Consider the following 55,323-nt stretch of genomic DNA (forward strand, 5'->3'; position numbering starts at 1 on the left):
CCTGCCGCCTTCGGATCGGTGTTGGATAAAAGCGTATGGCTGTGGCCGCCGACGACCACGTCGACGCCCGGGATCTTCGCTATGACATCGCGCTCCCTGTTGTAGCCGATATGGGTCACGGCAATGATCTTGTTGACGCCCTCTCCCTTCAGCTTCTCGACCTCGGCCGTGATCGACTTGACGTCGTCCTCGATGGCGATGTTGGGGCCGGGAGTGGCGAGTTCGGGCGTATCGTTGGTGACGGCGCCGATGATGCCGATCTTCTGGCCGCCGACCTCGACGACGATGGACGGCTTGACGCGGTCACCGAGCTTGGACTGCGCGTTGGCTTTCACATTGGCGCCGAGCACGGGGAACTTGATCATGTCGAGGAACGGCGCCAATGCCGTTTCGCCGTCGTCGAATTCATGGTTGCCGAGCGCCATGGCATCGAACTTCATGTCGTTGAGGAACTCGCCTTCGGCCTTGCCCTTGTAAGTCGTGTAGAACAGCGAACCCTGGAAATTGTCGCCGGCGCTGAGCAACAGCACGTTCTGGCCTTCCAGCTTCTTGCGCTCCTGCGCGATCGCCGTGACCAGCCGGCCGGCGCCGCCGACGCATTCGCCCTTTGTCTCCTCGTCGGCCGAGCAGGTGGATTCGTATTTGTTGTTGCTTTCGATGCGGCTGTGCCAGTCGTTGATGTGCAGGATATTCAGCGTGTAATCGGCAAAAGATGCGCCGGCCGACAGGCCCAGCGTCGACGCGGAAAGGGCGGCAATGGCGGCAAGCTTCTTCATCTTCGTCTCCCGGATAGGCTGATCAGAGCCGTTTAGCGCTCTTGCTTGACCGGTCTATAACAGCCGGCTTTTTCAGCCATGTTCCCATCGCGTTCCGGAGCATGCAAGGGGAAATCGGGGCAAAACCCCGTTGATCTCTGCGGGGCACAAAAAAGGACGGCGGCCATTGGCCGCCGTCCTTTGGAGGTCTGAATGCCGGTCGGTTCAGGCGCGCCGGGTCAGCACGAAATTCTGGCCGGAGCCGCTGGTGCAGTTGAGCTGGCTGGTGGACACCAGCAAGCAGTTGAAGCTCACCGGAGTCTGCCGGATCAGCGAGGTACCGTGGATCTCGACCGAAGTGGCGCCGGTCATCGTATAGGTGCCGTCGGACAGCTTCTGGCCGGTATCGGTCGCTACCGTGGTGAAGGTTCCGCCGGCAAAGGTCGAGAGACCGGTGCCCTTGGCGTCGATCCAGGAGCCTTCGACGCCCTTCGGCGCGGCCCCTATCGACGGCTCGTCGGGACCGCTGGTTGCACAAGCGGCCAGCCCCACCATCGTGGCCGCCGCAACACTCATCGAAAGAATCTTGCGCGCAATGGTCATGTAAAAATCCTCTCCTCGCCCGTCGGCCCGAAATCGGAAAACGACTTTCGGAAAGCACGGTGCATGCATCCAAGTTTCAAGAGCGCAGTTCATGCGTCCAGATGGACGCGGCTTGCTCCCGTCCGCATCCTTCAATCGCCCGATTTCCGGGCGATTGCAAGGCAGTGAGGCATGCTTGGCGCGACGCTATCGCACCAGGATGTTGCGGAATTGCCACGGGTCGTTCCGGTCGAGGTCCTCCGGAAACAGGCCGGGCCGATTATCGAGCGGTGTCCAGTCGGTATAATAGCCCTTCACCGGTCCGAGATATTGCGACTGCACGTCCAGACAGCGCTTGTAGTTCATCTCGTCGGCCTCGACGATGCCGGCCTCGGGGTTCTCCAGCGCCCAGACCATGCCGGCCAGAACCGCCGAGGTGACCTGCATGCCGGTGGCGTTCTGGTAAGGCGCCAGCTTGCGCGCTTCGGCGAGCGACAGTTGCGAGCCGTACCAGTAGGCGTTCTTGTCATGGCCGTAGAGCAGCACGCCGAGCTCGTCGACGCCATCGACCAGTTCGTTTTCGTCCAGCACATGGTGTACCGGTTGCGCCTTGCCGGCGGCGCCGAACATTTCATGCAGCGACAGCACCGCGTCGTTGCAGGGATGATAGGCGTAGTGGCAGGTCGGGCGGTACTGAACCTTGCCCTTTTTGGACCGCACGGTGAAGAAGTCGGCGATCGAGATCGCCTCGTTGTGGGTCACCAGGAAGCCGTATTGGGCACCTGGCGTCGGGCACCACGAGCGCACGCGCGTGTTGGCGCCGGGCTGCTCCAGATAGATTGCGGCCTTGGAACCATGTTTGTGTTTCTTGGCGTTCTTGGGCATCCATTTCTCATGCGTGCCCCAGCCGAGTTCGGCGGGCTGCAGGCCCTCGGAGATGAAGCCCTCGACCGACCAGGTGTTCCAGAACACCTCCATCGGCTTCGGCTTCTTGGTGCGCTGGGTGTCGCGCTCAGCGATGTGGATGCCCTTGACGCCGGCCTTCCTCATGAGCTTCGCCCAGCCCTCGCGGTCTTCCTGCGCGGGTTCCGAAAACTCGAGGCCGAGATCGGTGGCCAGGTTGACCAATGCCTGCTTGACGAACCACGAGACCATGCCCGGATTGGCGCCGCAGGTGGAGACCGCGGTCGCGCCGCCGGGCTTGTCGTGCTTTTCCTTGAGCAGCGACTCGCGCAACGCATAGTTGGTGCGGCTGGCATTGTCGGCCTCGGCATCGAAATAGAAACCGAGCCATGGCTCGACGACCGTGTCGATGTAGAGCACGCCGAGCTTGCGGCAGAGTCGCATCAGATCCACCGAGCCGGTGTCGACCGACAGGTTGACGCAAAAACCCTGGCCGCCGCCATTGGTCAGAAGCGGGGTCAGGAGCTTCTTGTAATTCTTCTCGGTCACCGCATCCTGCATGAAGGTGATGCCGCGCTCGTCGAGCAGCGCGCGGTCGGTGCCGAGCGGGTCGATGACCGTCATGCGCGATTTGTCGAACTTGAAATGGCGCTCGATCAGCGGCAGCGTGCCCCGTCCGATCGAGCCGAAGCCGATCATCACCACAGGGCCGGTGATCTCACCGTAAACGGGCCAGTTTTCATTCGCCATTTTATCGAGCACTCCTTCAGACAGGTGCAAACCCGGGCATTCTCGCCCAACGGGCATGCGCTACATCACAGATCATTGTCATAAACCAGTGAAAAGCGCCAACCGCCGGTCAGGCGGCGTTCGCCATTTGGTTAAGGACGCCGACCAGCCGGTCGCGGTCTGATGTCAAGCCCTTGTAATCGAGCTGGGCGATGTCGAGCGCTTCGAGCTGGGCAGCGAAAGCCGGAGCCAGCGTTGCCCGGTCGGGGTGATGCGCCAACGCCGCCAGCGGGTCGAGATGAATGCGGATGGTGAACAGGATGTCGCCCGAGACGGGCAATTTTCGAAGCGTCTGCCGCTCGACGCGGATGAAGGCGTGGGCATTGGCGTCGCCATCGGCAAATCGCGACGGGCGGCTGGCGGCGCGCTCGATTCGCTCGACATTGGATAGCGGATGGTAGAGCGCATCGCCCGATTGAATCGACCAGTTGTAGCGCTCCACGGCCTGGCCCTGGAGGCCGTCGAACATGCGGTTGATCAGCTCGGCCGGCCGCGTGCCAGGGCCAAAACCCGGCACGGGCGCATGGATCTGCTGCAACGGCTTGCCGAATTTTTCGAGCAGCGACCATGACGAGGGAAAGCAGAGCGAGCCGGCGGCGAGCCGCCAGCCGTCGTCGCCGCGGCGCATCAGGATCAGGTCTTCCTGGACGAGCAGCGAGGCCGCGACAAGCGGCGCCTTGGCGAAGTCGCCCTCGGGATTGCCGGCGGCAGCGATCACCTCGACCCCGCCACTGGCACGCCGATGGGTTTCGGGAAATACCCGCGGCAAGTGCGCTTCGAGCAGGTCGAGCACTTCGCGCTGGGCATCGCGCGTGCCGTCTTCCTCGACGAACACCCGGCCGGGCATCTCGGCATAGAGGCGGCGCTTCTCGGCGAGGAACGGCAGGAGGTGTTCGTCGACTTCGATCCAGTCGGCCAGGGCAAGCGGCTTCAGCCCGATGGTGAACAGCTTGGACGAGCCATCATAGGGCGTGTGGGTGGGCAGCAATGTCATGCTTCAGATCAGTTTTGCCGGGATCAAGCCGCGCAGTGAATTGCCGACATAGAGCGCCCTGGCGGATTTCAAGTCATCAAAGCTGTAGATCGCTTCGCGGGCGCGGCCTTCATCCAGAAGCGCGCCGCGCAATACGCCAGGCAGCAGCCCACAATCGAGGCGGGGCGTCAAAAGCATGTCTTCGCCGAAATCGGCGAAGACATTGGTGATGGTGCCTTCGCACATCTCACCACGTTCGTTGGCCAACAGCACTTCGTCAGCCTGGGTGATGAGATATTCGGCGCGGGCATGCGTGTAGACCTGCCGGCGGCTGGTCTTGTGGCGCAGCAGCATGTCGTTCGAATCGAGCCTCGTGCGCGCCAGCCGCAGCGTCCAGACCTTATCGGCGGCGAGCGGCTCATAGGGCTGGACCGAGGCGGCCGCGTCGCCACTGCGCGCCAAAGCCAGGCGCGTGCGCAAGGCGTTGCGCGCGCCATCGACAGCCTTGCCCAACACGTCGCCGATCCTTTGCGGGTCGCAGGCAAAACCGAGTTCGGCCGCCGAACCATAGAGGCGCGCCAGATGCCGCTCGAAGCGCAGGAAGCCCATGGGCGGCTCCCAGCGCATGGTCTCGATCAATTCGAAACCGGCGGCGTTCCCGTCGCGAAGCGGGCTTTCAAGAGACACTCCTGATACTCCTCCTGCGCGGTTGAATCGAAGACGATGCCGCCGCCGACATTGTAGACGGCCTCGCCGCCGGGAAAGAGCGAGATGGTGCGGATCGCCACGGAAAAGCGCATCGTGCCGCCGGGCGCGATCCAGCCGATGGCGCCGCAATAGACATCGCGGGGCGTGCCTTCAAGGTCATGCAGGATCTCCATGGCGCGGATTTTCGGCGCGCCGGTGATGGAGCCGCAGGGAAACAGCGCGGCAAAAATCTGGCGGATCGTGAGGCCCGGCAGCAGCTTCGCCCTGACGTCGCTCACCATCTGGTGGACGGTCGGATAGGTCTCGATGCGGAACAGCTCTGGCACTTCCAGCGTACCGACCTCGCTGATCAGCGAGATGTCGTTGCGGAGCAGGTCGACGATCATCCGGTTCTCGGCCTGGTTCTTCTCATCATTGCGCAGGAAGGTTTTCTGGCGCTCGTCGTCGGCTTCCGTCGCACCACGCGGCGCCGTGCCCTTCATCGGATGCGTCTCGACCATGCCCTGCGCGTCGATCTCGAAGAACAGTTCGGGTGAGCGCGACAGCACGACCGGATCGCCAAGCGAAACCAGCGCGCCATATTTCACCGGCTGGCGTTCGGTCAGCGCGTCGAAGGCGGCGAGCGGATCGCCCGACCATTGCGCATGCACCGGAAAGGTCAGGTTGCCCTGGTAGCAGTCGCCTTGCCTGATGTGCCGGTGCAGCCGCGAGAACCGCTTCTCGTAGTCCTCGAACGACCATGTCGCCCTTGCATCGAAGATCGGGCCGTTGGTCGCCGCCGCCTTGCGGGGCGGCACCGGCTCTTGCACCGGCGCGTCAAAGACGCCCAGGCAGACCAGCGGGGCGCGGCGCCCGGCCGGCAGCAACGGAACCAGCTTCGGCTCCAGCAGGTAGCCCGCCTCGTATGAGAAATAGCCGGCAAGCCATTTGCCGGCGTCATGCGCGGCCTGGGCCGTCTGCAGCGCGGCCGAGAAATCCCGGGCCTCGTGCGCCGTGATGATGTCGTCCGGTCGATCGAAAACGAGCTGGCGCGCGCTTTCGTCATTGCGGAAAATTGCGGCGGGCAGGGGCATGGAACTCGGCGCGTGGATCGATGAAGCCAATGATGGCTCTATATGGGGGGCCAGCCGCGCGCAATCGAGGGAGCGGCACCTTGCCACTTAAAGCCGACCTCTGGCCCCACCTTTGGCCCGACCTGTGGACAGACCTGCGGCCAAAAACAAACCGGCGACGCTTCGTTCGCGCCGCCGGCTGCAATCGTCGGATCTGCCCTGTCGCTCAGGTGTTGCTGGCGGTTCCGGCCGACGGAAACTGCCTGGCGAATTCCGCCTCGTTGCCGGCGGCGAGCAGCTTGGCTTGCTCGATCCAGCGCTCGCGCGCGATACGGCCGTCGAAATTCATGACGTCCTCGATCCGCTTGATATCAGCGGCTGTCCAGGCGGCGATCTGGGCAAAGCTGGTGACGCCTTGTGCCCTGAGCAGCTTCTCGTTGACCGGGCCGATACCGATCAGCCGGCGCAGATTGTCGGGTTTGCCGGAAGCCGCCTTGGCCGGCGCGGCCTTCGCCGATGCCGCCTTCCTGGACGCCGCGCTGGCCTTGGGTGCGGCCTTGGCGGCAGCGGCCTTTGGCGCGCCAGTCTTCGCGGCGCTGGAAGCGGCCTTGGCCGCAGCCGGCTTCCTGGGCGCCGGCTTGGCCGCCGGAGCGGATTTGGCAGGGGTGGGCGTCGACATCAAGGCGGCCGGCGCCGGCGCCGCCGCCTTTGCCGGGCCGGAGCCGGTCGAGGCCTCGCGCAGCTGGCGCTCGAGATCGGCGCGGGTGCGCCCGCAGGCATCCAACTCGCCGGTCAGGCGATCGCTGTCGGCCCGCAGCCGGTCGCGCTCGCTGCGTGCGCGGTCGAGGTCGCCGCGCAAGCTGTCGAGCTCACCGCGCAGGCGTCCCCAGATGAACCAGCCAACCAGCACACCCACAAGGAACGCCAGGAGCATGTAGAAAAAAGTGCCCATTGTCTCTCTCTCCAGTCAGATCCGTCTGCCGCGGCATTGGACTTAATGACCTTCGGCGAAGGACTACTCGATGATGGTTCGGCCGCCTGCGGAACAGCCGGCCTCAGTCGAGCCGTCGGCGTCGGCTTTGCAAGCCATGGCCAATGGCCGTCGTCGCGTGCACCGGAACGCCGCGATCGGCTGAGACTTCCCCGCCCGACCCGCATGCTCCGGCTGAGCTTGGCGGGGAGGCTATCATAGAACTTACGGAAAGCTATGGGAAAACTACGAAAGAGAGTTATTCAAGAACAGATATTTAGACCAAGAATAGTGTGGGCCCAATATGCATTCCGGCTAAACTGTTCTGAGCAGGTGGGGACGACGTACAGAAGACGCCTCAGTTGTCGAGCGCTTCCAGCTCGTCGATCAAGCCGCTGATCACGCCAAGCCCGATCTGCCAGAAGGCGGGATCGGTGGCATCGAGGCCGAAAGGCGCCAGAAGCTGCGAATGATGCTTGGTGCCGCCGGCGCGCAGCATCTCGAAATATTTGTCCTGGAAGCCGCGCTCGGCGTTCTGGTAGACCGCGTAGAGCGAGTTCACCAGACAGTCGCCGAACGCATAGGCGTAGACGTAGAAGGGCGAATGGATGAAGTGCGGGATGTAGGTCCAGAAGACTTCGTAGCCGTCGCGCAACTTTATCGCCGGGCCCAGACTTTCCGCCTGCACCTCCAGCCAGAATTGGCCGAGCCTGTCGGATGTCAGTTCGCCGTTGCGGCGCTCCGCATGCACCTTGCGCTCGAATTCGTAGAAGGCGATCTGGCGCACGACCGTGTTGATCATGTCCTCGACCTTCTGGGCGAGCATGGCCTTGCGCTCGCGCCTGTCGGTGGTCTGCTCGAGCAACGAGCGGAAGGTCAGCATCTCGCCGAAAACGGACGCCGTCTCGGCCAGCGTCAGCGGCGTCGAGGCCATCAGCGCGCCCTGGCCGCCGGCCAGCACCTGATGCACGCCATGGCCAAGCTCATGCGCCAGCGTCATCACATCGCGCGGCTTGCCCATGTAGTTGAGCAGTACGTAGGGGTGCGCCGAAGGCACGGTCGGATGGGCGAAGGCGCCGGGGGATTTGCCTGGGCGCACCGGCGCGTCGATCCAGTTGCGGTCGAAGAAAGTCCGCGCGATCTCGGCCATCTCGGGCGAGAAGCGCTGATAGGCGGACAGCACCGTGTTCCTGGCCTCGTCCCAGCCAATCACCGCCTGCGGCGTCTCCGGCAACGGCGCGTTGCGGTCCCAGTGGTTCATCACCTCCATGCCCAGCCAGCGCGCCTTCATCCGGTAATAGCGGTGTGACAGGCGCGGATAGGCCTCGCGCACCGCCGAAGCCAGCGCATCGACCACACCGCGCTCGACGCGGTTGGCGAGATGGCGTGAATCGGCGATGTCCTCGAAACCGCGCCAGCGGTCCGAGATTTCCTTGTCCTTGGCCAGCGTGTTGGTGACCAGCGTGAAGGTGCGCAAATTCCTCCGGAAGGTCTGGGCGAGCGCCTCGGAGGCGCGGCGTCGCACCTCGCCGTCGGCATCCTGCAATCGGTTCAGGGCCGGTTCCAGCGTCAGCTCCTCGCCGTCGACGTCGAAGCGCAGGTCCGTCATAGTCTCGTCGAACAGCCGGTTCCAGGCGCCGCGCCCGGTGATCGACTTCTCGTGGAACAGCTGCTCGACGCGATCCTCGAGCTGATAGGGCTTGTCCAGGCGCAGATCGAGCACCCAGGGCCGGTAATGACCGAAGGCGGGGTCGGCGGCGAGCGCGCCCTCGATGGCCGCGTCGTCGATCAGGTTCAGTTCGAGCGCGAAGAACAGAAGATGCGCGCTGGCGTCGGTCATCTTCTCCTGGATGTCGCCATAGAGCTTGGCGCGCTGCGGATCGGCGGTGTTGCCGGCGTAGATGAGGCCGGCATAGGAGACGATGCGGCCGATCAGCTCTTCCAGAGCCTCATAGGCGACAAGCGCCTCGCCCAGCCTGCCTGCGCTGCCGCGCTCGGCCTCGGCGGCCAGCGTGCCCTTCCAGCGGCTCTCGAAGGCGATCGCATCGGCGGCGGCTTTGGCGATGTCGCGCTTCAACTCCGGCGCCTCCATGCCCGCATAGAGGTCGGTAAGATTCCATTCCGGCAGATCGCCAAGCTCGGCGGCGCCCTGACCGGAAGCTGGCGCCGCAAGCCGCCGATCAAACATCACGCGCATCGACAATACCTTCTTTTGAATCAAGTGGCCGGGCCAGGGCCAGAATCAAGGAGAACGGAGAAGCCGGTCAAATCCTAAGGAATTCGTTCACCGGGTTTTTTGAAACCTTATTTAGAACCCTGTGCCAAGATGGTCCATGGGGATATCAGGCGGGCGGCTCAAGACAGTCATGACAGGTTCCATACTCATAGTCGATGACGATCCCGTGCAGCGCCGGCTGCTCGAGGCGGCGGTGACGCGGTTCGGCCACACCGCAATCGTGGTCGACGGGGGCGCTGCCGGCCTCGACGCCCTCGACGGACCCGGCGCCCGCGACGTGTCGGTGGTCATCCTTGACCTGGTCATGCCCGATCTCGATGGCATCGGCGTGCTCAAGGCGATGCGCGAGCGCGGCATCACCATCCCGGTCATCGTGCAGACCGCCCAGGGCGGCATCGAGACCGTGGTTTCGGCGATGCGCCACGGCGCCTTCGACTTCGTCGTCAAGCCGGCCTCTCCCGACAGGCTGCAGGCCTCGATCGCCAACGCGCTCAAGGTCGAGGCTGTCGAAGGCGAGGTCAAGCGCACGTCGCGCCGGCGCGGCGGGCTGCTGACCTTCAGGGACATGATCACGCACAGTCCCGCCATGGACAAGGTGATCCGCCTCGGCCAGAAAGCGGCGGCATCCAACATCCCGATCCTGATCGAGGGCGAATCCGGCGTCGGCAAGGAACTGGTGGCGCGCGCCATACAAGGCAGCGGCGACCGCCGCTCGAAACCGTTCGTCACCGTCAATTGCGGCGCCATTCCCGACAATCTGGTCGAATCGATCCTGTTCGGCCATGAGAAGGGCTCGTTCACCGGAGCCACGGAGAAGCACACCGGCAAATTCGTCGAAGCGCATTCGGGCACGCTGTTTCTGGACGAGATCGGCGACCTGCCGCTCGACGTGCAGGTCAAGCTGCTGCGCGCCGTCCAGGATGGCGAGGTCGATCCGGTCGGCGGCCGCGCCACGGTCCGGGTCGACATCAGGCTGATTTCGGCGACGCACCGCAATCTCCTGCAGCAGGTCAAGGACGGCAAGTTCCGCGAGGACCTGTTCTACCGGCTCAACGTCTATCCGATCTATGTGCCGCCCTTGCGCGACCGCCGCGACGACATTCCCGATCTGGTCGCACATTTCATGGAGAAGGTGGCTCCGGCAGACCCGCGCCATCGCCTGCGGGGCATTTCGGCGGCGGCGCTCGCCGTGCTCCAGGCCTATGACTGGCCCGGCAACATCCGGCAGCTGGAAAATGCCGTCTTCCGCGCCTCGGTGCTGTGCGAAGGCGATGTGCTCGGCGTCGAGGATTTCCCGCAAATCCGCGCCCAGGTGGAGGGCACGGTCCGTCTCGATGTGGACATCGCGCCGACCGGCCCGGCTTTGGCCGTAGAACCGCGCGATGAGCCGGCGCTGGCCGGCGAGGGCGTTTCGGCTGCCGAACCCGAATCGCCGACGCGGCTTCAGCCACGCTTCGGCACGCTGCGCGCGCTCGACGAGCGCGGCAATGTGCGCGCGCTGGCGGATGTCGAACTGGAGATGATCAAGCTCGCCATCGATCACTACAACGGCCAGATGAGCGAAGTCGCCCGCCGCCTCGGCATCGGCCGCTCGACGCTTTACCGCAAGCTCAAGGAATACGGCATCGATCCGGAAACCGGCAGGCTCGACCGGCTCGCTTCCTGAGGGCGCTATCGCGCACAGCCGCCCGATGTCCGGCCTGAGAGCGGTCGGCCCGAGTGCGGTCACGCAAGGCCGGGACCAGCTTGCGCTGCCATCATGTCGCCGGTGCATTGACTGGACCGGAGTGTGGCGCGCCGATGGCGACGTCCCCGACGGTCCCGTTCACGCATTAAGGCTAACGGTAACAGATCGTGTTTCGGCCAAACGAGGAATCATGATCTAAACCAGCGGTTTACCAAGAAACCTTGTGGACAATTTTTGGCGGGATATCGCCACGGTCTTACCGCATTTCGGCTTCAATAAGCGATGATTAACCATTAGGATCGATATTCGGATGTGACAACGACACGTCCGTTTGGGCAAATCCGGGGACAAACGGCAGCCTGCAAGGCCTTTTGATTTGAACAGAATCGAACGACACACAAACGGGCGGCACTATCATTTGAGCGTCTGGCCGAAGTGGCTGGCGGCCATGATTGTCGCATTTGGTTTTCTTGCCGCTGCCGCAACCGGCGCCAGGGCCGAAGTGCGTTCGCTGAAGCTCTACCACCTCCACACGCACGAGAAGGCGGAGATCGTCTACAAGCGCAACGGCCGTTACGATCAGGCCGGGCTGAGGAAGATCAACATCATCCTGCGCGACTGGCGCCGCAACGAGCCGACCAAGATGGACCCGCGCCTGCTGGACCTGGTCTGGGAAGCCTATCGGGAAAGCGGCGCCACCGACTATATCCAGGTGGTTTGCGGCTATCGCTCGCCGTCGACGAACTCGATGCTGCGCAGTCGCAGCAAGGGTGTCGCCGAGAAGAGCCAGCACATGCTCGGCAAGGCGATGGACTTCTACATTCCGGGCGTGCCGCTGAAGAAGCTGCGCAATATCGGGCTCAAGATGCAGGGCGGCGGCGTCGGCTACTATCCGAGATCCGGTTCGCCGTTCGTCCACATGGATGTCGGCAATGTGCGCCATTGGCCCGGCATCAGCCGACAGGAACTGGTGAGCCTGTTCCCGAACGGCAAGACGCTGCACGTGCCGAGCGACGGCCGGCCGCTGCCTGGCTTTGAGCAGGCGCTTGCCTCATACAAGGCACGCAAGGGCTCCGGCGGCGCCGCCATCGAGCTGGCCAGCGCCGGCGGTGGTTCCAAAAGGTCCGGCGGACTCCTGGCTGCCTTCTTCGGCGGCGGCGACGACGAGGCCGACGACAGCGCCGATGTCGCATCGGCAGAGCCGGCGCCGAAGCCGAGAAGCGTGAAGCCGGTACCGGCGAGCACCGCCAAGAGCGGCACCCTGCCGGGGATCGCGATCGTGGCGCCCGAGAACGCCAAGCGCGCCGAGATCCCGCAGGTCGCCGAGGAGCAGGCCCCGGAGCCGGAAAAGGATACGCCCGAGACGATCATCGCGGCGTTGCCGGCACGCAGCATCCCGCTGCCCGATTTCGCGCCGCGGCCGAAAGTCGATGTCGGCGCGCAGCCGCCTGAAAATGTTCCCTTCGGCATGGCGGATGCGACGGCCAGCACCGAACAGACCGTGGCAACCGTGCAGACGCCGGCGAATATGCCTTTCGGCAAGGCTGATCCCTCGGCGGTCGCCGCCGATGCAGCGCAGGTTGCCGCCAACAACATACCTTTGCCGACATGGCGCCCCGAACACACGTTGCCGGCGGTGCTGGCGCCTGCGCCCAGCAAGGATGTGCTGATGGCGCTGGCCGAGACGGCCGAGCGTGGCAAGACCGCGACCGATGCCTTCTCGGTGCTGCCGAGCGCGCGGCCGGATATGACCAATATCGATGCGGCCAAGCCCGATGCGGTCAAGCCCGATGCGGTCAAGGCCGTGCTCGACGAGGCCGAGGCGCTTCCCGTGCAGGCTGACTATTATCGGGTTGCGTCGTTGTCCGAGCCTCGTTCGGCTTTCAACGACCCGTCCGGCGTCGATGCCGCATCGCCGCGCGAGGCCGTCGTCGCCCGCGCTGCCGGTTCCGATCCGGTCGCCGCGATCGGCGCCGGCGTGAAGACGACCCGCAAGGAGGCCAGAGCCACCGCCCGCGACCTGAAACCCGGTCCCAAGGCCATCGTGGTTGCCGCCGCACCGCAGGCCGCCCGCTGGGCGCTGACCAGCGGCGAGAATGTCGCGACGGTTTCGAGCGCCACGACGGCGCCGGGTTACGCCTACAACGTGGTCCACACGCCGCCGAGCGAGGTCTACACGGCCGGCTTCCAGCAGGGAGACCAGATGGCGGATGCCAACCGTTTCACCGGCAATGCCGTAAAATTCCTGTCCGTCGCGCGCTTCCAGACGAAGTAAAGACCGGGCATTCCGAAAGCCGCGCCGGGCAACCGGCGCGGCTTTTCGTTGTCAGCCGGCTGTGTGCGGGCACAACCGGCATGCATGAAGCCGGCCCCGGCCCCGCGGGATCACGGGTGCCTGAACTTCTCGTGAAAAGGTAAAAGCTGCCTGTTTCCCGGCTAGAATGGCTGCGTTCCAACCCCGGGGATATTCATGAAGAAGATCCTGTTGGCATCCGTCCTGGCGCTGGTGGCGGCATCGGCGGCTTTTGCTCCCTCGCAAGCCGAAACCGTGATCATCAAAAATGGCAAGCATCACTGCCGGACCAAGATGGTCACGCATTGGAAGCATCGCCACAAGGCGGTCGAGAAGGTCAGGGTCTGCAACTGACCGCCAAGACACCACTGACTATCATGGCACCAGACTAGCCCGATCGGCGCAAGCCGGCCGGGCTTTTTCGTGCCGCCCGGGATGGTTCAGTCGATGTCCAGCGCGGCCGCTTCGCCCCGCGCCAGAAGCCGCGCGGCATCGCGTGCAGGCGGCAACCCGAACTGACGCGCATACTCCCGGCTGAACTGCGAAGCGCTTTCATAGCCCACGGTAAAGGCAACCCGCGCGGCGTTTCCCGGCTGGGCCAGCAGCAGGTGGCGGGCCTCCAGCAGGCGGACCTGCTTCTGGTACTGGATCGGGCTCATCGCCGTCGCCGCCTTGAAGTGGCGATGAAACGCAGCGCTGCTCATATTGGCGAGCTCGGCCAACCGCCGCACCTCGATAGGCTCGTCATAGTGAGCCCGGATCCAGGCGGTCGCCCGGCGGATCTGTGACAAGCGGCTGTCGGCGCCGGCGAGCTGGCGCAACTTCGCGCCTTGCGGGCCTTGCAACAGGCGAAACAATATCTCGCGCTCGAGCAGGGGAGCGAGCACGGGAATCTCGGCGGGCCTGTCGAGCAGCCGCAGCATCCGGCGCCACGCGTCGAGCAGGTCGTCATTGGCCAGGTAGGTCATGAAATCGTCGCCACCGACGGCCGGTTCGTGCTCGATGAGCAGGGCTGCGATCGCCTTGACATCGAGGGCGAAACCGATGGCCACATAGGGATGCGCGATACTCGCCTCGATCAGCTGGCTGGTGGCGGGTGTCTCGACCGCGTAGACGAAATAGCTGCCGGCTTGATAACGAAGCGTGCGCTCGCCGATCAGCACCGATTTCGTGCCTTGCAGCACGAACAGCGCCGTCGGCTGACAAAGCTCGGGCATCGGCGGCGTCGGGACCTCGCTGCGGCCGATCGTAACGCGAGGGATCGCCGTCCTTGTCCGCCGCCCATGCGCATGGCGGCCTGCGATGGCGATCAATTCCAGCAGCGCCTCTCTCATCGTTTCAGCATTGCCGATCCGCGTGGGCCGCGCAACCAGGTGAGAGGATCAGGCAAGAGCAAGAGAGTTTTCGGCGCGCGAGGCGGGCCGCAATCCGCCATCTCTAAGGCGCGTCGCGTTTGGCGACGCGTCTTGGGCCTTTGTTTTATGCATGTCGTTTTCCCGGACCGGGCCACTTCCAGGCGACAGGCGTCAGGCCTCCACAAAGGAGATTTGGATATGACGACATCGAAGCGCGCACTGGTGACCGGCGCCAACAAGGGCATCGGCCTGGAGACCGCACGGCGCCTGGCGGCAACGGGATTCAAGGTCTGGCTCGGCGCCCGCGACGCCGCACGCGGCACCGCAGCGGCACAGGCGCTGCGCAGCGAAGGGCTCGACGTCGAGTGGCTCGAACTCGACGTCGTCGATGACGAAAGCGCGGCGGCCGCCGCCAGGACCGTCGCGGCGCGGGTAGCCAGCCTCGACGTGCTGGTCAACAATGCCGGCATTGCTCCTGGATATGTCGACGCGCTCGGCTCGAACGGGCGGTATGAGTTGCCGCCGAGCCGGGAGAATATCGCCGACATCAAGGCCACCTATGATGTCAACGTCTTCGGCCCGGTCCGCGTCACCCAGGCATTCCTGCCGCTTCTGCTGGCATCGCCCGCCGGCCGCATCGTCATGGTGAGCAGCTATATCGGCTCGATCGCCCGCGCGCAGGACGCAACAGGCGAAAACCAGTCGCCCAACATAATGGGCTATGGCAGCTCCAAGACGGCGCTCAACGCCATCACGGTGGCGTTCGCCAGGGAGCTCGCGCCGCGCGGCATCAAGGTGAATGCCGCTGCTCCCGGCTACACCGCGACCGATCTCAACGGGCACAGGGGCGGTCGCACGGTGCAGCAGGCAGCCGAGATCATCGTGCGCCTGGCGACGCTCGATGCCGATGGTCCGACCGCCGGCTATTTCGACGAGAATGGCCCGCTGCGCTGGTGAACGCGAAAGCGCTTATCCGGCGAGCTTGCTCGCGGCGCGTGCGAGAGCTTCGATCTCGTCCCACCTGCCGGCCTTGACCATGTCGTCGGGGGCAACCCAGGAGCCGCCGACGCAGATGACATTGGGCAGGCTGAGATAGTCGGCCGCGTTCTTGCCGGTGATGCCGCCGGTCGGGCAGAATTTCACATCGGCGAGCGGCGAGGCGAATGCCTTCAGCGAGGCGATGCCGCCCGACTGCTCGGCCGGGAAGAACTTCAGGAAGCGCAAGCCTGCTTCGCGCGCGGCCATGATCTCGCCGGGGGTGATGGCGCCGGGCAGCAGCGGAACCTCGCTGTCGGCGGCGCCGGCCAGAAGCTCGCGGGTTATGCCCGGGCTGACGATGAATTGCGAGCCGGCGGCGGCCGCCTCGTCAAACTGGCGCGCATCCAGAATGGTGCCGGCACCGACGATGGCTTCCTCGACCTCGCCGGCCACGCGGCGGATCGCTTCCAGCGCATCCGCGGTCCTGAGCGTGATCTCGATCGCCGGCAGGCCGCCGCGCGCCAAAGCGCGGGCCAACGGCACCGCATTGGCAAGATCAGTGATCTTCAGCACCGGGATGACCGGCTGACCGTTGAGCAACGACAGGAGTTTTTCGGTCTTGCTGGGCATCTTCTTCTCCATATCGTTGTCAATTCAACCGATTAGCAAACGGATATTTTCCTGTCCACGCAACCGGGCGTGTCGTGATGTCACGCACGCCGGGTAGCTTACGGGCTCTTCCGGAACAGGGCCTGACAGGCCGTCAAACCCGTTTCACCTTGAAACGGCTTTTACGAGCGTCTAGTTGCTCTGGCAATGACACCGTCCGCGCCATCCCAGCCTGTCCGCGTCGCCGCGCTCTACAAATTTGCCCGGCTCGACGCCTTCCAGGCGCTGCGAGCGCCACTGGCTGCCTTCTGCTGTGGGCGCGGCATCAGGGGTACGCTGCTTCTGGCGCATGAAGGCATCAACGGCACGGTCGCCGGCAGCGATGCGGCGATTGCCGAACTGATCGAACATCTCGAAGCCATCGACGGGCTGTCCGGCCTCGAGGTGAAATACAGCAGCGCCGCGCAAACGCCCTTCCACCGCATGAAGGTGCGGCTGAAGCGCGAGATCGTCACCATGGGTGTCGAAGACATCGACCCGGCGAAGAGTGCCGGCACCTATGTCGCGCCGGCCGATTGGAACGCGCTGATTTCCCAACCCGACACGATCGTCATCGACACGCGCAACGCCTACGAAGTGTCGATCGGCACCTTCAAGGGCGCCATCGATCCGGCGACCGCGAGCTTTCGCGAATTCCCGGCCTGGGTGGAAGAGCACCGCGCGGAACTGGAAGGCCGCAAGGTCGCCATGTTCTGCACTGGCGGCATACGCTGCGAAAAGGCGACGGCCTATGTCAGGTCGCTCGGCTTCGAGGAGGTGTTCCATCTCAAGGGCGGCATCCTGAAATATCTCGAAGAGGTACCGGCCGAAGACAGCCTGTGGCAAGGCGAATGCTTCGTCTTCGACGAACGGGTTTCGGTGTCGCACGGCCTCGCCGAGGGCGATGCCGAGCTGTGCCGCGCCTGCCGGCATCCACTGACCTTGGACGAGCTGACATCGCCGAAATTTGCCGCCGGCGTCTCCTGCCCGCATTGTTTCGACGCTCGGTCGGACGACGACCGCCAGCGCTATGCCGAGCGCCAGCGGCAGGTCGATCTGGCGCAGGCGCGGGGCAGGGGACCGCATATCGGGTCCTGATCAAGGCGCCTGGGCCGGGGCAAAGCGGCCGCCCGTCATTGCAATGCCAGGTTTCGGGACCTACGTCTTCGGCGTTCGAAACCTGCCCGTTCGGCCGGGCAATCCTGGAGGCATTGATGTTCGATCCCAAGAAGCTTCTCGACGATCTGCTCGGCTCGCAAATTCCCGGCACCGGCGGCACGGTCCGCGACAAGGCCGGACAGGCGGTGCAGATGGCCAAGGACAATCCTCTTGCGGCGGGCGCGCTGGCCGCGGTGCTGCTTGGAACCGGCGCCGGGCGCCAGGTCACCGGTGCCGCCGTCAAGCTCGGCGGGTTGGCAGCGATCGGTGGCCTCGCCTACAAGGCCTACCAGAACTACAAGGCCGGCAATGCACCCGAGCAGGCGCCGGCGGCCGGCGAACCGGAATTGCTGCCGCCGCCGAAGGACACTGCGTTCCACCCGTCGCAAGCGCCGCAGGGCGAGGACGAATTCACGCTGACCCTGGTGCGGGCGATGATCTCGGCGGCCAAGGCCGACGGCCATGTCGACGATGAGGAGCGCAAGAAGATCGCCGGCAAGCTGAGCCTCGCGGGGATCGGATCCGATGCGGAAAAATTCCTGTTGGCGGAGCTGGAGAGCCCGCTCGACCTCGACACGCTGGTGGCCGGCGCCAAGACCGACGCGCAGAAGCTTGAGCTCTACACCGCGTCGCGCCTTACAATCGATCCCGACACACGCGCCGAGCGCGGCTATCTCGATCTCCTCGCGGGCCGGCTCGGCCTGCCGGATGCGCTGATCGACCATGTCGAGGCAACGGTTTCGGCGGTCAAAGTGCCGGCTGCCAAGGCCGGGACCTCACCCAATCCACGCTGGTAGGCCAAAACGGAACAGGCGGGCCTTCGTGGCGTTAACCTCTCGTTAACCCAGGAAGCGCATGATTCTAGACAGTCGGATCGGCTTTCCTCCTCCCAAGTCCGGTCCAGATCAGGGCGGTCGCCAATGACCGCCCTTTTTGTCGGCCCTCCGGGCTTCTCCCAAGATGAGTTGTACTTTTCGGCACCCGGCCAGGCTCCGAACCTTTGATAGGAATTTTTTCCTTGACTGGGTGAAGGCAACTATGGTAGATATTTGGTTATGGTGCTGAGTTGCGCCAGGGACCCGCCGCACAGGCGGGTTTTCCGTTCAATTGCTCCCTCGACAGCGCGGGGTCGAAGGCCCGAAGAGACCTGTCAGCTTGGATTCGTTGCCCTGGATACCAGCGTCCCGCTTGCCATCGCCGCCGTCATTTGCGATGCCTTTTGCCCCTGGACCACCTGAAAATCAGTCGAGCCAAATGCGGCGCAGCCGGAGGATATCTGCCATGACCGAAAAAACCGCCATCGTCACCGGCGCCGGCACGGGCATCGGCAAGAGCGTCGCCACCGCGCTGCTCAAAGCCGGCTGGAACACCGTATTCTGCGGACGCCGGAAGGGGGTGCTGGACGAGGCGATCGCCGCGGCCGGGCAGACGGATGCCAAGGCACTGGCTGTCGCCTGCGACATCAGCAAGCCCGGCGAGGTCGATGATTTGTTCGAGACGGTGGCGGAGGCGTTCGGCCGCGTCGACCTGCTCTTCAACAATGCCGGCATGGGCTACAAGTCGGCGCCGATCGACGAGATCCCGGTCGAGGTGTGGAACGATATTGTGGGCGTAAACCTCACCGGTTCGTTCCTGTGCGCCCGCGCGGCCTTCCGCGCCATGCGCAAGCAGAAACCGATGGGCGGCCGCATCATCAACAACGGCTCCATCTCGGCCTACGCGCCGCGCCCGGGATCGGTGCCCTATACCGCGACCAAGCATGCCATCACTGGGCTGACCAAGACGCTGGCGCTCGACGGCCGCCCCTACGACATTGCCTGCGGCCAGATCGACATCGGCAATGCGCTGACCGACATGGCGCAACCGATGACGGTCGGCGTGCCACAGGCCAACGGCTCCATTGCCGCCGAAGCGGTGATGGACGTCCAGCACGTGGCCGACGCCGTCGTCCACATGGCCAGCCTGCCGCTCGAGGCCAATGTGCTGTTCATGACCGTGATGGCGACCAAGATGCCGTTCGTGGGCAGAGGCTGACGAAGCCTTTATTTTTGCGCAATTCCCAAGGGAAAGCGCTACGCGCTTTTCCCGGGAAAACCTCTACGCACTTTTTCTGGAGTTGCCTTAGGCCCCCGCCAGCGCCACGCCCGGCAGATAGAGCGCGATCGGGCGGATCTCGTAGACGGCGGTCGGGTTGACGCGGCGCAGATCGCGCGCGATGGCGATCGCGTCATCGCGCTTGGCGCAATCGACGACATAGAGGCCGAGAAGCTGTTCCTTGGTCTCGGCGAAGGGGCCGTCGATGACGATCCCGTCGCCGGGTCCGCGCAAGGTGCAGGCCGACTGGGTCGCTCCAAGCCGCGCCGAGGGGCCGAGGCTGCCGTTCGCATAGAGCCCGTCGTGGATCTTGAGCAGGTCGGTCATCAGTGCCGCATCTTCCTGCGGCGTCAGTGCCTTGATCGCGTCTTCCACGTGATAGGCAAGAATTGCATAAAACATCGAGGCACCCCATTTCGATCCTGATCCAACGATCGTAGCGGCTCCCCGCACGCAGGCACAGTCTTTGGCCTTGCGCCTCCCGACGCATCATGACATTGCCATGCCGCCAGCGGCAATCGATGCGGACTCGCGGCGAACGCCGGAGGCCTCACTTGGCCAGGAACGCTCCGATCCTGTCCAGCGCGCGCAAAATGTTCTCCTCGGAATTGGCATAGGAGAGCCTGACATAGCCCTCGCCGAGAATGCCGAAATCGGGGCCGCCGATCAGTGCCACGCCGGCGTCGTCGAGCAGGGCGGAGGCCAGTTGCTTCGCCTTCCAGCCGGTCTTCGACACGTTGGGGAAGGCATAGAAGGCGCCCTTGGGCGTGATGCAGGATATGTTTGGCAGGGCGTTCAGTCCCTCGACCACGATCTTCCTGCGGCGATCGAAGGCGCGCATCATCTTTTCGACGTCGTCCTGCGGGCCGTCTATGGCGGCGATGCCGGCGAATTGGCTGGGCGCGTTAACGCAGGACCAGCAATTGACCGCCAGCTTGCGCACCTTGTCGTAGAGATGGGCGCCCTTGTCGCCGTTCGGCCAGATCGACCAGCCCATGCGCCAGCCGGTCATCGCCCAGGTCTTCGACCAGCCGTTGAGCACGATCAGCCGGTCGCGGATTTCGGGAAACTCGAGCAGCGAGCAGTGTTTTTCGCCATCATAGGTCATCACGTCATAGATTTCGTCGGAGAGGATGGCCACTTGCGGATGTGCCTCCAGTCCCTTGACCAGCTTCTCGATCTCGGCCCGCGGCGTGACGCCGCCGGTCGGGTTGGCCGGCGAATTGAGGATCAGGAGCCGCGTCTTCGAGGTGATCAGCGCCAGCGTCTCATCGGCCGAGAAGGCAAAGCCGTTCTCCTCGCGCATCGGCACGGGGATGGGTGCCGCACCGGTGAACTCGATCATCGAGCGGTAGATGGGAAAACCGGGATCGGGATAGAGGATCTCGGCGCCAGGTTCGCCGAACATCAGGATGGCGGCGAACATGGTCGGCTTGCCGCCGGGCAGGATCATCACCGCCTCGGGCGATACCTCGACCCCGGTCGTGGTCAGCGTGCGGCGCACCACCGCCTCGCGCGTCGCCAACAGGCCGTTCGCCGGCGTGTAGCCGTGGTGGCCGTCGCGCAGCGCCTTGATCGCCGCCTCGACAATGTGCTGCGGCGTCTTGAAGTCGGGCTGGCCGATGCCGAGATTGACGATGTCGCGGCCTTGTTGGGCGAGTGCCGTGGCCCTCGCGAGCACGGCGAAGGCGTTTTCCTCGCCGAGACGATCGAAGGCCGAAATCGTGTGGAGCATTTTTCCCGTCCGTGTGGTTCTTGCTATGCGGTTGCGTTTTTGTGAGCTTCGGCCCGCAAAAGTCAAACGGATTGGAGCTTTCGGTGTCGGAAAATCTCAAGGACTGGCAACCGCGTCCGCGCCCGGAGCGCAAGGTGCTGGAGGGCCGCTATGTCAGGCTTGAGCCGCTGAGCGCCGCGAAGCATGGCGATGGCCTCTATGAAGCGTCTTCCGTGGCCGACGTCGATGGCCGCTTCGCCTGGCTGCCCGACTATCCGCCGGAAACCCGCGCCGCCTTCCAGCCTTGGCTGGACAAGGTGGAGGCGAGCGAGGATCCGCTGTTCTTCGCCGTCATCGACAAACCGAGCGGCAAGGTCGCCGGGCGCCAGACGTTGATGCGCATCGATCCGGCCTATGGCGTCATCGAGATCGGCAACATCTATTGGGGGCCGCTCATCGCGCGCAAGCCGGCGGCGACCGAGGCGCAATTCCTGTTCATGAAATACATTTTCGACGAGCTCGGCTATCGCCGCTACGAATGGAAATGCAACAACCGCAACGAGCCGTCGAAGCGCGCAGCGGAACGGTTCGGCTTCAAGTTCGAGGGCATTTTCCGCCAGCACCTGATCGTCAAGGGTGAAAACCGCGACACCGCATGGTATTCGATCATCGACAAGGAATGGCCGGCCTTGCGCAAAGCCTACGAGGCGTGGCTCGATCCGGCCAATTTCGACGGTGCCGGCCAGCAGAAACGACGGCTCGAGGATTTTCGCGCGGAATTCGGCGCTTGAGCTGAATCCGGGCATGGGAGTTTGCCATTGGCGCACAGTGACGACGACAGCCGGCACGACGGCAGCCGGCACGACCACAGCGGGCACGGCTACAGCGGGCACGGCCACAGCGCGCATAGTCATGGCTCGACCGACAAGAAGCGCGTTTTGATCGCGGCCTGCCTGACGGCGGGCTTCATGGTGGCGGAGGCGCTTGGCGGTCTTTTCACCGGCTCGCTGGCGCTGCTGGCCGATGCCGGCCACATGCTTGCCGACGCCATTGCGCTCGGCCTTGCCTGGTACGCGTTTCATCTTGCGGACCGGCCGGCGACCGTCCGCCTGACCTATGGCTTCGGCCGGGTCAAGACGCTGGTGGCCTACACCAACGGCATCGCCATCTTCGTCATCGCGCTGTGGATCGTCTACGAGGCGTGGGAGCGCCTGCAGACGCCGGCGCCGGTGCTGGGCGGGCCGATGCTGGTGGTGGCGATCCTCGGCCTGCTGGTCAACATCGGCTCCTTCCTGGTGCTGCATGGCGGCGACCGTGAGAGCCTCAACATGCGCGGCGCCATACTGCATGTGCTCGGCGACCTGCTCGGCTCGGCCGCGGCAATCGTGGCGGCGATCGTCATTCTGGCGACCGGCTGGACCCCGATCGATCCGATCCTGTCGGTGCTGGTCTCGCTGCTGATCCTGTCCACGGCATGGTCGCTGATGCGCGCGGCCGCCCACGTCCTGCTCGAAGGGGTGCCGCCGAGCCTCGACCGGGACCTGATCGCCAGCGACATCGCGACGACGGTCCAGGGGGTGCGCGAGGTGCACCACATGCATATCTGGTCGATCGACGGCACCAGCAGCATGGCGACGCTGCATGCCTGCCTCAACGAGGGCGTGGACGCGCACAAGGCGGTCAGCGCGATCAAGAAGCGGCTTGCGTCGGAGCATGGCATCAGCCATGCCACGGTGGAACCTGAATTCGGCCAGTGCGCCGACGACGGCGACGAGCACGACCATGGTCATGACCATGATCACCACCAGGGGCATGACGCGGCTTTGCATCATGGCCACCATCACTGACGCAGGGAACCCAAGCGCCTTGAATCCGAGCTCGACGACCCCTGGCCACGCCGGGACAGCATAATGGATCGCGATACCAAGAACGCCGCCATCGCCGCGCTGTCGATCATGCTGCTGTTCGGCATTGCCGTTTATTTCCTGCCAAACATCATGCTGGCCCTCGGCGGCCTTTCGACCGTGCTCGCCGGCATCTTCGGCACCGCGTTCGTGCTGGCGTTTTTCTTGGTGTTCTGGCTGCGCGCGCGCAGCCAACGCAAAAATCAGAGCAAATAAGGGAAGTTCGACATGCGCATTCTGATCACGGGCGCCGCCGGCATGGTCGGCCGCAAGCTCATTGCACGGCTGGCAAAGGACGGCAGGCTGCGCGGCCAGAAGATCTCCGCGCTCGACCTGCACGACATCGTACCGCCACAGGCGCCGGCCATCGATGGCGTCAGCATCCACAGCCATACCGGCGATCTCGCCGAGGCGGGCGCCGCCGAGAGGCTGGTCGCGTCGCGGCCCGACGTCGTGTTCCATCTCGCCGGCATCGTATCGGGCGAGGCGGAAGCCAATTTCGATCTCGGCTACCGCGTCAATCTCGACGGCACGCGCGCCTTGTTCGATGCCGTCCGCCTGGCTGGGTTTGCGCCGCGCGTCGTGTTCACCTCGTCGATCGCGGTGTTCGGCGCGCCGTTCCCGGACGTCATTCCCGATGAATTCCACACTACGCCGCTGACCTCCTACGGCACGCAGAAGCAGATGAGCGAGGCGCTGCTGGCCGACTATTCCAGGCGCGGCTTCTTCGACGGCATCGGCATCCGGCTGCCGACCATCTGCGTGCGGCCGGGCAAGCCGAACAAGGCGGCCTCCGGCTTCTTCTCCGGCATCATCCGCGAGCCGCTGAACGGTCAGGAGGCGATCCTGCCGGTGCCGCGCACCGTCGTCCATACCCACGCCAGCCCACGCTCGGCGGTGAATTTCCTGATCCATGCGGCCGGGATCGACGGCGCCGCCGTCGGGCCGCGCCGCAACCTGACGATGCCAGGCGTCGCCGTCACCGTCGGCGAGCAGATCGAGGCGCTGGAACGCATCGCCGGGCCGAAGGCGGTGAGCCTGATCCGCGAGGAGCCGGACGAGACGATCTGGGCGATCGTCAAGGGCTGGCCGACGCGGTTCGAGGCGCGGCGGTCAAGGGAACTCGGCTTCAGTGCCGAGAAGAGCTTTGACGAGATTATCCGCGCTCATATCGAGGATGAACTCGGCGGCAAGGTGTATTGATATTCAGGTGATGCCGGCCTGCGAACGGCTGATACCTGCGCTTCCGGTGCTCACGTACTTTAAGTACGCTCCGCTCCGGTTCTCGATATCAACCGTTCTCGGCACGGCCTGACCTGAATCTCAACACACCTTGGGGCGCTACTTCCGGGTCAAACGCCACCCGTCAGGCTCGCCGACAGCAGCAGCAGTCCGAACAGGAACACGAAGGCGGCGCCGCCGATCTCGACGATCGAATGGATGCGGTTGCCCATGCGGCCGTCGCCGGCGAAATACACCGCCCAGTTCTTTGCGGTCACCGCGATCGTGGCCAGCGCCGAGACGGTTATGGCGGTGCCGATCGACATCGCCAGCACCGACAGCAGGCCGCCGAGCCACAGGCCATTGAGCAGGGCGAAGCTGAGCACGATCAGCGCGCCGGAGCAGGGGCGGATACCGACCGCGGCCACCGCCGTCCAGGCGGTGCGCCAGTCGAAGCGGTCGCCGGACAGCAGCGCCGGATCTGGCGCATGCGAGTGGCCGCAGGTCTCGCAGACCTCGCCCGCCGCGTGCGCGTGATCGTGCGCGCCATGATCGTGGTGATGGTCATGCGCGCCGTGGTCATGGTGATCGTGCGAATGGTCATCCCCATGGTCGTGATGTTCATGCCCATGCAGCGCGTTCGCCGAATGGCTGTGAGCGGCATGCGAATGGCCCGTGTGACCTGTATGACCGGCATGCGAATGGCCCGCATGGGAATGCCCCGCGTGAGCCGCCGACAGGCTGTAGGCGGGACCTCTGCCGAACAGGCGCAGGACGGAGGGGCCGAGCTTGCGCCACAGCAGCCAGGCGCCGAACAGGGTGACGAAGACGAAGCTCATGATCTCCATGAACCAGGCCGCGTCGGTCATCGAGACGGCGGTGCCGCGCAGGACGAAATAGGCGACTGCCATGACCGCGACCGCGGTCAGGCCCTGCAGCAGGGCCGAGACGAACGACAACAGGATGCCACGCCGCAGCGCCACTTCGTTGGCGACCATGTAGGACGAGATCACCGCCTTGCCGTGGCCGGGGCCGGCGGCGTGGAAAATGCCGTAGGCGAAGGACAGGCCGATGAGCACCCAGAGCTTGCTGTTGTCCTGGCGCATCGCCTTCATCGCCGTGGCGAGCGCGCGATAGAATTCCTGCTGCCGCAGATTGATCCACATCAGGATGTGGGCGAACGGGCCGGTGGTCGGCGCCATGCCATCGTTGACGCCGATGCCGAGCGAGCTCTGGGCATGAGCCGAGCCGGCGAAATGCACCATCGCGAAGCTGATGGCCAACAGGCCGAATGCCAAACGCAGGGATGGTCTCATCACCGGGTTCATCCTTCTGGCTGACAGGTCAGTTCGAGCTTGGTGGCAAAGATCTTGCTCATGTCGGTGCCTGTCGGGTCGTTGAAGAAGGCGTCCGTCAGGGTCTTCTGGTTTTCCTTGATGGCCTCATCCGGGTCGGGGCGGACCACCTTGTCGGTGCAGTTCGGGGGCAGGCCCTCGACCGTGATGTTGGCGTCCTCGGTGAAGTCGATCGCCGTGTAGAAGGTCGGATCGTAGACGCCGATATCGATCTTGCCGGTGAGCTTGATCGGCGCCTTTGGTTCGGACTCGAACAGGATGATCAGCTGGTCGTTGTCGAAATTGGCCATCAGATGCGGCGGCGGCGTCATCGGCACGTCCTTGCCGTCCTGGGTGACGAGCTGGAAGTAGTTGAATTCGGCCAGCGAGGCGTGGACCGTGTCCGCGACCTCCTTCAACTCCTTGTCGTCAAGCTTCAGGTCGGAATTCTTGTCAAACTCCATCATGACAGTGCTGGAAAACAGATCATCGAAGCGCCAGAGATGGCGCAGCGCTTTCACGCTTTGGTGATCCGGGGAGAGGATCACGTCGAGGCGGGCCTCGGCGAAAACGTGCGGATGCACCTCGGCCGGTCCAACGGCGGCCAATGTCGCCGCCAGGGCCGAAGCCAGCATGATTGCGTGCCGTTTCAGATGCATTCGCGGTCGCGATTCCCTTGGCTTCGGAGAGAAGTGGACAGTTACCAGAAAGGGGGCGAAAATGGGACCGCGCCGCAATTGAAGGCGGTCATGCGGTTTCGCGCGTCCTGAACCACTGGACCAGGAAATCGACGAAGACACGCACCTTGGCGGGCAAATAGCGCCGGTGCGGATAGACGGCGAAAATGCCGGCACCCGACAGGGTGCGGTCATCCAGCACCGTCACCAGCCGGCCGCTCGCAATATCCGGCACGGCGATGAAATCCGGCAGGATGGCAAATCCCAACCCCGACAGGGCAGCAGCCCGTGCCGCCATCGGGCTGTTGACTTCGATCGGGCCGGAGACCGAGACGCTCACCGTATCCTCGCCGTCTCCCTTGAATTGCCAGTTGTTCAAGCCGCGGCCATTGGTGTCGACGATGCAGGGCATGCGGCCGAGATCCTGCGCCCGTACCGGCATGCCATGTTTTGCGATGAGTTCGGGAGATGCGCACAGCCGCGTCGAGAACGGCGCCAGACGCCTGGCGATCAGCGACGAGTTCTCCAGGCGCGAGATGCGCACCGCGAGATCGAAGCCTTCCTCGACGAGGTCGACGAAGCGGTCGTCCAGCTGGATGTCGAGCACGATGTCGGGATATTGCTTGGCGAAGTCGATCAGCGACTGGCCGATCGGCGCGTCGGCGAAGGTGCGCGGCGCAGACAGCTTGATCCTGCCGCGCACATCGCCGGAGGATTCGCGCACGGCGTCGGCAAGACTGTCGACCTCGCGCACGATCTCGGAGGCGCGGCGATAATAGGTGTGGCCGGCCTCGGTCATCGAGAACTGGCGGGTGGTGCGGTTGAGCAGCAGCGCGCCGAGCTCGTCCTCCAGCTCGCGCACATATTTCGACAGCAGCGCCTTGGAGCGGCCGATCTTGCGCGCCGCCGCCGAAAAGCCCTCGGCCTCGACCACGTCGATGAAGGCGCGCATGCGGGTCAGTGTGTCCATGAATCAGGCCTTTCGTGCGGCATCGAGATTTCGGCCGAGCCGTATCAGGGCAATGTCGCCGCCGGAAGGGCCAGCGACAGGCCCGACCACCGATAGCTTGCGAGGGTGCCGAAGGGCGTCGAGAGGGGCGTGCGTGCCTGTCATCGTTCGATATCCGGATACGGTGAAACCAACATTGTTCGATGCCGGAATTTTTACAACCTGCGATACGATTTTTATTGATTGTGAATCTCTCTGCCCCTATATCGCGCTTGCCCAAAGTCGCACGTGCCTGTGGGTGTCCGCCGACCCTCTGAATGGTGAGGGAAATCGGTAAGGTAACTGGAGCCAACCCCTCCAGTCGGTTTAGCGGCCAACCGCCAGACCGAGGACACCTTGAAGCAACGACGGTGCGGGCCTTTCTGGTTCTCTGCCGGTTGTCCAAAGACCGGGGTTACTGAAGAGGCACACCATCATTGCCGGCAGTGCGGAACGGGGTTCTCCCAGTCCAAGCCAAGGCAGACAAAGCGAACCGAAGCCGGGCAAGGCCAAGGTTCATCGCCGCGAGACGGCGTTTCATGGTTCCGGGGTCTCCACCGGCTGGTTCCATGGATTTCCGTCCCGCCTTTGTCCACCGCGTGTTCGCGAGGCCGACAGCCCGCGTCCGCACCCTTGTGCGCGCCGAAAGGCGTGATGGAGAAACCCGATGGCCACGCAGCGCATCCTCGACTTCCTCGCCACCCGACGTCCGACCGGTCCTTGCCTCGTCGTCGACCTTGATGTCGTGCGCGACAATTTCCGCGCCTTCGAGAAGGCGCTGCCCGATTCCAGGATCTACTATGCGGTGAAAGCAAACCCGGCGCCGGAAATCCTGCGCCTCCTTGCTGCGATGGGCTCGTCCTTCGACACCGCTTCCGTTGCCGAAGTCGAGATGGCGATGGACGCCGGTGCGCCGGCGGACCGCATCTCCTTCGGCAACACCATCAAGAAGGAGCGCGACATCGCGCGCGCCTACCAGCTCGGTATCAAGCTGTTCGCCGTCGATTGCGTCGAGGAGGTCGAGAAGATCGCCCGCGCCGCTCCAGGCGCCCGCGTGTTCTGCCGCGTGCTGACCGATGGCGAGGGCGCCGAATGGCCGCTGTCGCGCAAGTTCGGCTGCGTGCCTGCGATGGCTGTCGACGTGCTGCGCCATGCCAAGGCGCTCGGGCTCGACGCCTATGGCGTGTCGTTCCATGTCGGCTCGCAGCAGACCGACCTGACGGCCTGGGATCGCGCGCTGGCCGACGCCAAGACCGTGTTTTCGACGCTCGCCGAGGAAGGCATCGTCTTGAAGATGGTCAATATGGGCGGCGGCTTCCCGACGCGCTACCTGCGCGACGTGCCGGCGGCCCAGGCTTACGGCCAGGCCATCTTCTCGGCGCTGCGCAAGCATTTCGGCAACGCCATTCCCGAGACCATCATCGAGCCGGGCCGCGGCATGGTCGGCAATGCCGGCGTCATCAAGTCGGAAGTCGTGCTGATCTCGAAGAAGGCGGACAACGACAATGTGCGCTGGGTGTTCCTCGACATCGGCAAATTCGGCGGCCTGGCCGAGACGATGGACGAGGCGATCCGCTATCCCCTAGTGACCGCGCATGACGGCACGGAAACCGCGCCTTGCGTGCTCGCCGGCCCGACCTGCGATTCGGCGGACGTGATGTATGAGAAGACGCCCTATCCGCTGCCTCTGTCGCTGACCATCGGCGACGAGGTGCTGATCGAAGGCACCGGGGCCTACACGACCACCTATTCGGCGGTCGCCTTCAACGGCTTCGAGCCTCTCCGATCCTACGTGATCTGACGGTTCGAAAGAACCGTCGGATCATCCCAGGTGGGCGTTTGTCGCCCATCCGGGCTCGCCTGTGGAACAGTCTCCGCTCGTGAATGGATCGCGGAAATGGACATTGCAAATTTCGTTGTCGAAGGCGCTGCGCGCGACATCTCCCCTTCAGAGGTGGAGATGGTCACGAACTGGCCGGAGGGGTTTGTCTCAGCCGCCTCGACGTCTCTTGGACCGCATGGGGCTAGCGCTTCACGCGCGGCGAACCCCTCTGTCGCCTTCGGCGACATCTCCCCCTCGAGGGGGGAGAGTGCCCGTGCTTTCGCCATCGTTGCCGAAACGCCTGATGACATCGCGGCGCGCGAGGCGTTGCTCGATGCCGCCATGGGGCCGAAGCGCAAGACGAAGTCGTCGGAGAAGCTGCGGCGGGGCCGGCGGCCCTCGGAAGGCCTGGCTTTCGTCGCGCGCGACGCATCGGGCGCCGTGATGGGCACGGTGCGGCTCTGGGACGTCACGCTGGGCGAGGGCGGTCCGGCAGCACTGTTGCTTGGGCCCCTGGCGGTCGCTCCTTCGCTCAAGAGTGCCGGCATCGGCTCGGCGCTGATGCGCCATGCGGTCGCCGAAGCCGCGCGTCTCGGCCACGCGGCGATCCTGCTGGTCGGCGACGCGCCCTATTACGGCCGCTTCGGCTTCTCAGCCGCAAAGACCGGTTCGCTGGCTATGCCGGGCCCGTATGAGCGGCATCGGCTGCTCGCGGTGGAACTGGTGGAGGGCGCGCTCGACGGCGTCCATGGCACGCTGAAGGCCGCGGGGCGCAAGCTGAAGGCGCCGACGCTGGCGGCCTGAGGCGCTGAGCCCCAAACGAACGAAAAACGCCGCCCGAAACGGCGGCGTTTTCGTCCCGAGAACAGTCTCGGCGGTCTTCTGTCTCAGCCGATCAACTGGCTGAGCGCCATGGCGACAGACATGTCGCCTTCGACCTTTATCTTGCCGGTCATGAACGCCATGGTCGGGTTGAGATCGCCCGATATCAGCGAGTCCAGATCGTCGAGCGAGAGCTTGATGGTGCAGTCGGCGGGGCCGTCGGCGGTCGAGACATCGGCGCCGTCGATGACGATGACGCCGTCGCCGCCGGTGTCGAATTTCACGGAACGATCGAACCCGCTGCTGGCCACGCGCGACCTGATCTTGTCGGCAATCTCCTGAACGCTCACGCTATTCTCCTGTCTGGTTGCATCTGCCTGTTCGGTTGCATCTGCTTATCTGGTTGCATCTGTCGCGCCACGGCATGATCCGCCCGAGACCCATGCATCTTCGCGGTCACGGTCGCTGCCGCATATAGCTTTGGATTGACGTTTACGTCAACGCGAATTGCAGGGCCTGGTTCCTATCGCCGCACCGGGCGAGGGACCGGATCACCGTGCCTGGCCAGTGGCATGCCGGGGGCTCAATGCGACTTGAAGGCCTTGGTCATCTCGGACGCCGTGGCGCCGGCTTCCTGCCGGCGGCGCAGCCAATTGTCGCGTATCTCATCCTTGCTCAGGAAATTGACCTGATCGACCAGAACCTCATGCACCAGTGTGGCGCCGACGCGTGTGTTGACGGTATCGCGGATCGCGGCGCGGAAGGCGTCGAGATCGATCGTCTCCTTCTTGGTGAAGTCGATCTGCGGATTGGAATAGAGGTAGGAATAGACCTGATCGGTGATCAGCGCCTCGGCCGGGATCGACAGTTTCTTGATCTGCTCGGGTTCGACCGTGTAGACCAACTTGGTCAGGAAATAGCCGTCGATCCTGGCGTTGCGGATCAGCGGCACCGAGATGACCTCGGTCTTGACGTAGTCCAGCCCGCCCAGCATCGGCTTCGGCTTTTCGCCGACGCCGCGTTCGCCGGCGGCCTGGAACGAATAGAACACCGCGCCGAGGGTGGCGACGCAGATCCAGACCGCGATGGCGATGACCTTGACCATTCAGGCACCCGAGCCGGCGACCACCGCGCGCTAACCGCGCGCCCGGCCGAATTCGCCGGCGGAATAAGTGCCATCGGTTTCGGCGCGCTGGATGGCGGTGCGCAACAGGCCTGCGACCTCGTTGACGGCGCTCAGATGCGCCAGGATCGCCGCCTCGTTCTTCGCAAGCTTCTGGCGAAGCCGGACAAGGCCTTCGCGGTGCTGTTCGAGGAACTCGGCTTCGCTGCCGCCGCGCATGGCACGGGTCAGTTCATAGAGATAGCGGCTCTTGCGCGCGTTCGATGCCTTGAGGTCGTAGCCGGTGTCGCTGCGCAGCCCGGCCGTCTCTTGCTCGACGACTTCCTCGATGCGGCCGATGATGGCGGCAAGGTTTCCGGGCCGCGCGAGTGCGACCGGGGCTTCCGATGTGGCCGTGCGCGCCGGCAGGTTGGCGGTGAATTCCGAAAAGTCGGCCATGGCGTTTCCCAGTCTAGATCTTGATGTCTGTCTTTGTGGTCGTTTCATCGCCGGTCATGGACCTGGCGGCCTTGCGCTGCAGCTCCTGGACGAGCGAGGTGGACAGACGGCTCTGCCGGTCGATCTCGGTCTTTTCAGGCCCGCCGGAGACCGGGCCGATCGGCACCTTGCGCTTGCCTTCGAGATAATGGTCGGCGAGCAGCGACTTGGCGATGCCGATGCCACCACGCTCGGCCATGACGTCGGCGACGCGCTCGGCGAGCTGCGATTTCCATATGTCGCCGGCCAGGCCCTTGCCGTACACGCCCTCGGTGTCCTTGGGCATCATGTTCTGGATGAAGGTCTGGAGCACCATGGCTTCGAATTTCTTGAACTTCTTGGATGGATCGGCCGCCATGGCCTGGTCGGCGGTGGCGCGCGACAGCATCGTCCCGGCCGAAGCGGCCTCGACCGAAAAGCTGCCGGCAACGCCGCCCGCATGCCTGGTCAGTGCGGCGCGCGCGGCCGCGAGATCCGCCGGCTCGGCTGCTCGGACAACATCCATCACGATGTCGCTGGGTGGAGAGATCGCCAAGAAAGTCCGCCTTTTATCGGTTTTCCTTGGCCAGACCATGCCTCAACAAGCTTGTGGCAGGCTTGCGGGCGGAGGAAGGAAGGCCAGGGTTCTCTGTATCCAGCCGCGTAGCCAGATTTTCAACAACGCATGTCGCGTAAAAAGTGGCTTCCGGTTTTGGGAGAACGACCTGCAGAAAGCGTCTCGCCCGAATCCGTTCGAACGCGAGGGGCTTCAGGACGGGGGAAGACCGGCCCTCGACAGCATTTCAAGGAACCGGGAATGGTGATGATCCTTCACATAGCGCGGCACAAAGCCAGGGCAGACATTGCTCAGATTGAGATGCGGAAGTTGTGACAGGCAATGATGGATGGCCCGCGACGCTTCATCGCGATTGCCGGTTGCGGCCGCGGCTGCGGCCCAATAAAGCGCGCCACGAACGAAGCCCGGCTTTGTCCTGACCACCTTGCGCGCGACCTCGAGCGCCCGCTGATCGTCTCCGCCGGCAAACAGCGCCATAACGAGCCCGTGGTGACGCCAGTAGTCGATGACGTCATGGGTTCCCAGCCGGATCGCCTCGTTCGCCTCGCGCACGGCTTCGCTGACCTGCCCGCGCAGCGCGAAGAGCATCGCAATATCGCCGTGGCCGCTCGGATAATTTGGGTTGAGGCTGATCGCGTGCCGGCATTCGACGATCGCCTCGTCGATACGACCGCAACTTTCGAGAGCAAATGACAAGATGCACCGGGCAATTTCATCGTCCGGCACCGCCCGCACCGCGGCCTCGGCAAGCGCCAGCGTATACTCGATATTGCCCTGCTCGCGGGGCAGCGCGCCAAACGCGATGCCCATGGAAATCATGATCGAGAGCGTCCGCTTCGCACGGGCGTTGTCGGGCCCTGTCGAGAGCGCCTTCGTCGCAAGTTCCATCCCGACCAGCAGCGAGTCGTGGGTCATCTCAAAATATTTCATGAGCGCCTCGTTCACCAACCTGCGCACTTCAGGGGGACCAGGCGGACTCTTGTCGCGGACCTTCCAGTTGGTCAGTTGAAGTTCGAGGATCACCGCCAGAACGACGGACTGGGCGATCCTGTCCTGGAATTCGAGCGCATTCTCGGACTGGCCGTCGAACTTCTGGGCCCAGACATGATGACCGCCGACGGCATCGACAAGCTGGATATTCACCCTCAACCCATTGCCGGATCTCTGGATGCTGCCGCTGAGCACATATTGTGCCCGCAGCGCTCCCGGCGCGTTACCTTCTTGGCGCAGGCCGACCTTATCTGTCGGGGGAACCGCGGAGAGCACGACATAGTCGGCCACCTCGGAAAGGGCTGTCGTGATGTCCTGGACCAGTCCCTTGGAGAAAAAATTGTCGCCTTGTTTTCCGGTCAGATTGGTGAAGTCGGCAACGCCAATGGAGGGGTGTCCGAGGCGATGGCTGGCCGCAACACCACTTGCCGACGGTGCGTGTGACGCCGTGTCGGAAGCAAGCAGCAGGGACTGCCATAGTGCCCGCGTCTCAGGGCCGGCTTCGACGCCGAACTCCTTCTTCAGCATGCTTCTGCAAGCCTCGTATGTCCTGAGCGCCTTGTCGCGTTGACCACAAGCAAGGAGCAATTCCATCTTGAGCCGATAGGATTCTTCCCGCGCCGGATCCATAGCGAGGACGCGATCGGCCAGGACGAGGCCCGCTTCAGCGTCGACGAGGCGAGCCAGTTTCTCGAACGATTCAAGCGCACGACCGAGCAACCTGTCGCGTTCCGACGCGACCCAGTCGTCGAAGCCATTGCTTCCCACATGGAGACCGTCGAGGAACGGGCCGGTGTAGTTCGCCAGAGCCTTTTCGAGTTCCTGCGCGGAGCGGGCCGATAAACCCGTCTCGAACTCCTCCACATCGACCCGGAACGCCTCTGGCCTGAGGTGGATCAACTCTCCGGTGGAATGGATAAGATCGACACCCGAGAGATCGCGGCGCAGGACGCTGAGGGTTTGGCGAAGACTGTTGCGCGAATGTTCGCCATCGCTGTCGCCCCATAGCAGGTCAGCCAGTTTCTCCCGCGTTGCTGCCATGCCCGGACATCGGGCCAGATAAGCAACGATTGCCGGGCCGCGTTTCCCGACCAGTCGAAGCGGGCCAGTTGTTTCAATACGGAAGCCGCCGAAGAGTGAGATTCTATTTGCAGCGCCGCCGTCGTCACTTTGCATCTGCTGCCTCAGCCTGACGAAATTCTAACGCAAATCTAACGTTCCGCAATCGTCCGTCACCGCGCTTCAAGCGCTCCCGTGACGGCAGGTCATTTAGACTTCGCTAAATTAGGCGGCCAAGTCAACGCAATGCTTGGTTCAAGGGGGGCGCGTGTCCAGAACAAGAGCCAATTTGCTGCTGCTCCTTGCAGCCGCATTGTGGGGCTTCGGCAACGTCTCGCAAAAGACGGTGCTGGTCCATCTCGACGCCATGAGCGCGGTAAGTCTGCGTTGCCTGATCGGCGGGCTGCTGGTGCTGCCCTTTGTCTTGACCGAAAGGCGAGTGGCGATCGGGGCGGGCTATTTTCCGAGCCTGGCCAGGGTGGGCGCGCTGTTCGCCATCTCCATCACGCTTCAGCAGCTTTGCTATGTCGGAGCCTCGGTCACCAATGCAAGCTTTCTGGTGAGCACGGCAACCGTAATGACACCATTGGCCGCCTGGTTGCTCGTCGGCGAGCGTCCGACAGCGGGCCTCACGATCGCTGCCGGGCTGACCCTGGTCGGAGCCCTACTTTTGTCGGATGGGATCGGCGGCCTCGGCAGCGGCGATCTCACCGCCATCCTGTCGGCTGCCTGCTATGCGCTCTGGGCGGTCGAGCTCGGCCGGCACATGCAGGCCCATGCGCGGCCGTTCACCGCCGCCGCGGCACAATTTCTCGGCGCCGCAGTCTTCGCCCTGCCGCTCGGGGCAATGCAAGGCAACCTGTCGCTGGCCGCCGCATTCGCAGCCGGTCCGGAATTGGCGATACTCGGCGTCTTCTCCACCGCGGTAGCCTTCGGCATACAGACGGTTGCCCTCCGCTTCACGCCGGCCAGCCACGCCGCCGTGATCGTCAGTGCCGAAAGCGTCTTCGGGGCGCTGGGCGCGGCGATCTTTCTGGGCGAGCGGAGTTCGTGGCCGGGCGCCTTGGGAGCAGCGATCATTCTCGGTGCGATCCTTTCCGTGGCACGATCGAACCGAGCGCCGCAGGCACGTGAGTCCTTGCGGACCGCTTCGAACCAACGCTTCGACATTGCCCCTGCCTTCGCGACAGCGCCGGCAAGCGGGGCAGGCGAACGCCGCGTCAACAGTTCAGGTCCGGTGGAGGAATGCGATGACCACTGCCGCTGATGCGACCGTCGCCGTGTCGATCGCGGCCGGACAGGCCGCGGGGGCGCTGTGATGAACGGGTGGACAGTCCTTCTTCCGCTCACACATTTGAGATCGGCCCTTGGTGCCCGCATGAAGGGACCCGGCGGCTATTACAACAGTGGCAACGCGCTTGGCCTCGTCGTAGGTCTTGCAACCCAAATTGCGGCCGCGCCAGTCGGCCAGCATGAGGAAAGCGCCATCATCGCGGCGGTGATGGACTATTTCGCGGGCAGCCATGGCACTGTTGCGCTCACCTTGGCTACCCTCGTCTTTTTCTGCGGCGGCGAAGCCTACCACCGGGCTTGGGCAAAGCCGGATGTTCCCGATCCCACCCTCAATCGTCTGGGCGACTTCCTCTCGGGACTAGGCGCAATCGGGCTCGGCATCGCGCTCTTGCTGCTCGGCGACCCGCTGCTTGCGGCGACCTCCGGCCTGCTGCATGCGCTCGGCAAGTTCGGCAGCACCTTTCACAGCCCGGGTAGGCGGGTTCCGGTGTGGCCGACCGCCTGGCCCGATCCGTTCCGCAGTGCGGTTCTCGCCAGCAGGTTGCCGGCAGTGGTGGCGACAACCGTCGCCCTCGGCCAGGCTTTGCCGGCGGTCTGGTCGGGCGAGTCCTTCGCGGCGCTCATCATGCCGCTGACGTTACTCGGCTGTTATCTCTTGTGGACCAAGGCCGATCTGCTGCTGTTCGGCGTTGGGTCCAAGGTCCCTCGTCAAATTTCCACATGTTGAAAATGGGCGGCTTTGACAACGATCGGTTGTCGAGATGGAGAATGGCATGTTTACAGATATGTATCAGGACGCCGGTCCTTCTTCTGGAGCGGCCTCCTTTCGCGGGCGGGTGCAGTGGATAGGCGGGGCCAATCTTTTTTCGCCCACAAAGCCATCGGGAAGGGGGCTGGCAAAGCGCGCCAATTCACTCCTGAGACTGGCGGGGATACTTGCAGCTTCTGCGTTCTGGAATCTCCCGGCGCATGCAGCGAATGTCGACGTCGCCATCGTGTTCGCGGTCGACTTCTCGGCATCGATTGATCCAAAGATCGCCGATCTGCAACGCGAGGGACATGCCGCGGCACTCACTTCGCCCGAGATCATCGCCGCCATCGGCCGGAATTACGTCGGCTGCATCGGCGTGGCCTACTTTGAATGGTCGAGCCCCGGACACGCACGCACCATACTGCCGTGGACAAGCATTTGCGGACTGGAAGACGCAAGAGCGGCGGCGGCGGAGATCAGCAGGAAAGGGGATACCGGCGTCATCCGCCGGGGGCGAGCCGGAACATCGGTTTCCTCGGCTATCGACATTGGCAGTCTTCTGCTGGACCAGTTTCCTGGAAATGCCGCCAAGAAAGTCATCGATATCTCTTCCAACGGTGAGAACAACGACGGACTTCCTGTTCAGCCGAGCAGGCTGAACGCCATTGCCAAGGGGTATACGATCAACGCGATCGCCATTCCCACCGAAGGCGACGATCCCGGCAATTCGCTGGCATCCTATTTTGCCAAATCGGTCATTGGCGGCTCCCAGGCCTTCGTCATGACGCCGAAAGGGCCAAACGACTACAGCACGGCGCTTCGCCGCAAGCTGGTCACGGAAGTAAGCATGAACAACGAAGGGCAATTCCCGCAATCGGCGGACGGGCGCTCTTCTCAACCCTAATTCCGGACAGTGGCGCATTGCTGCACGTCCGCGTAAGGGCCGAGAGCAGACGGCGGCTCCTGGCATCGATCCACGGCCGCTCGTCGATCTTGACCTCTGAGTCACCCGAGCCGGCGCCGATTTGAGGCCGGCTCAGCCGCGGCGACCCTCATGCCACCGCGGCGGTGGGAGCGCGGCTCATCCGATCGAGCGGAGCACACCACCGTCGACGCGCAACGCGGCGCCGGTGGTCGCCGAGGCCTGCTCGGAGCAGGTGTAGACGACCATGTTCGCGACTTCCTCGGTTGTCGCGAACCGGTTGATGAGCGTGGTCGGACGCAGCGATTTCAGGAAATTATGCTCGGCGTCCGTTTGCGTGATGCCCTGCTCCTTCGCGGTGGCCTTCATCCAGCCGCCGAGAATCTCGGAGTCGGTCGGCCCCGGCAGGACAGCGTTGACCGTGACGCCGGTGCCACCGACAAGTTCGGCCAGCCCGCGCGACACGGCCAGCAACGCGGTCTTGGTCATGCCGTAGTCGATCATCTCCTTGGGGATGGCGAGCGCGGACTCGCTGCTGATGAAGACGACCCGTCCCCACCCGCGCTCGACCATACCCGGCATATAGTGGCGCGCGGCGCGCACGCCGCTCATCACGTTGAGCTGGAAGAGGTCGAGCCATGCGGCGTCGTCCTGCTCGAAGAAGCCATTGGGACGCGCAGTGCCCACATTGTTGACGAGGATGTCGGCATCCGGCGCCTGTGCCGCGAGCGCCGCCGAGCCCTCGGCTGTCGCGAGATCGGCGGCAATGCCGGTGAGGTCGGCGCCAGGCAGCAGCGCGCGCAGTTCCCGGAGCGTCGCGGCGACCCGCTCTTCAGTACGTCCATTGACGACGACGGCGGAGCCTGCGCGCGCCAGCCCTTCGGCGATCGCGCGACCGATGCCGGCGGTCGATCCGGTGACGATGGCCTTTCGGCCCTTGAGTTCGATGTTCATGCCCTTGATCTCCGATTATAGGTGGCCGGACGACCGGACGGATGGCCCGGAGGTCAGCTGATGCCGCTCAGCTAGATAAGCCGCGCGAGCGCACGCAGGCGTTCCGATGCTAGTGCCGAAGGATGCCGAGCCCGGGCTCTTGCCACGGACACCGCCATTTCCTGGTGGGCGAACATACGGGCCAGCGCCTGGCCAACAGCCCCAAATCTATGATCGAATAGCTCATCGCAATTCTCCTTCGGGGGGCGGACGCATCGCCGCTGCCTCACGCCAAGAGGTAGGCGTGCCCAAGCGCGCCATGCAGTCGGAAGATACGCATTACGGTGGTGCGAAATTGCACCGGAGGCTTCACCTGACGACGCGAACTTCTCCATGATCGACTGGGACGGTATCCGTTACTTCCTCGCAGTCGCGCGCGACGGTTCGGTCCGAGCGGCGAGCAATGGATCAGGCGCCGCTGCCCGCATGGTTCAGATGGCGACTGTTTCGCGAACCTGATCGGCCGCCGCATCCAGAAAAGCCTGCGCGAGGTCCGGGTCGTTGACCACCCGCGAGAGCATGACCGCGCCGACCATTGTCGAGAGAACGGCCATTGCCTTGTCGCCGGCCTTTTCGCTGTCGTCCTCGCCAACCCAACTGCCGAGCATCTCGAGGTACTCCTTGATGCCGGCCTCGAATGAGGCCTTTACCTCGGCGCCTTGCCTGGCCGCATCCGAGCCGAGCGCGACGACCGGGCAGCCGTCCATCTTTTCCGCGCGATGATCCATACTGAGGTAGAATGAGATCACCCCGTCGAGCGGTTTCCCAGGGTTTGCCGCTGTCGCGGCCGACCACTTGTCGGTGGCGCTTTCCATCGCGCGCCTGGATGCCTGCGCCGCCAGGTCGTCCTTTGACTCGAACTGCTTGTAAAAGGCGCCCTGGGTCAGCCCGGCGCCCTTCATCAGATCCTTGAGGCCAATGCCGTCAAAGCCTCGCTCCCGAAAAAGGCGGCTTGCCACATTGATCACGGTTTCGCGGTTTTCCGCGGCCTGAGTGCGACTTACGCGCATCGCCATCTCCTTTTAGATTGCATTCGTAATCTATACACTATATAGAGGTCGAACGCAATCCAAAAAAGGAGATATGAGATGATCCGCAAAACCCTGAGTGCGTCCGTTCTGGCCGCGATGTTTCTTGCGAAACCGGCTTTTGCCGAGGAAGCGACCATCGGACGCCCGATCGAAGCTGCCAGCCTGCACGAGGGACAGCTCGACATGGTGGTCTACTACGTCCCGGTCAACGGCGACCTGCTGGAGGTCACCGCCACCCTCGCGCCGAAGATCGGAGGTGATCCGCTGCGCTTCGTCATGGGCCTTGCTGACGGCGACTCCGTGGCCTTTTCCATGCCGGGCCATCAGGATTCGCTTTATGCGTTCTCAAGGTCGGGCGAGGAGGTCACGATCTCGACCGAGACCGACACATACCTGCGAGCCGACGCGACAATGCGCTGACGCGCAGACCCTGCATGGTGTCGGCTGCGTCCGAACAGCTTGCCACAGGTGCCTTCGATCGCGCTACCGAATGAGTTGGAGGAGAGTGATATGCTATATAGTTATTTTGTCGAGAAATCGATCCGAAAGAGCTTCGATGACGTCAACAATCATCGCTGGGATGCGGCGGTGAAAGCACTCGCGCCGCATGTCCATCATCGGGTTGGCGGCGCCCACGCGCTTGGTGGAGAGCGCCACGACAAGGAAGCCCTGCGCCGCTGGTTTGAACGCCTCGGCCGTGTTCTGCCCACCCTCCGTCTCAGGGTCAATCACATCTGGGTGGAGGGCTGGCCGTGGCATACCACTGTGTTTGCCCAGTGGGATGGCACCGCGACCCTGCTTAACGGCGACACGTCGTACATCAACCGAGGTCTCCACGTGTTTACCCTGCGGTGGGGCAGGGTCCATGCGCTGGAGGAATTTTACGATTCACAGGCAGCGGCTCGCGGTCTTGCCGTCCAAGCGGCAGCTGGCCTCGAGGAAGCTGCCGCCGAGCAGATAACAAGCTAGCTGAAACGTCGCCTTTTCACGATCCTCCGCAATGCGGAGGCTCGGCACATTCTTCGACAGGCTGTACGGGCGGCTTCTGGGTAGACGCGAAATTGCATCCATAGCCCGTACGAGGCGCAAAGCGGTCATCCAGGATTCCGCTGCGAAGGCTTGCTTTGCGTCCAGACCTCCTCCTCTACTCCTGTCTCCGCTTCTGCGCGATCAAATCGAGGCGTTCGCGGTCGGAGCGTTCGCGTTCGTCGCGATTGCGCACGTCCTTGTAGGCGCGCTCGACCATGTTGGTGCGCGCGGTTGCCGACGCGACGAGGCAGGCTTCCTTCCTGGCGCTTTCGAGGTTCGCCTCCTGGCGCACGACGGCCTGGGCGATGCGGCGGTGGTAGAGATCGGGGAAAAGGCCGGAGAGGGAATTGTCCCTATCGAAATGCTCGACCAGTTCCTTGGCCTCGGCTTCGGCGGCATTTGCGGCGGCGAGGAGGGTGGCGTGGCGCGTCTCGTGCAGCGCCTTCAACTGTTCCTGAACCTTGACCAGCTTCTTCAGGCGGTCCTTGCGCGTGCTCATGTCACCTCGCCAGCGTCAGGTCGACAAAGCCGTCGACGAACAGCGACAGCATGGAGCCGACGGCGAAATAGAAGATGAGCATGCCGCCGGCGATGACGAAGGGCTGAGAGATGAAATAGATCGGGATCTGCGGCGTCAGCTTGTTGACGAAGCCGATCGTCAGGTTGACGAGAATGGCATAGGCGACGAAAGGGCTGCCGAGGCGGATGACCAGGAAGAAGGTGTCCGACACCGTGTCGGCGACATCGACCAGTGCCGCCTGCGGGTTGAAGAAGACGTTGACCGGCGCGACCGTATAGGACGTCACCAGCGCGCGTATGATCTCATGGTCGAAGTCGAAGACGAACAGCAGCAGCAGTGCCGAGAACGAGATCATGGCGGCGAGCGCCGCCTGCGGTTCGGGCTCCTCGATCGCTGGCCCGCCCGAGCCGCCATAGCCGATCAGCATGGCGATGGCCGACCCCATGAAGCGCAGGGCTTCCATGTAGAGCCTGGTCATGGCGCCGATCAGGCCGCCGACCAGGAGTTCGGAAACGATCATCGGCACCAGGATCTGCGGACGCGGGTCGACGAAGGGAAAGATCTTGTCCCACAGGAAGGCGAGCAGGCCGCCAGTGGCGGCGACCGCAACGAACAGCCTGACCTGCACCGGGATGCGGGCGCTGGACAGGCCGGGCATCAGCATGAAGCAGGCGCCGATGCGGCAGAAGGCGAGGAACGCCGCGATGACGACCGCTTGCGAGAGAACGCTCACGATATCGTCCCGAGCACCCTGATCTCGACGCCCTTGGCGATTTCGACATGCGAGAGCACCGGCAGCGTGGTGAACAGCCGCTCGATGATCATGCGCACATAGGGGCGCGCGTCGGGCGCGGTGACGAGGACGAAACGCTCGCCGGCTTCGAGGAATTTCTTGATCGCCTTGGTGGCGTCCTGGCCGAATTCTTCCAGCTGGCGCGGATCGATATCGAACTCGCGCACCTCGCCCTTGGCGTCGCGCTTGAGGCTCTGGTGGAAGGCGAGGTCCCAGCGGTTGCCGAGACGCAACACCTTGAGCACGCCGCCCTCCGAAAGATCGCCGCAGATCTGCTGCGCCATGCGGATGCGGACATGCTCGACGATCTGCTCGGTGCGGCGCACATGCGGCGCGATCTCGGCGATGGCCTCGATGATCAGGTGCAGGTTGCGGATCGAGACACGCTCGGCCAGCAGCAGCTTCAACACTGCCTGCAGGCCGGGATAGGAGATGTGCGTGGTGCAGATCTCGTCGGCGAGCTTGCGGTATTCCTGATCCTGGCGCTCGAGCAGCGCCTTCATGTCCTTGTAGGACAGAAGCTGCGGCAGGTTGTTGCGGATGACCTCGGAGAGATGGGTGAGCAGCACCGACATGTTGTCGGCAAAGGTGTAGTTCTCGCGCTTCAGATCCTCGGCGAATGTTTCCATGACGGAATAGGCACGCATGCCGAAGGCCGGTTCGCGGATCTCCTCGCCCGGAATTTCGGGAACGTCGCGGTTGCCGAGCAGCACCATGATCTCCCCGACGCGCATCGAATATTCGGCGACCACCGTTCCGTGCACCTTGATCTGATAGCTTTTCGGCGGGATGGCGAAATCGTCGGCGACGCGCACTTCGGGCACGACGAAGCCATATTGCTGGGCGAACTTCTTGCGCATCTTGGCCATGCGGAAGACCAGCTCCTGATGCGAGACCAGCAGCCGGGTCGAAAGCTGCTTGCCGATCAGAAGCTCGATCTCGGCGGTGGCGAGCGAGGCCTTGACCGAGTTCTTCTCTTCCTCGGCCTTGGTCGCCTTCTCCTGGTTCTTCAGCGCCTCGGCCTCGGCCATGGCCCGGTTGTGGCGCATCGGAATGACATAGCCGAGGCCGGCCATGCCGCCGGCGAGCGCGAAGAAGGGGAAGAAGGGCAGGCCTGGCATCACCCCGAGCAGCACCAGCAGCGCCGCCGCCACATAGAGCGCGCGCGGATGCGCGCCGAGCTGCCCGAACACGGCCTGGTTCGTCGAACCGCGCGTACCGCCCTTGGAAACCAGCAGGCCGGCGGCGAGCGAGACGATGAGCGCCGGGATCTGGGTGACCAGACCGTCGCCGACCGACAGCTTGATGAACACGTCGGCGGCCTCGCCCATGCCCATGCCGTGCCTGATATAGCCGATGGCGATGCCGCCGACGATGTTGATGGCGGTGATGATGAGGCCGGCGATGGCGTCGCCGCGGACGAATTTCGAGGCGCCGTCCATCGAGCCGAAGAAGGAGGATTCCTCTTCCAGCTCGCGGCGGCGCAACTGCGCTGTCTTGTCGTCGATCATGCCGGCGGAGAGGTCGGCGTCGATCGACATCTGCTTGCCGGGGATGGCATCGAGGGTGAAACGGGCGCCGACCTCGGCGATACGGGTGGCGCCCTTGGTGATGACGATGAAGTTCACCACGATCAGGATCATGAAGACGATCAGGCCGATGACGAAATCGCTGGCCATGACCAGTTTGGAGAAGCCGGCGATGACGTAGCCGGCTGCATGCGTGCCTTCATTGCCGTGCGACAGGATCATGCGCGTGGTGGCGATGTTAAGCGATAGCCGCAGCATGGTAGCGATGAGCAGTACGGTCGGAAACGAGGAGAAGTCGAGCGGCCGCTGGATCCACAGTGCCACCATCAGGATCAGCACCGAAAGGGCGATCGAGAAGGCAAGGCCGACGTCGATGAGAAAGGCCGGGATCGGCAGGAACAGCACGGCCAGGATGATGACGATGCCCAGCGCGAAGAAGACGTCGCGACCGTTCTTGGCCACGGCGCCGGGCTGGATGCTTTCGCTTATCGCCATTCTAGTCCTCGAAAACCGTGGGCTGCCGAGCATGCGACAGCCCGGCGAGGGTAGCTGGCCAAGCTTGCGCGAGGGTGGGAGAGTGGCCTGCCCAACCATCGAAAGGAAATCTCATGCTGCTGGTCATCGGCACGGTTCGTCTGCCACCCGACAAGCTCGAACAGGCAAGGCCAGCGATGGAACGCATGGTTGTCGCCAGCCGTGCCGAGCCCGGTTGCCTCGCATACTCCTATGCGCAGGATGTCCTCGATGCCGGGTTGATCCGGGTCACGGAAGTCTGGAGTGACAGGGCGGCGCTCGACGCACATTTCGCCGCGCCACACCTTGTGGACTGGCGCGCAAGCTGGCCGGCGCTCGGCATCGGCGAGCGCAATCTCGTGCTCTACGAGGCCGGCGACCCGAAGCCGACCTGACCGTCGGCGGCCGGACGGGCTCCGCTCCAAACGGCTCGCGGGCGCCGTCATTGTGGTTGCCATGCGGTACCGCTCGGCGTATCAGCACGGCAGTCTTTTCAATGCCTTGCTGATGTCGGCGAGCCGCTCCGGTGCTTACCAAAAACCAATCGCCCAGGAATCAACCGCAAGTCTACGCCCGCCGGCTGCGCGCGGTGCTCATCAATTCGATCCCGCTGCTCGAAGCGCGAGGCATAGCGGTTGTCGTCCTTGCCGGCATCATCGGCGTCATGGCGGGCATACTGGTCACCGCGATGAGCCAGATCGTGCAGGACCTGCACGGGCTGTTGTTCGGCGTACAGCCCGGCGGCCGGCTTTCCGGCATGTTCTCGCTCGCCCACCCCATGCAGGCCCTGATCCCGGCGATCGGTGGCATCCTGCTCGGGCTGACGGTGATCTGGCTGAGAAAGCGGAGATTTCGCACGCCTGTCGACCCGATCGAGGCCAACGCGCTCTATGGCGGTCGCATGTCGCTGACCGATACGTTCATCATCGCCGGCCAGACCATGATCTCCAGCGGTTTCGGCGCCTCTGTCGGGCTGGAGGCCGGCTATACGCAGGTCGGTTCCGGCCTGGCTTCGCGGCTGGCGCGGCTGTTCAAGCTGCGCCGCAACGATGTCCGCATCCTGGTCGGCTGCGGCGCCGCCGGCGCCATCGCGGCGGCTTTCGACGCGCCGCTGACCGGCGCTTTCTATGGTTTCGAACTGGTCATCGGCATCTATTCGGTCGCCAATGTGGTGCCTGTCATGACCGCGGCGATCTCCGCCTCGCTCACCGCCGAGATGTTCGGCGGCGTGCCGTTCCCGCTGGAGCTTGCGGGCCTGCCGGCACTCACGGCCAGCCAGTACGTGCCCTTCCTGCTGCTCGGACTGCTTGGCGGGGCCGCCTCGATCGCCATCATGCATCTGGTGACGCTGGTCGAGCGCGCCTTTGCCAAACTGTCGGTCGATGCCTCGCTGCGTCCCGTCATCGGCGGCGTCATCGTCGGCCTGCTTGGGCTGGTCACGCCGCAGGTGCTGTCGAGCGGCCATGGCGCGCTGCATCGCGAATTCGCCATGAACTATGGGCTGAGCGTGGTGGCCAGCGTCTTCGTGCTGAAGCTGGCGGCTTCCGCGATCTCGCTGGGTTCGGGGTTTCGCGGCGGACTGTTCTTCGCTTCGCTGTTTCTTGGCGCCCTGCTCGGCAAGGCATTCGCCGACGTGATGGCCTTCGTCTCGCCGTCGACCGGCATCGATCCCGCCGTCGCTGCCGTTGTCGGCATGACATCGCTGGCGGTCGGCGTCGTCGGCGGGCCGCTGACGATGACGTTCCTGGCGCTGGAATCGACCCGCGACCTGACGCTAACCGGCGTCGTCCTGGCGGCCTCGATCATGGCGGCGATCCTGGTGCGCGAGACCTTCGGCTACTCCTTCTCGACGTGGCGCTTTCATCTGCGCGGCGAAACGATCCGCAGCGCCCATGACGTCGGCTGGATGCGCAGCCTGACCGTCGGCTCGATGATGCGCAAGGACATCAAGACCATCAATGCCGACACGACGCTTGCGGCCTTCCGCAAGCAGGTACCGCTGGGCTCGGCCCAGCGCGTCATCGCCGTCGACGCGGGTGACCAGTATGTCGGCGTGCTGATCGTTGCCGAACTGCACAGCGACCTGTCCGACGGCGAGACGGCGGTGCGCGACCTCGCGCAATACAAGGATGCCGTCCTGGTGCCGAGCATGAACGTGCAGTCGGCCGCCGAGACCTTCCAGCGGGCCGGCGCCGAGGAGTTGGCCGTGGTCGAGGATTTCACCGACCACATCGTGCTCGGACTGCTGACCGAGGGCCATCTGATGCGGCGCTATGCCGAGGAGCTGGAAAAAGCGCGCCGGGACTTGTCGGGCGAAGGGTAGGTCGGGCGAAGGTAGGCTGCCGAGCCGGCCCGGCTGAACTCGTGCAAGGCGAAGCTGCCGTGGCCAAGCTTGTTCTCCACCCTACATCAGCAGACCATGGCCGACCGCACACCATATCCGCCGCTCAACACGTTAAAGCTGGTTTCGAAGGACATCTGGATCGTGGATGGCCCGGTCATCCGCTTCGGCATGCCTTGGCCGAAAATGCGGTTTCCGACGCGGATGACCGTCATCCGCGTCAACGATGGCGATTTGTTCGTCCATTCACCCACCTTGCTGACAGAGAGCCTCGAGGCCGAGATCGCTGGATTGGGCAAGGTCCGCTACATCATCGGGCCGAACCGGATCCACTATTGGTGGATTCCGATGTGGCGCAGGGCCTTTGCGGATGCGGGCATCTGGCTGGCACCGCGGATTCGCGAGCAGGCGGGCGACAGGATCGATTTCGAGGCGAACGAGCTTGGTGCCGAGAGCGGCTACCCGTGGGACGATGACCTCAAGTCGCTGCCGGTGGAAGGCAGCTTCATGACAGAGATGGTTTTCTTCCATTCCGTCAGCCGAACATTGATCCTGACAGACCTGATCGAGAACTTCGAACCGCGGAAGCTGGGCTGGCCGTGGCGCTGGCTTGCCAGGGCGGCTGGTGTCGTTGATCCGGATGGCAAGACGCCGCGCGATTTGCGATTGACCTTCCCCAGGGGGCAACTCAAGGCGGCAGTCGAAAAGATGATAGAATGGAATCCGGAACGCGTGATCATGGCGCACGGCCGTTGGTACGAACACGATGGCGTCGCCGAACTGAAGCGCGCGTTCCGCTGGCTGGGTCCGCTCTAACGCTTTGTCTGATGCGAGCCCGGACGAAAACGTCTTCGCGCTTTCCTGCACTCCTAATGCTCGATCGGCCCCTTTGCCATGACCAGCGCCGTGCCCGCGGTTGTCGGGCGCTCGATCACGCGGCGCACCCGCGGCGGCTCGTCGCCGCTGTGCAGTGCCCGCAGGCGCTCGCCGACCATGGCGTCGGCTTGGGTGATGCGGCCGTTGTGCCTGACATATTCGAGCCAGGTCGGCGTGTGGTAGTGCTCGATCCAGATCGCCGGATTTTCGAGATCGCGCGCCAGCGTCCAGTTGCGGGCACCGTCGCGGCGGCGGATGCGGCCGCGCTCGGCCATGGTGGCGAGGAACTCCGGCACGTCCTCGTCGCGGATGATGTATTCGATCATGATGGCGATGGGGCCGCTGCGCGGCTTCAGGTCGAGCGCGAGGTGCGGCTCCTTGAAGCGGTTGAGCGGATCGAGGTTCAGCACCTGCTGCTGCGGCAGCGGCAGCACGAGGCCGATGGCGCCGCCAGCCAGCATGGCGATGGCCGCCGCGATCAGCGCTGTCCCGGCGCCATGCGCGTCGGCGACGATGCCCCAGATCCAGCTGCCGAGCGCGATGCCGCCGAAGGTCGCGGTCTGATAGACCGACAGCACCCGGCCGACGACCCAGCGCGGCGTTGCCATCTGCACGGTGACGTTGAAGTGCGAAAGCGCGATCACCCAGCACGCGCCGCCGACCAGCAGGCCGAGCGATGTCTGCCAGGCGTTGTGGCTGACGGCGGCATTGAAGGCGCAGACGGCGAAGCCGGCGAAGGCCGAGCGCACCATGGTCTCGCTGGACAAAAGCTGGCGCAGCCGCACGCTGATCAGCGCGCCGCCGACCGCGCCGATGCCGAAGGCGCCCAGCATGATGCCATAGGTCAAGGCATCGCCCTTGACGACGTCGCGCGCCACCAGCGGCAGGAGCGCCAGCACCGCGCCGGCACTGAAGCCGAAGGCGGAGCCCCTGACCAGCACCTTGCCGATGTTGGGCGACATGGCGACATAGCGCAGGCCTGCGCCCATGGCCGCGCCAAGCGATTCGCGCGGCAGCGTCGATGGCTGAACCTGCGGCTTCCAGCGCGCCAGCACGACGATGAGACCGATATAGCTCACCGCGTTGGCCGCGAAGGCGGCCGCCGCCCCGGCTGCGGCGACGATGATGCCGCCGATCGCCGGACCGACGCTGCGGGTCAGGTTGAAGCCCATCGAGTTCAACGCGACGGCGGCCGGCACCTTGTTGCGGGGCACGATGTCGCCGACGGAGGCTTGCCAGGACGGGCTGTTCAGGGCCGTGCCGCTGTCGATCAGGAAGGTGAAGGCAAGCAGCGTCCACGGCGTCATCAGGCCGGAATAGGTGAACAGGGTCAGAAGCACCGAGACGACCAGCATGAAGGTCTGGGCGACCAGCATAACCTTGCGCCGGTCGAAGCTGTCGGCGATGGCGCCGGCGACGAGCGCGAACAGCATGATCGGCAAGGTGGTCGAGGCTTGGACCAGCGCGACCTGATAGGGCGAGGTGGCGATCGTGGTCATCATCCAGGCGGCGCCGACGCCCTGGATGAGGCCGCCGAAATTCGACACGAGGCTGGCCGACCACACGGCGCGGAAGATGCCGTGCCGGAACGGCGCCAGCGCCGAAACGCTCTCGCTCTCCGGCTTTTCGTCAATCATAGGAAAGGCCCTGCCATGGCTTGCCGATCGTTGCGGTGATCCGTTTCCCCGGATGGTTTGCCGAAACTATGGCATCGTGCCGCAAAGAGCGACCGTCTCGAAAAAAAGATCATGGTCCAACAAGGGGATAGAGGAGGACCACGCAACCGTGCGGCTTTGCTTCGACGCCGCGCCGCGGGTGCAGCCCTATGCCATACACGGTCCGCATCGGCGACAGCAGGCTGCTGCCGGCAAGTCGTCGGGACAGAACGGGCCGGCTCGCCGCAAGCTGCGGCTAGAACCCGTTTTCAATGCGCTCGAAGACGACGTTGGTGAAGGCCGATATCTGGCTGCCGATGAAGGGACCGGTCAGCGCCGCCACGAGCATGATGGCGACGATCTTCGGCACGAAGGTTAAGGTGATCTCCTGGACCTGCGTCAGGGCCTGGATCAAGGCGATGCCGATACCCACCGCCATGGCGACCAGTACCACCGGCGCGGATGCGGTCAGCACCGTCCACACCGCGTACTGGACGATGTCGAGTGCGTCGGCCTCGTTCATGGGATCGGCCTGCCGGAGCCGTCAGCTTGCCGCCTTGACCGAGACGCCGGGGCCGACCGCGATCTCGGTGCCGTTGCCCAGCACGGCGATGAGGCCGCTGCTGGCAAGGCGCACGGACGCGACGGTGCCCGTCGTGTTGCCGTCGGCGGACGTTATCGAGCGCCCGATCAGCGCATCGGCCTGCGACAGCGCCGAGGACTGCATGATCTGGTCCAGCTTGGTATTGGTCTGCACAGACTGCTCGACCTGCGAGAAGGTGGCGAGCTGGGCGACGTACTGTGTCGAATCCATCGGCTTGGTCGGATCCTGGTTCTTCATCTCGGCGATCAGAAGCTTCAGGAAGGACTGGTAGTCGACAGCGGTCTTGGAGGTCTGCTGGCTGGCCTGATTGGCGCCAACCGGTATCGTCGTCGTCATGTCCACGGTCATCAGCGTGCTCCCACAGCCAGCGGACGCGAGGCGCCCGGAACGTCGTCATTGCCGCCAAGCGCGCGGCGTTCGAGCGGATAGAGCGACCTGATCGCCTTTAGCGCCTCGTAGATGTGATCCTCGCCGACCATGCGGTCGATCTGTTTCAACGCACTGCCGATCTCGGCGTCCTCGAAACTTGCAAGCAGCAGCGGCAGGGAGCGGCGGAACATTTCGCGCGCCTCGCCGGCGCCGGCCGGATTCATGAGCATCACCTGGAGGATGAAATACAGCTGCTTGAGCGGCGTCGAGGCGTCATCGGCCTGGATCACATGGCTTTCGAGCAGGAACTGCACGTCGTTCATCAGTTCGACGGTGACCTTGCGGTCGACGCGGATGACGGCACCGTTGATGTAGATCTTCTCGTTCGGCTTCAGCGATATCTTCAGCGTGTTGGTCATTGAATGCCGTCGCGGATGATCTGGGATACCTCGATCAGTCCCTCGAAATTCTGGGTGCGGCCCTGGCGGATGTCTTCCGCCTCGCGCAGCAGCCAAAGGCCGATCGAAATCAGGTTGGCGCGCAGTTCCTTGGGAAGCGCGTTGTCGTTGGAGCCGAGATCCTCGACAAAGGCGGTCCAGACGCGGTTGGTGAAATGCAGCGCCTCCACTGCCTCCATCGAAGCGGGGCCAAGGGCGGCGGCCGCCGCCAGCATGTCGATCGAGCGGGTCAACAGCTCCCGTTCACGGTCCTTCGCATCGGCGACAGAGGTGCTCTGGATGTCGGCGTAGGAGAATTGGTACATCGTTGGCTCTACCGTTCCGGTTCAGAGTTGTCAGGTCAGGTAATTCAACAGGCTGAGCTGCTGGAGCCGCGCCGTCAATGCGAAGGAGGTCTCGATGTGCTGCGTCAGGTCGGCGACGCGGGTCGCGGCTTCGGCCGGGTCGACCGCTTCAAGATCGAGAATGTGGCGCTCGAACAGGTCGACCTGTGTCTTCATGCGGTCGACAGCGTCGGACACGCGCTTCTGGACGATGCCGGTTTCGGACTGAACCTGGCCGATGCCGCTCAGCGCTTCGCCAACCAGCGACTGCGAGCGGCCGACGATGGTATCCTTCGCCGCCTGGCTGATGTTGGTCGACATCAGGCTGGAGACCATGGCCGCCGCCATGGCGAGCTTCTTGATACCGTCGCTGTTGGCGCTGGTCGAGGTCGCGGTGGTTTCGTTGAGCGCGATGCGGCTGACGATCTGCTGGTCGGTGGCGTTCGACCAGTTGGCCTGCCAGCCCGAACCGAAGAACTGCGGCTCGACGTCGTTGGTGATGAAATCGTCCATCTGGGCCGCGGTAATGTTTGCCGCGGCGGGGTCATCCGGCGTGAAACCGAAATTGGCGACGAAGGAGGCGTCGAAGGCAGCCTTGGCGGGTGATCCGGCCGCGGTGAAATCGTTGATCGGCTTGACGTCGGTGTTGGTGCCGGCAAACAGATACTCGCCGTTGACGCTGGTGTTGAGGATCGAGGCGAGCTGCTGGACGGCTGTCTTGCCGGCCGACTGGGTGAGGTTGGCGGAGGAATCGCCCGACGTCGAGGTGGTCAGGCTCGACAGCAAGGTCTGCGCGACGCTGGAGAGCTGGCCGAGCGAGGTCTGCGTCGAGGAGAGCCGGGCGGCCACCAGGCCGTTGGAATCGATAATGACATTGAGCCGGTCGAGATCGCGCGAGAAGGTTACGGACTGGGCGGTGCGTCCGCCCAGTGCCAGGCCGACATCGGCGACCCTGCCGGTCGAGGACTCCTTCGTGGCTTTGACGAGTTCGGCCTGCATGCGCATCTGCTGATAACGCATGGCGTTCGAGAGGGCGGCCGAAGAGACTGAGGTCATGGATTATCCCACCGCGCTGAGCAGAGCCGCCAACATGTCGTCGACGGTTTTCATCATTCGGGCCGATGCCTGATAGGTATGTTCGAGATCGAGAAGCAGTGACATTTCCTGGTCGACATTGACGCCGGTCGCGTTGGACAGCGCCTCGGCGCTGCGCGACGCCAGGGCTTGCTTGGCGTCGGCTGCGGTCGACGCCTGCTGGCGCACGCCCTGGAGCCAACCGATCGAATTGGCGGCATAATCGGCAACGCTCGACGTCGCCGAAATCCCGGCGGCGGGGTCGAATGTCATCGGCTGATCGAGCCGGTCGCCATAGGCGACCAGAAGGCTGGAATAAGAGGCGCCGCCAGTGTTGACGACATAGGCCGCGCCGTTGGCGCCGCCGTCGCGCAGCAGTGCTGGATTGCCGCCGACACTTGGATCCATGGCGGCATTGACGCTGATCGTGCCGGCAAGGCCATTGACCAGCGTGCCAGCGGCCGGCACCGCCGGCGCGCCCGACCAGGTGAACAGCCCGGCGGCGTTGGGCATTGACGGCGCGGTCTCGGCGAAGGCCGTGATCAGGCCGCGCGCGGTCTCGTCGAGCTGGCTCTGCATGGTCGAGGCTACGCCATCGCGCAATTGCAGCAAACCGGCAAGCTCGCCGCTGGCGCTGGTGTTGCCGCCGGTTCCCGCCGAGATCGGCACATTATCGATGTAGAGTGCGTTGCCGACGGTACCGGCGCTGTAGCCGGAGGACGGGGCGAAGCTGACCGTGCGCGGGATGGTTTCGAACAGCGTCGTGCCGTCACCCGTGGTGATGACCATGTCATTGTCGCCGCGCGTGAAGGTCGAAACCGGAACATAGTCCGAGATCTTCTTCAAAAGCGCGTCGCGCTGGTCCAGCGCATCGGAAACGTCGGTGCCGGAGCGCGTGCCTGATATGACAGCCTTGTTGGCATCCTGGAACTGGCTGAGCAGCGAGTTGAGATCGTCTACCGCGGTGGCGATCTGGCCGTCGGTCTGGGTGCGAAAGTCCTGAATGGCCCTGGAGCCTTCGTTCAGGGAGCGCACGACCTGCTTGGCCGCGTCGATAACGCTGGAGCCGAGATTCTGGTTGGACGGCGAGGTGGCATAGAGCTGCAGCGCCTGCTGCAAATTGCCGATCGCGGTCGAGGGAGAGGACGCATTGTCGACGCCATTGACCGAAACATCCAGCTGATCCAGGCCGCTATAGAGCGCGTTCTGGCCGCTGTATGCCGACAGGGCGCTGAGATTCTGGCGGAAGAGCAGGTCGTTGGCTACGCGCTGGATGTCAACCGAGCGCGCGCCCGGCGCCGTGCTGGTGACGACGGCGATACGGCGCGTATAGTCCGGACTGGAAGCGTCGGCGACGTTGCGCGAGACAACGCTGGTCTGCCGAGCGGTGTTCATCAGCGCCGATTGGGCGATGCTCAATGCGGTGGAAAGCGACATGCGGGTCTTTCACGGGCGTTGCCCGGTTTTATCTCTTCAGATTGACAAGGACGTCCATCAGGTCGGAACCCGTCTGGAAGACTTTCGAATTGGCGGTGTAGCTGCGTTGCGCCGCGATCATGTTGGTCAGTTCCTCGGCGATATCGACGTTCGAATTCTCGAGCGCGCCGGAGATGATGGAGCCGAGCTTGCCTTCATTGGCAAAGCCGACGCGGACCGCGCCGGATTCGGTGCCCTGCGAGTATACATTGCCGGGCAGCGCGGTGAGCTGGTCGGGACTCTGCACATCGGCCAGCGGGATCTTGTAGAGCGGCTTGGTGGAGCCGTCCTTGTACTGGGCGTAGATGGTGCCGTCCTTGCTGATCTGCACCTTGTCGATGGTGCTCGGCGCGTTGCCGTTGACCTGGGCGTCCGAAACCGTGAAGCCGGTGCCGAGCTGGGTCAATGCCGAAAGATCGAGCGAAAAGGCGCTGCCGTTGGGCACGGTGAGCGAGACGCTGTCGACGGCGCCGGTGAGCTTGCCCGTGGTCGTGTCGAAGGTCAGGTTGGCCGAGCCAAGCGCGCCGCCGGTGTAGGGGAATGACGTTCCGGCGGTCGCCTTCGACTGGTCGAAGACCGACACCTGCCAGGTGCCGGCGCCGGTGTTGGTGAAATAGACGTCGAGCAGCTTCTTGTTGCCGAGATTGTCATAGGCGACCATCGAGGATTTCGAGGTGTACTGCGCGCCTGCGGCATTGGTGGTGGGCAGGTTGCCGGCCGCGACTGGCGTCGCGCCTGCGGGCAGGTTGCCGCTGTAGAGACCCTCGGTGCTCGGGGTCGCGGTCATTCCCTGGTCGGAGATGACGACCGGGACCAATCCTTCAAAACCGTTCACCGTCGCCGCCGGCACGCCATTTTCGTAGCTGTAGGCCATCAGCTGGAAGCCGGCCGAGTTGACCAGCCTGCCCTGCCCATCGGGAACGAAGGCGCCGGCGCGGGTCAGGAAAGGCGTGCCGCTCGGGTCCTGGACGACAAAGAAGCCGTCGCCGCTGACGGCAAGATCGGAGACAGAGGTAGTGTATTGGAGCACGCCGGGATCGCTGACCGCCTGCCGGATCGTGGTGGTGATGCCGCCGGAATTATAGGCGCCGCCCGTCGTGGGCATGACCAGCGTTGAAAATTCGGCGGAGGACCGCTTGTAGCCGGTGGTATCGGAATTGGCGATGTTGTCGGCTGTCGTCGACAGACGGTTGGCCTGCGCGTTCATGCCGGAAACGCCGGTCCGCATCATCCCGTAGAGGCTCATCGAAATGTCTCCGCAATGTCCATGCCATTGGCAGCGAGGCTACGCGTCCTGTCTTGCGCGAGGCTGGCGCGGCGGTGCATCAGAACACCAGCCGGTAACCGAGGAAGCGCTTGGAATCGATCGGATCGGTGCCCAGCTTCTCGCGCAGCTTCTTGCGCAGCTTGCTGATGTGGCTTTCCACCACGTTCTCCTCGACCTCTTCGTCGAAGATGCCGTAGATGGCGTTGAATACTTGGGTCTTGGTGACGCGGCGGCCGCGATTGCTTGCCAAATATTCGAGAATGCGGCGCTCACGGCGCGGCAAGGGAAGCGGCTGGCCATTGATTTCAGGGTCGCGGCCATCCATGAAGATGCGCATGGCGCCGATCTCGGTAAAGGCGGCATCCTCGTTGGCGCGGCGGCGGATGGCTGTTATGCGGGCCAGGATCTCGCGGATATGGACCGGCTTGCGGATGACGTCATCGACACCGCTCTCGAACAGCCGCAACGTGTTCTCCAGCGAATGCTGCTCGCTGAGAGCAATCACCGGGGCTCCGGTGCGGTCGCGGATCTGGCGCGGAGAGATCGCGCCTTCGCGGCAGTCGCCGATGAGGAAGGCCCGGACCGAGCGCAGATCGGCATCGGCGGCCGAGTTCACCCACTCGCCGAATTCGCCGGAAGCGAAGCCCGCGCAGGCGATGCCCTCGCGGTCAAAAAGTGAATTGTATCCGTCTGTCACGAGCTCTCGCTCGTCAACGATAACGATCATCGGCCCCGCCTCCGAATCAGCTCATCTGCCCCGTGGGGAAAGCCGTATCCGCTGGCAGGAATCCTGAACAACCGTCATTTCTTGTAACTAGTTTCTTGGGAGTCCGGAATCGCATCGGTTGCATTAGCGTGGGGTGAGATATGCTTCGTGCTCCAAGTCCCGGCCAAGTCGAAGCGCAACGCCGAGACTTTGCGACCGATTGCATGAGATGCAACAATACACTCATGGATTGCAGAACGTGCGAGCGTTGCCGGTCCATTTGCCGAAGCCTGTGGCCACCATGTTTGATATCACGCGGCAGACATAGACCTTCTGCGCCGGGTCGTTGTCGGGCCCCGCGTGATAGCGGGCGACAGCCATCGACCAGGTCACGTGACGGGCATGAAGGCTGGCCAGGAAACGCGCCGCATAGTCGACATTCTGACGCGGATCTAGCATGTCCTCGACGCTGCGAAAATGCGCGCCGTGGTAGCGGTGATTGATTTGCATGCAGCCGAGATCAATCAGCGTCTTGCCTTCGCGTCGGGCATTGGCGAAGGTGGCAAGAGCTTCGGCGCGGCTTGTCGGGAAGACCGCTTTTCCTTCTATATTCAATGCGTTGGGCTGCAAGCTGCCCTTCTTCCCGGTCTCGGTCAAGCCGACGGCATAGAGGATGCCAGCCGGCACGCCGTAGCGGTCGGCGGCGCGCAGGATCTCCGGTTCGCAAGCATTGGCGGCGGCAGCGGCGGCGCTCGCAAGACTAGATAAAGATATCGCCGCCAGCGCGCTCGCGAGAAGGCGAAGCGGGGCGGCCGTGTGCTTGCGCGTCATCATTGTGTCTTCCGGCGGATTGCTGGCCCGGTTGCTGGCCGCCGGCGCCGCTGTTGCCGCCGCCGGAATTCCCGGGTTGAAAGGACGACTGGTCGCGGCCC

57 protein-coding genes (2 of these 57 cut by a window edge) are annotated in these 55,323 nt (G+C 64.1%); 21 read left to right on the forward strand and 36 right to left on the reverse strand.

The window, feature by feature from the left end; translation table 11 throughout:
- The 8 genes from FJ973_RS15445 to FJ973_RS15480 all read right to left on the reverse strand — a co-directional run.
- A protein-coding gene (locus FJ973_RS15445; protein WP_140556561.1) for a bifunctional metallophosphatase/5'-nucleotidase crosses the window boundary here: on the reverse strand, positions 1-776 show its start. 1,243 nt of this gene lie to the left of the window's left edge; only the first 776 of its 2,019 coding nucleotides appear in the window; it begins with the start codon at positions 774-776; its stop codon lies off the left edge, out of view.
- Between the two features lie 204 nt (positions 777-980).
- A complete protein-coding gene (locus FJ973_RS15450) occupies positions 981-1,358 on the reverse strand; it encodes a hypothetical protein (protein WP_140496275.1) in 378 nt (125 codons plus the stop codon).
- Between the two features lie 186 nt (positions 1,359-1,544).
- On the reverse strand, positions 1,545-2,990 hold the full coding sequence (locus tag FJ973_RS15455; RefSeq protein ID WP_140556563.1) for a homospermidine synthase: 1,446 nt from the start codon (positions 2,988-2,990) through the stop codon (positions 1,545-1,547).
- A 109-nt stretch (positions 2,991-3,099) separates the two neighbouring features.
- Entirely contained in the window at positions 3,100-4,023 is a 924-nt protein-coding gene (locus FJ973_RS15460; RefSeq protein ID WP_140556565.1) for a DUF3445 domain-containing protein, read from the reverse strand.
- Between the two features lie 3 nt (positions 4,024-4,026).
- The gene (locus FJ973_RS15465) at positions 4,027-4,689 is read right to left on the reverse strand and encodes an aminotransferase class IV family protein (RefSeq protein ID WP_140556567.1); all 663 of its coding nucleotides are present in this window, start codon (positions 4,687-4,689) and stop codon (positions 4,027-4,029) included.
- Positions 4,638-5,783 (reverse strand): aminodeoxychorismate synthase component I, encoded by a 1,146-nt coding sequence (locus FJ973_RS15470; RefSeq protein ID WP_140556694.1) that lies wholly within the window; start codon positions 5,781-5,783, stop codon positions 4,638-4,640. Before FJ973_RS15470 ends, FJ973_RS15465 begins: the two co-directional genes overlap by 52 nt.
- A gap of 205 nt (positions 5,784-5,988) precedes the next feature.
- Positions 5,989-6,714 carry a proton-conducting membrane transporter gene (locus FJ973_RS15475; RefSeq protein ID WP_140556569.1) on the reverse strand — a complete coding sequence of 242 codons (726 nt, stop codon included), beginning with the start codon at positions 6,712-6,714 and terminating at the stop codon, positions 5,989-5,991.
- 376 nt (positions 6,715-7,090) lie between these two features.
- Positions 7,091-8,929 (reverse strand): M3 family oligoendopeptidase, encoded by a 1,839-nt coding sequence (locus FJ973_RS15480; protein ID WP_181167290.1) that lies wholly within the window; start codon positions 8,927-8,929, stop codon positions 7,091-7,093.
- Positions 8,930-9,098: 169 nt separating this feature from the next.
- On the opposite strand from FJ973_RS15480, the gene FJ973_RS15485 reads away from it, so the two are divergent.
- The 3 genes from FJ973_RS15485 (at position 9,099) to FJ973_RS30925 (ending at position 13,302) form a co-directional block, all read left to right on the forward strand.
- Positions 9,099-10,634 (forward strand): sigma-54 dependent transcriptional regulator, encoded by a 1,536-nt coding sequence (locus FJ973_RS15485; RefSeq protein ID WP_140522386.1) that lies wholly within the window; start codon positions 9,099-9,101, stop codon positions 10,632-10,634.
- A 469-nt stretch (positions 10,635-11,103) separates the two neighbouring features.
- A complete protein-coding gene (locus FJ973_RS15490; protein ID WP_181168319.1) occupies positions 11,104-12,930 on the forward strand; it encodes a DUF882 domain-containing protein in 1,827 nt (608 codons plus the stop codon).
- Between the two features lie 195 nt (positions 12,931-13,125).
- Positions 13,126-13,302, forward strand: coding sequence for a hypothetical protein (locus tag FJ973_RS30925; protein ID WP_181165230.1), 177 nt, complete (start codon positions 13,126-13,128; stop codon positions 13,300-13,302).
- A gap of 86 nt (positions 13,303-13,388) precedes the next feature.
- Here the strand turns inward: FJ973_RS30925 and FJ973_RS15495 are convergent, their stop codons facing one another.
- Complete coding sequence (locus FJ973_RS15495) at positions 13,389-14,282, reverse strand: AraC family transcriptional regulator (RefSeq protein ID WP_140556570.1); 894 nt, start codon at positions 14,280-14,282, stop codon at positions 13,389-13,391.
- A gap of 219 nt (positions 14,283-14,501) precedes the next feature.
- On the opposite strand from FJ973_RS15495, the gene FJ973_RS15500 reads away from it, so the two are divergent.
- On the forward strand, positions 14,502-15,260 hold the full coding sequence (locus FJ973_RS15500) for an SDR family NAD(P)-dependent oxidoreductase (protein WP_140556572.1): 759 nt from the start codon (positions 14,502-14,504) through the stop codon (positions 15,258-15,260).
- 12 nt (positions 15,261-15,272) lie between these two features.
- Here FJ973_RS15500 and FJ973_RS15505 read toward each other — a convergent pair whose 3' ends face one another.
- On the reverse strand, positions 15,273-15,911 hold the full coding sequence (locus FJ973_RS15505; RefSeq protein ID WP_140556574.1) for a 2-dehydro-3-deoxy-phosphogluconate aldolase: 639 nt from the start codon (positions 15,909-15,911) through the stop codon (positions 15,273-15,275).
- Between the two features lie 186 nt (positions 15,912-16,097).
- On the opposite strand from FJ973_RS15505, the gene FJ973_RS15510 reads away from it, so the two are divergent.
- The 3 genes from FJ973_RS15510 to FJ973_RS15520 all read left to right on the forward strand — a co-directional run bounded on the left by FJ973_RS15510 (position 16,098) and on the right by FJ973_RS15520 (position 19,121).
- On the forward strand, positions 16,098-17,027 hold the full coding sequence (locus FJ973_RS15510) for a rhodanese-related sulfurtransferase (RefSeq protein ID WP_140556576.1): 930 nt from the start codon (positions 16,098-16,100) through the stop codon (positions 17,025-17,027).
- Positions 17,028-17,143: 116 nt separating this feature from the next.
- On the forward strand, positions 17,144-17,884 hold the full coding sequence (locus tag FJ973_RS15515) for a tellurite resistance TerB family protein (RefSeq protein WP_140556578.1): 741 nt from the start codon (positions 17,144-17,146) through the stop codon (positions 17,882-17,884).
- Positions 17,885-18,368: 484 nt separating this feature from the next.
- A complete protein-coding gene (locus FJ973_RS15520) occupies positions 18,369-19,121 on the forward strand; it encodes an SDR family oxidoreductase (protein WP_140522375.1) in 753 nt (250 codons plus the stop codon).
- Positions 19,122-19,208: 87 nt separating this feature from the next.
- On the opposite strand, the gene FJ973_RS15525 is transcribed toward FJ973_RS15520, so the two are convergent.
- Positions 19,209-19,583: a YciI family protein gene (locus tag FJ973_RS15525; protein ID WP_140496262.1), complete on the reverse strand. Its 375-nt coding sequence runs from the start codon at positions 19,581-19,583 to the stop codon at positions 19,209-19,211.
- 148 nt (positions 19,584-19,731) lie between these two features.
- The gene (locus FJ973_RS15530) at positions 19,732-20,916 is read right to left on the reverse strand and encodes a pyridoxal phosphate-dependent aminotransferase (protein WP_140513667.1); all 1,185 of its coding nucleotides are present in this window, start codon (positions 20,914-20,916) and stop codon (positions 19,732-19,734) included.
- An 83-nt stretch (positions 20,917-20,999) separates the two neighbouring features.
- On the opposite strand from FJ973_RS15530, the gene FJ973_RS15535 reads away from it, so the two are divergent.
- From FJ973_RS15535 to denD, 4 genes are read left to right on the forward strand one after another with little or no spacing between them, the layout of a single operon-like run.
- The gene (locus tag FJ973_RS15535) at positions 21,000-21,686 is read left to right on the forward strand and encodes a GNAT family protein (protein ID WP_140513666.1); all 687 of its coding nucleotides are present in this window, start codon (positions 21,000-21,002) and stop codon (positions 21,684-21,686) included.
- Positions 21,687-21,713: 27 nt separating this feature from the next.
- Positions 21,714-22,742, forward strand: a complete 1,029-nt coding sequence (locus FJ973_RS15540; protein WP_140556580.1) for a cation diffusion facilitator family transporter — start codon at positions 21,714-21,716, stop codon at positions 22,740-22,742.
- A gap of 60 nt (positions 22,743-22,802) precedes the next feature.
- Positions 22,803-23,015, forward strand: a complete 213-nt coding sequence (locus tag FJ973_RS15545; RefSeq protein ID WP_140513664.1) for a hypothetical protein — start codon at positions 22,803-22,805, stop codon at positions 23,013-23,015.
- A gap of 12 nt (positions 23,016-23,027) precedes the next feature.
- Complete coding sequence (gene denD / locus FJ973_RS15550; protein WP_140513663.1) at positions 23,028-24,002, forward strand: D-erythronate dehydrogenase; 975 nt, start codon at positions 23,028-23,030, stop codon at positions 24,000-24,002.
- A gap of 149 nt (positions 24,003-24,151) precedes the next feature.
- On the opposite strand, the gene FJ973_RS15555 is transcribed toward denD, so the two are convergent.
- The 3 genes from FJ973_RS15555 to FJ973_RS15565 all read right to left on the reverse strand — a co-directional run bounded on the left by FJ973_RS15555 (position 24,152) and on the right by FJ973_RS15565 (position 27,001).
- Complete coding sequence (locus tag FJ973_RS15555) at positions 24,152-25,348, reverse strand: nickel/cobalt transporter (RefSeq protein ID WP_140556582.1); 1,197 nt, start codon at positions 25,346-25,348, stop codon at positions 24,152-24,154.
- Positions 25,345-26,013 carry a DUF1007 family protein gene (locus tag FJ973_RS15560; protein ID WP_140556584.1) on the reverse strand — a complete coding sequence of 223 codons (669 nt, stop codon included), beginning with the start codon at positions 26,011-26,013 and terminating at the stop codon, positions 25,345-25,347. Before FJ973_RS15560 ends, FJ973_RS15555 begins: the two co-directional genes overlap by 4 nt.
- An 88-nt stretch (positions 26,014-26,101) precedes the next feature.
- Positions 26,102-27,001 carry a LysR family transcriptional regulator gene (locus FJ973_RS15565; protein WP_140496254.1) on the reverse strand — a complete coding sequence of 300 codons (900 nt, stop codon included), beginning with the start codon at positions 26,999-27,001 and terminating at the stop codon, positions 26,102-26,104.
- Between the two features lie 685 nt (positions 27,002-27,686).
- On the opposite strand from FJ973_RS15565, the gene odc2 reads away from it, so the two are divergent.
- On the forward strand, positions 27,687-28,820 hold the full coding sequence (gene odc2 / locus FJ973_RS15570; protein WP_140513661.1) for an ornithine/lysine decarboxylase: 1,134 nt from the start codon (positions 27,687-27,689) through the stop codon (positions 28,818-28,820).
- 267 nt (positions 28,821-29,087) lie between these two features.
- Positions 29,088-29,645 carry an N-acetyltransferase gene (locus FJ973_RS15575; protein ID WP_226880593.1) on the forward strand — a complete coding sequence of 186 codons (558 nt, stop codon included), beginning with the start codon at positions 29,088-29,090 and terminating at the stop codon, positions 29,643-29,645.
- Positions 29,646-29,728: 83 nt separating this feature from the next.
- Here FJ973_RS15575 and FJ973_RS15580 read toward each other — a convergent pair whose 3' ends face one another.
- The 5 genes from FJ973_RS15580 to FJ973_RS15600 form a co-directional block, all read right to left on the reverse strand.
- Entirely contained in the window at positions 29,729-30,013 is a 285-nt protein-coding gene (locus tag FJ973_RS15580) for an SCP2 sterol-binding domain-containing protein (protein WP_140556586.1), read from the reverse strand.
- A gap of 233 nt (positions 30,014-30,246) precedes the next feature.
- Positions 30,247-30,768: a hypothetical protein gene (locus tag FJ973_RS15585; RefSeq protein ID WP_140496251.1), complete on the reverse strand. Its 522-nt coding sequence runs from the start codon at positions 30,766-30,768 to the stop codon at positions 30,247-30,249.
- A 30-nt stretch (positions 30,769-30,798) separates the two neighbouring features.
- Entirely contained in the window at positions 30,799-31,224 is a 426-nt protein-coding gene (locus FJ973_RS15590; RefSeq protein WP_140496250.1) for a hypothetical protein, read from the reverse strand.
- A gap of 13 nt (positions 31,225-31,237) precedes the next feature.
- Positions 31,238-31,837: a rod-binding protein gene (locus FJ973_RS15595; protein ID WP_181170914.1), complete on the reverse strand. Its 600-nt coding sequence runs from the start codon at positions 31,835-31,837 to the stop codon at positions 31,238-31,240.
- A 174-nt stretch (positions 31,838-32,011) separates the two neighbouring features.
- The gene (locus FJ973_RS15600; RefSeq protein ID WP_140513658.1) at positions 32,012-33,985 is read right to left on the reverse strand and encodes a BTAD domain-containing putative transcriptional regulator; all 1,974 of its coding nucleotides are present in this window, start codon (positions 33,983-33,985) and stop codon (positions 32,012-32,014) included.
- A 151-nt stretch (positions 33,986-34,136) separates the two neighbouring features.
- Between FJ973_RS15600 and FJ973_RS15605 the strand changes: the two genes are divergently transcribed.
- The 3 genes from FJ973_RS15605 to FJ973_RS15615 all read left to right on the forward strand — a co-directional run bounded on the left by FJ973_RS15605 (position 34,137) and on the right by FJ973_RS15615 (position 36,816).
- Entirely contained in the window at positions 34,137-35,135 is a 999-nt protein-coding gene (locus FJ973_RS15605) for a DMT family transporter (protein ID WP_140556588.1), read from the forward strand.
- A 111-nt stretch (positions 35,136-35,246) separates the two neighbouring features.
- Positions 35,247-35,888: a hypothetical protein gene (locus FJ973_RS15610; RefSeq protein WP_224681290.1), complete on the forward strand. Its 642-nt coding sequence runs from the start codon at positions 35,247-35,249 to the stop codon at positions 35,886-35,888.
- Positions 35,889-35,922: 34 nt separating this feature from the next.
- The gene (locus FJ973_RS15615) at positions 35,923-36,816 is read left to right on the forward strand and encodes a DUF1194 domain-containing protein (protein ID WP_348642401.1); all 894 of its coding nucleotides are present in this window, start codon (positions 35,923-35,925) and stop codon (positions 36,814-36,816) included.
- 177 nt (positions 36,817-36,993) lie between these two features.
- On the opposite strand, the gene FJ973_RS15620 is transcribed toward FJ973_RS15615, so the two are convergent.
- A complete protein-coding gene (locus FJ973_RS15620; protein ID WP_140513655.1) occupies positions 36,994-37,788 on the reverse strand; it encodes an SDR family oxidoreductase in 795 nt (264 codons plus the stop codon).
- A 470-nt stretch (positions 37,789-38,258) separates the two neighbouring features.
- Entirely contained in the window at positions 38,259-38,837 is a 579-nt protein-coding gene (locus FJ973_RS15625; RefSeq protein WP_140496245.1) for a TetR/AcrR family transcriptional regulator, read from the reverse strand.
- A 78-nt stretch (positions 38,838-38,915) separates the two neighbouring features.
- Between FJ973_RS15625 and FJ973_RS15630 the strand changes: the two genes are divergently transcribed.
- Positions 38,916-39,278, forward strand: a complete 363-nt coding sequence (locus tag FJ973_RS15630) for a hypothetical protein (protein WP_140556592.1) — start codon at positions 38,916-38,918, stop codon at positions 39,276-39,278.
- A 90-nt stretch (positions 39,279-39,368) separates the two neighbouring features.
- Positions 39,369-39,827 carry a nuclear transport factor 2 family protein gene (locus tag FJ973_RS15635; RefSeq protein ID WP_140496243.1) on the forward strand — a complete coding sequence of 153 codons (459 nt, stop codon included), beginning with the start codon at positions 39,369-39,371 and terminating at the stop codon, positions 39,825-39,827.
- 175 nt (positions 39,828-40,002) lie between these two features.
- Here the strand turns inward: FJ973_RS15635 and FJ973_RS15640 are convergent, their stop codons facing one another.
- Genes FJ973_RS15640 through flhA form a run of 3 tightly spaced genes read right to left on the reverse strand, consistent with a single transcriptional unit; the run spans position 40,003 to position 43,224 of the window.
- Positions 40,003-40,386, reverse strand: coding sequence for a hypothetical protein (locus FJ973_RS15640; protein WP_140556594.1), 384 nt, complete (start codon positions 40,384-40,386; stop codon positions 40,003-40,005).
- A gap of 1 nt (position 40,387) precedes the next feature.
- The gene (gene fliR, locus FJ973_RS15645; protein ID WP_140496241.1) at positions 40,388-41,140 is read right to left on the reverse strand and encodes a flagellar biosynthetic protein FliR; all 753 of its coding nucleotides are present in this window, start codon (positions 41,138-41,140) and stop codon (positions 40,388-40,390) included.
- Positions 41,137-43,224, reverse strand: coding sequence for a flagellar biosynthesis protein FlhA (flhA, locus tag FJ973_RS15650; protein ID WP_140556596.1), 2,088 nt, complete (start codon positions 43,222-43,224; stop codon positions 41,137-41,139). The genes fliR and flhA overlap by 4 nt, the downstream gene beginning before the upstream one ends.
- Positions 43,225-43,337: 113 nt before the next feature.
- On the opposite strand from flhA, the gene FJ973_RS15655 reads away from it, so the two are divergent.
- The 3 genes from FJ973_RS15655 to FJ973_RS15665 all read left to right on the forward strand — a co-directional run bounded on the left by FJ973_RS15655 (position 43,338) and on the right by FJ973_RS15665 (position 46,399).
- Complete coding sequence (locus FJ973_RS15655; protein ID WP_140556597.1) at positions 43,338-43,637, forward strand: putative quinol monooxygenase; 300 nt, start codon at positions 43,338-43,340, stop codon at positions 43,635-43,637.
- A gap of 131 nt (positions 43,638-43,768) precedes the next feature.
- Entirely contained in the window at positions 43,769-45,565 is a 1,797-nt protein-coding gene (locus FJ973_RS15660) for a chloride channel protein (protein WP_140556599.1), read from the forward strand.
- A 96-nt stretch (positions 45,566-45,661) separates the two neighbouring features.
- On the forward strand, positions 45,662-46,399 hold the full coding sequence (locus tag FJ973_RS15665) for a DUF4336 domain-containing protein (protein ID WP_140522342.1): 738 nt from the start codon (positions 45,662-45,664) through the stop codon (positions 46,397-46,399).
- 53 nt (positions 46,400-46,452) lie between these two features.
- Here FJ973_RS15665 and FJ973_RS15670 read toward each other — a convergent pair whose 3' ends face one another.
- The 11 genes from FJ973_RS15670 to FJ973_RS15720 all read right to left on the reverse strand — a co-directional run.
- The gene (locus FJ973_RS15670; protein ID WP_140522340.1) at positions 46,453-48,096 is read right to left on the reverse strand and encodes an MFS transporter; all 1,644 of its coding nucleotides are present in this window, start codon (positions 48,094-48,096) and stop codon (positions 46,453-46,455) included.
- Positions 48,097-48,370: 274 nt separating this feature from the next.
- Positions 48,371-48,637 (reverse strand): flagellar biosynthesis protein FliQ, encoded by a 267-nt coding sequence (gene fliQ, locus FJ973_RS15675; RefSeq protein ID WP_140496235.1) that lies wholly within the window; start codon positions 48,635-48,637, stop codon positions 48,371-48,373.
- A 21-nt stretch (positions 48,638-48,658) separates the two neighbouring features.
- Positions 48,659-49,066, reverse strand: coding sequence for a flagellar hook assembly protein FlgD (flgD, locus tag FJ973_RS15680; protein WP_140496234.1), 408 nt, complete (start codon positions 49,064-49,066; stop codon positions 48,659-48,661).
- A complete protein-coding gene (gene flbT / locus FJ973_RS15685; RefSeq protein WP_140496233.1) occupies positions 49,066-49,506 on the reverse strand; it encodes a flagellar biosynthesis repressor FlbT in 441 nt (146 codons plus the stop codon). The genes flgD and flbT overlap by 1 nt, the downstream gene beginning before the upstream one ends.
- Positions 49,503-49,850 (reverse strand): flagellar biosynthesis regulator FlaF, encoded by a 348-nt coding sequence (flaF, locus tag FJ973_RS15690; RefSeq protein ID WP_140496232.1) that lies wholly within the window; start codon positions 49,848-49,850, stop codon positions 49,503-49,505. Before flaF ends, flbT begins: the two co-directional genes overlap by 4 nt.
- Positions 49,851-49,880: 30 nt before the next feature.
- Complete coding sequence (locus FJ973_RS15695) at positions 49,881-50,924, reverse strand: flagellar hook-associated family protein (RefSeq protein ID WP_140496231.1); 1,044 nt, start codon at positions 50,922-50,924, stop codon at positions 49,881-49,883.
- 3 nt (positions 50,925-50,927) lie between these two features.
- The gene (gene flgK / locus FJ973_RS15700) at positions 50,928-52,379 is read right to left on the reverse strand and encodes a flagellar hook-associated protein FlgK (protein WP_140556601.1); all 1,452 of its coding nucleotides are present in this window, start codon (positions 52,377-52,379) and stop codon (positions 50,928-50,930) included.
- 28 nt (positions 52,380-52,407) lie between these two features.
- Positions 52,408-53,664 carry a flagellar hook protein FlgE gene (locus FJ973_RS15705; protein ID WP_140556603.1) on the reverse strand — a complete coding sequence of 419 codons (1,257 nt, stop codon included), beginning with the start codon at positions 53,662-53,664 and terminating at the stop codon, positions 52,408-52,410.
- A 79-nt stretch (positions 53,665-53,743) separates the two neighbouring features.
- Positions 53,744-54,412, reverse strand: coding sequence for a response regulator transcription factor (locus FJ973_RS15710; protein WP_140496228.1), 669 nt, complete (start codon positions 54,410-54,412; stop codon positions 53,744-53,746).
- A gap of 222 nt (positions 54,413-54,634) precedes the next feature.
- Positions 54,635-55,222 carry a transglycosylase SLT domain-containing protein gene (locus tag FJ973_RS15715; RefSeq protein WP_181168329.1) on the reverse strand — a complete coding sequence of 196 codons (588 nt, stop codon included), beginning with the start codon at positions 55,220-55,222 and terminating at the stop codon, positions 54,635-54,637.
- Positions 55,152-55,323: the end of a flagellar hook-length control protein FliK gene (locus FJ973_RS15720; RefSeq protein WP_246674986.1), read on the reverse strand. The gene runs 827 nt beyond the window's last position; the window shows 172 of its 999 coding nt (coding positions 828-999); the start codon falls outside the window, past its right edge — the gene reads right to left on this strand; it ends in the stop codon at positions 55,152-55,154. The genes FJ973_RS15715 and FJ973_RS15720 overlap by 71 nt, the downstream gene beginning before the upstream one ends.

The sequence above is a fragment of the Mesorhizobium sp. B2-1-3 genome (genome assembly GCF_006442495.1).
In the GTDB taxonomy this organism is placed as follows: domain Bacteria; phylum Pseudomonadota; class Alphaproteobacteria; order Rhizobiales; family Rhizobiaceae; genus Mesorhizobium.

Excerpts from the sequence above, each read along its gene's own strand:
- FJ973_RS15450 (WP_140496275.1), bottom strand. The coding sequence starts at position 1,358 with ATGACCATTGCGCGCAAGATTCTTTCGATGAGTGTTGCGGCGGCCACG.
- FJ973_RS15455 (WP_140556563.1), bottom strand. The coding sequence starts at position 2,990 with ATGGCGAATGAAAACTGGCCCGTTTACGGTGAGATCACCGGCCCTGTG.
- FJ973_RS15460 (WP_140556565.1), bottom strand. The coding sequence starts at position 4,023 with ATGACATTGCTGCCCACCCACACGCCCTATGATGGCTCGTCCAAGCTG.
- FJ973_RS15470 (WP_140556694.1), bottom strand. The coding sequence starts at position 5,783 with ATGCCCCTGCCCGCCGCAATTTTCCGCAATGACGAAAGCGCGCGCCAG.
- FJ973_RS15475 (WP_140556569.1), bottom strand. The coding sequence starts at position 6,714 with ATGGGCACTTTTTTCTACATGCTCCTGGCGTTCCTTGTGGGTGTGCTG.
- FJ973_RS15480 (WP_181167290.1), bottom strand. The coding sequence starts at position 8,929 with ATGCGCGTGATGTTTGATCGGCGGCTTGCGGCGCCAGCTTCCGGTCAG.
- FJ973_RS15485 (WP_140522386.1), top strand. The coding sequence starts at position 9,099 with ATGACAGGTTCCATACTCATAGTCGATGACGATCCCGTGCAGCGCCGG.
- FJ973_RS15490 (WP_181168319.1), top strand. The coding sequence starts at position 11,104 with ATGATTGTCGCATTTGGTTTTCTTGCCGCTGCCGCAACCGGCGCCAGG.
- FJ973_RS30925 (WP_181165230.1), top strand. The coding sequence starts at position 13,126 with ATGAAGAAGATCCTGTTGGCATCCGTCCTGGCGCTGGTGGCGGCATCG.
- FJ973_RS15495 (WP_140556570.1), bottom strand. The coding sequence starts at position 14,282 with ATGAGAGAGGCGCTGCTGGAATTGATCGCCATCGCAGGCCGCCATGCG.
- FJ973_RS15500 (WP_140556572.1), top strand. The coding sequence starts at position 14,502 with ATGACGACATCGAAGCGCGCACTGGTGACCGGCGCCAACAAGGGCATC.
- FJ973_RS15505 (WP_140556574.1), bottom strand. The coding sequence starts at position 15,911 with ATGCCCAGCAAGACCGAAAAACTCCTGTCGTTGCTCAACGGTCAGCCG.
- FJ973_RS15510 (WP_140556576.1), top strand. The coding sequence starts at position 16,098 with ATGACACCGTCCGCGCCATCCCAGCCTGTCCGCGTCGCCGCGCTCTAC.
- FJ973_RS15515 (WP_140556578.1), top strand. The coding sequence starts at position 17,144 with ATGTTCGATCCCAAGAAGCTTCTCGACGATCTGCTCGGCTCGCAAATT.
- FJ973_RS15520 (WP_140522375.1), top strand. The coding sequence starts at position 18,369 with ATGACCGAAAAAACCGCCATCGTCACCGGCGCCGGCACGGGCATCGGC.
- FJ973_RS15525 (WP_140496262.1), bottom strand. The coding sequence starts at position 19,583 with ATGTTTTATGCAATTCTTGCCTATCACGTGGAAGACGCGATCAAGGCA.
- FJ973_RS15530 (WP_140513667.1), bottom strand. The coding sequence starts at position 20,916 with ATGCTCCACACGATTTCGGCCTTCGATCGTCTCGGCGAGGAAAACGCC.
- denD (WP_140513663.1), top strand. The coding sequence starts at position 23,028 with ATGCGCATTCTGATCACGGGCGCCGCCGGCATGGTCGGCCGCAAGCTC.
- FJ973_RS15555 (WP_140556582.1), bottom strand. The coding sequence starts at position 25,348 with ATGAACCCGGTGATGAGACCATCCCTGCGTTTGGCATTCGGCCTGTTG.
- FJ973_RS15560 (WP_140556584.1), bottom strand. The coding sequence starts at position 26,013 with ATGCATCTGAAACGGCACGCAATCATGCTGGCTTCGGCCCTGGCGGCG.
- FJ973_RS15565 (WP_140496254.1), bottom strand. The coding sequence starts at position 27,001 with ATGGACACACTGACCCGCATGCGCGCCTTCATCGACGTGGTCGAGGCC.
- odc2 (WP_140513661.1), top strand. The coding sequence starts at position 27,687 with ATGGCCACGCAGCGCATCCTCGACTTCCTCGCCACCCGACGTCCGACC.
- FJ973_RS15585 (WP_140496251.1), bottom strand. The coding sequence starts at position 30,768 with ATGGTCAAGGTCATCGCCATCGCGGTCTGGATCTGCGTCGCCACCCTC.
- FJ973_RS15590 (WP_140496250.1), bottom strand. The coding sequence starts at position 31,224 with ATGGCCGACTTTTCGGAATTCACCGCCAACCTGCCGGCGCGCACGGCC.
- FJ973_RS15595 (WP_181170914.1), bottom strand. The coding sequence starts at position 31,837 with ATGGTCTGGCCAAGGAAAACCGATAAAAGGCGGACTTTCTTGGCGATC.
- FJ973_RS15600 (WP_140513658.1), bottom strand. The coding sequence starts at position 33,985 with ATGCAAAGTGACGACGGCGGCGCTGCAAATAGAATCTCACTCTTCGGC.
- FJ973_RS15610 (WP_224681290.1), top strand. The coding sequence starts at position 35,247 with ATGAAGGGACCCGGCGGCTATTACAACAGTGGCAACGCGCTTGGCCTC.
- FJ973_RS15615 (WP_348642401.1), top strand. The coding sequence starts at position 35,923 with ATGGAGAATGGCATGTTTACAGATATGTATCAGGACGCCGGTCCTTCT.
- FJ973_RS15620 (WP_140513655.1), bottom strand. The coding sequence starts at position 37,788 with ATGAACATCGAACTCAAGGGCCGAAAGGCCATCGTCACCGGATCGACC.
- FJ973_RS15625 (WP_140496245.1), bottom strand. The coding sequence starts at position 38,837 with ATGCGCGTAAGTCGCACTCAGGCCGCGGAAAACCGCGAAACCGTGATC.
- FJ973_RS15630 (WP_140556592.1), top strand. The coding sequence starts at position 38,916 with ATGATCCGCAAAACCCTGAGTGCGTCCGTTCTGGCCGCGATGTTTCTT.
- FJ973_RS15635 (WP_140496243.1), top strand. The coding sequence starts at position 39,369 with ATGCTATATAGTTATTTTGTCGAGAAATCGATCCGAAAGAGCTTCGAT.
- FJ973_RS15640 (WP_140556594.1), bottom strand. The coding sequence starts at position 40,386 with ATGAGCACGCGCAAGGACCGCCTGAAGAAGCTGGTCAAGGTTCAGGAA.
- flhA (WP_140556596.1), bottom strand. The coding sequence starts at position 43,224 with ATGGCGATAAGCGAAAGCATCCAGCCCGGCGCCGTGGCCAAGAACGGT.
- FJ973_RS15655 (WP_140556597.1), top strand. The coding sequence starts at position 43,338 with ATGCTGCTGGTCATCGGCACGGTTCGTCTGCCACCCGACAAGCTCGAA.
- FJ973_RS15665 (WP_140522342.1), top strand. The coding sequence starts at position 45,662 with ATGGCCGACCGCACACCATATCCGCCGCTCAACACGTTAAAGCTGGTT.
- FJ973_RS15670 (WP_140522340.1), bottom strand. The coding sequence starts at position 48,096 with ATGATTGACGAAAAGCCGGAGAGCGAGAGCGTTTCGGCGCTGGCGCCG.
- fliQ (WP_140496235.1), bottom strand. The coding sequence starts at position 48,637 with ATGAACGAGGCCGACGCACTCGACATCGTCCAGTACGCGGTGTGGACG.
- flgD (WP_140496234.1), bottom strand. The coding sequence starts at position 49,066 with ATGACCGTGGACATGACGACGACGATACCGGTTGGCGCCAATCAGGCC.
- flbT (WP_140496233.1), bottom strand. The coding sequence starts at position 49,506 with ATGACCAACACGCTGAAGATATCGCTGAAGCCGAACGAGAAGATCTAC.
- flaF (WP_140496232.1), bottom strand. The coding sequence starts at position 49,850 with ATGTACCAATTCTCCTACGCCGACATCCAGAGCACCTCTGTCGCCGAT.
- FJ973_RS15695 (WP_140496231.1), bottom strand. The coding sequence starts at position 50,924 with ATGACCTCAGTCTCTTCGGCCGCCCTCTCGAACGCCATGCGTTATCAG.
- flgK (WP_140556601.1), bottom strand. The coding sequence starts at position 52,379 with ATGTCGCTTTCCACCGCATTGAGCATCGCCCAATCGGCGCTGATGAAC.
- FJ973_RS15705 (WP_140556603.1), bottom strand. The coding sequence starts at position 53,664 with ATGAGCCTCTACGGGATGATGCGGACCGGCGTTTCCGGCATGAACGCG.
- FJ973_RS15710 (WP_140496228.1), bottom strand. The coding sequence starts at position 54,412 with ATGATCGTTATCGTTGACGAGCGAGAGCTCGTGACAGACGGATACAAT.
- FJ973_RS15715 (WP_181168329.1), bottom strand. The coding sequence starts at position 55,222 with ATGACGCGCAAGCACACGGCCGCCCCGCTTCGCCTTCTCGCGAGCGCG.